This is a genomic window from Streptomyces flavochromogenes, assembly GCF_000717595.1.
In the GTDB taxonomy this organism is placed as follows: Bacteria; Actinomycetota; Actinomycetes; order Streptomycetales; family Streptomycetaceae; genus Streptomyces; species Streptomyces flavochromogenes.
In genome coordinates, this window is sequence record NZ_JNZO01000011.1 from 168803 (window position 1) to 225061 (window position 56259).

A 56259-nucleotide genomic window follows, 5' to 3' on the forward strand; every position below is an offset into this window, starting at 1 on the left:
TCCTCGTTGATGGCGTTCATGTGCTCGAACATCGCCTTGAGGTCGGACTTGTTCCAGGCGGGGCTGTCCTCGCCGGGGCGGCCCACCATGGCCTCGTAGTCCGCCTGCGCGCCCTCCACCATCACCAGGTACTTCATGACGTCCTCCTCACTCATCGCTTTCGGCTTCCTGGGCGTACTGCCTCTCGCAGGACAGTCGGAGCGGGGGACCGGTTCTCGACACCGCGCGGGCACCGGCCGGAAAAACCGGAGAAATCACCCGCCCGCACCATGATTCCGGTGTGAACGCCTTCAGCTACTCCGCCGCCTTCATCACCTTCTTCTCCGTCGTCGGCCCCCCGAAGGTCCTCCTCGCCTTCGCCGGCCTCGCCCAGGTCCACCCCGTGAGCCAGATGCGGACCATCGCCCTCCTCTCCTCCGGCGCGGCCGTCCTCGTCGGCCTGGTCATGGGCATCACCGCCCCCTGGCTGCTGAACGTCTTCCACATCAGCACCGCGGCCCTCCAGCTCGCGGGCGGCGTCATCTTCTTCATCTACGCCGTCGGGCTCGTCCTCGGTCTCCACCTCGGCTCCAACACCGCCCACCAGGACGCCCCCGACCTGGTCAGCGGCGTGCGCGAGCTGCTCATGCCGTACGTGGTGAGCCCGCTCGCCATGACCGCCGTGCTCATCGAGGCGGCCGCCCGCGACTCCTTCAGCTGGCGCTCGACCGTCGTCGGCGCGTACGTGTCGGTCATCGCGCTCGACCTGATCTGCGTCCTGCTGCTCGCCCGCGTCCTGCGCCGCACCCACCACGCCACGATCGAGCTCCTCGGCCGCCTGCTCGGCCTGCTGCTCGCGGCCGTCGGCGTGGACCTGGTCCTGGACGGTCTCTCGGAACTGGGCGTCCCGGGTCTGTACCTGCGCAAGTGAGTGAGGGCGAGGGCGGCGAGGGCGGAGGTCAGGCGCCCAACTCCCGCTCCAGCGGCGTACGGAACCGGGGAGTCACCCGTACGTCTCCGACCCACCCCGCGAGCCTCTCCGCCTCCGCGCCGATCGCGTGCCCGGCCGCCGCGCCCACGTCCGTGAGCAGCCGGTGGACGATCTCGCCGTCCGGGCGCTGGGCCCACCCGCCGACGATCCGGCCGTCCCACCACACCGTCGGCCCGATGTTCCCGCTGCGGTCGTACAGCGCCGCCCGGTGTTCCGGGTCCAGGTACCAGTCCCGGGCCTGCCAGCCCATCGCCGTGGGATCGAGCGCGGGCAGCAGTGCCGCCCACGGCCCGGTCTCCGTCGCCCGCTCCGTCACGGGGTCGAGGTCGTCCGGCAGGACGAAACCGGTCCCCTCGTCGAGGGTCACCGGCAGCGCGCCGACCGCGGCGAGCGCCCCGCGCACATCCGTCACCTTCCACCCCGTCCACCACTTCAGATCCGCCTCGGTGGCGGGCCCGCAGGCCCGGAGCCACCGCAGCATCAGCTCGGCGCGCGCCGCGGCCGGATCGAGCGGGGAAGGCGGCCCGGCACCGGGCCCGGCGGGCCGCGCCCAACGGAACCGGCTGGACGTCCATGTGCCCTGGGGCCGGCCCCGTACGATCCGTCCCTCCATGCCGAGCAACCGCAGCACCCGGCTCGCGACGGACTGGACGCCCTCCTGCCGAGTGCCCTTCCCGTACAGATACGTCGATCTCAACGCCGGTACGGCTCCGCCCAGTTCGGCGCCCGTCGCCTCGCCCCGCACGGCCAGTTCGGCGAGGACGAGCCGCTCGGTCTCCGCCAGCCACGCGGCGTCGAAGTCGCTGCCGGCCGCCAAGTGCCTGATCAGCGTGGCGCGTTCGCGGGCGGCGGCCGGATCGGTCGTCGAGGCCTGGACGGCGGGGGCGAGCGCGGCGGGGAGGACGAAGACCGTGTGCCGCATGCTGTGCATCCGGACCAGCGACCGGTCCTCGTACAACGCCCGCTCGACATCCGCCACGGGCCCGTCGTTCCCCGCCAGCCGCGCCCCCACGGCGAGGAACACACTCGCCGGGTCGGTCCCGTGCAGGGCGACGAGCGCCCCCGCGACCTCCTCCGCCGACCCGGCTCGCGCGCTCCCGGCAAGCCGGTGCCGCACCCCGAGCCGCGCCCTGCGCTCGGCGGCGTCGATCGTCCTCGTCCTCGTGTCACCCATGCGGCCAAGCATGGCCTCAGGCATGGACCGGAACGAGGAAATCCGTCACGGTCTCCACGAACTCGTCCTCCTTCTCGAAGAAGACGACATGACCGGCGTCGATCTCCGCGTACGCGCTGCCGCCGATCGCCGCGTGCAGCTCCAGGCTGTTCTCCACCGGGACGGTGGCGTCCTGCGCGCACCCCACGACCAGCGTCGGCGCCGTGATCCGCGGCAGCAGCGCCCGGATGTCGACCTCCAGGTCGAGCGCCACGTGCCGCAGGGTGCCCGGGGTGGGCGGCATGTTCGGGATGAGCGCCTCGACGCCCTCGCGGCCGACGGAGTTGAGGAACCCGCGGCTGAACCCGGTCATCGTCACGCTCCGCCCGAAGCCGGCCGGGTCGACATCCCCGAGCCGCTGCCACAGCGTGAACAGGTTCCGCAGGTACTCGTCCCCCGCGGTGTACGCCCATCCCGCGACCAGGACGAGCCGGTGCACCAGGTCGGGGCGGAGGGCGGCGACGGCCGCCGCGACCGGGGAGCCCATGGAGAACCCGAGCAGGTCGACGGGCCCGGTGCCCGCGTCCTCGATCACGGCGATCACCTGCGCGGCGAGCGACTCGACGGTCAGCGGACCACCGTCGTCGACGGTCCGGTCCGCACCGGACAGGTCCAGGGTGACGACCGTACGGCCGGTGGCGAAACGGGGCGCGGTCTGACCCCAGTTGACGACGGCTCCACCGGAGCCGGTGCCGTGGACGAGGAGTCACGAGGTGGCGGTCCGCCGGCACAACCGGATGCGGGTCACGCACCCGGTGATCGGCCCGGTGGACCTGGACTGCCAGGTGCTGCTCGCCCCGGAGGGCGAGCAGCGGCTCGTCCTGTTCACCCCGCCGCCGGGCACGGACGCGGGGGAGCGGCTCGCGCTGCTCCGGGTGGTGGGCACGGAGCAGTTCACGAAGGGGTGACGGGTCCCGCCGAACCGGCGGCCACAGCGAGGAGCGGCAGGCCCGCGGGATCAGCCGTCACGACGGGATCAGCCGTCATGCAGGGGCAGTCGTCACCACGGGGCATCCGTCACCACGGGGCATCCCTCACCGCGGGGCATCCGTCGCCACGGGATCAGGCGCCCTACCCGGCCGCCCGCTCCTCCAGCGGCCGCCGCCGCAGCGCGGGCTGCGTGAGGAAGGGCGGCTGCCAGGCACCGTCCGCGCGGTAGAGGTTCGTGCCCGGCGGCACGATCGCGTCGATCCGGTCCAGGACCTCGTCCGTGAGGAGGACGGGCGCGCCCTTCAGCAGCCCCTCCAGCTGGTCCATGGTCCGCGGCCCGATGATGACGGACGTCACGGCCGGGTGCGCGGCGGCGAAGGCGAGGGCGAGCTCGGGCAGGGAGCAGCCGATCTCGTCGGCGAGGAGGATGAACTCCTCGACGGCGTCGAGCTTGGCGGCGTTGGCGGGGAGCGCCGGGTCGAAGCGGTGCGGGGTGAGCGCGGCGCGCCCGCGGGTGAGGTCGACCGGCCGGCCCTTGCGGTACGCGCCGGTGAGGAAGCCGGAGGCGAGCGGAGCCCAGGTCAGGACGCCCATCCCGTACCGCTGGGCGACGGGCAGGACGGAGGCCTCGACGCCCCGCGCGAGCAGCGAGTAGGGCGGCTGCTCGGAGCGGAAGCGGCGCAGACCGCGCCGTTCGGCGACGGCGTGGGCCTCGACGATCTCCTCGGCGGGGAAGGTGGAGCAGCCGAACGCCCGGATCTTGCCCTGGCCGACGAGGTCGCCGAGGACGTCGAGGGTCTCCTCGATGTCCGTGCGGTGGTCGGGCCGGTGGACCTGGTAGAGGTCGATCCAGTCGGTGCCGAGCCGCTTGAGGCTGTTCTCGACGGCCCGGGTGATCCAACGACGGGAGAGACCGCCCCGGTTGGGGCCCTCGCCGCCGACGGGGAAGTACACCTTGGTGGCGAGGACGGTCGCGTCACGCCGGCTGGAGTTGCGCAGCGCCTTGCCGACGATCTCCTCGGACTCGCCGGAGGAGTACATGTCCGCGGTGTCCACGAAGTTGATGCCCCGGTCGAGGGCGGCATGGATGACGCGTACGGAATCCGCGTGGTCAGGATTGCCGACGGCCCCGAACATCATCGTGCCGAGGCAGTACGTACTTACTTCGAACCCGGTCCCGCCGAGTACCCGATAGCGCATGCGCGCACTCTAGGAATTCGAGTGCACTCCAAGGCAAGGGCCTGCGCGCGGCGCTCCGGGGCCGCCCCTGTCCGACCCGGGCTGTCCGGGCCGGACCTGAACGGTCCTGCCCGGCCTGGGTCGTCCTGCCCGAGCCTCACCGTTCCGCCGCCGGGGCCGTACTGGGCACTGCTTTGGGCCGCCGTGGGCCGCCGTGGGCCGCCCTGGGCCCGCCCTAGGCCGTCCCGGGCCCGGCCGCCGGGGAGGACGCGGAGTCGCCGTCCGCGAGGAAGTCGACGATCAGCCGGTGGAGGACCCCGGGCCGCTCCAGATGCACGTCGTGGCCTGTGCCGGGGATGCTGGTGCCGTGCAGCGCGGGCCGGCGGAGGGCCATGCCGGCGTACTCCTCGCCGCCGATGATCCCGCCGTGTTCGCCCTGACCGAGGACCACGAGGGTGGGGCAGGTGACGGCGGCCCACTCGTCCCAGAAGGCGCGGGTGGCGCTCTCGTCGAGGGACCGGACCATGACCTCGGGGTCGAAGCGCGGCCACAGCCCGTCGGCCCGCTCCTCGAGCCCGCTCGCCCAGCCCTCACCCACGGCGTCCGTGCCACCGCCGAGGTACGAGACGGCCGCCGCCCGGGAGGGGAACGGCACCGGCCAGGCCCGCAGCCAGCCGCCGATCTGTTCCTGCACGCCGGGGTTCGCCCCGCCGGGCCCGGCCTCGACGAGGACGAGGGCGCGCGGCAGGCCGGGGTGGGCGGCGGCGGTGAGAAGAGCGGTGCTCCCGCCCAACGACTGTCCGATCAACACGGGCCGATCGAGGCCGAGTCGATCGATGACGGCGACGGCGTCGGCGACGTACGCGGCCCGCGAGACGTCCCCGTCCGAAGGGTTCCGATCGCTGCCGCCGTGCCCGCGCTGGTCGAGGGCGACGACGCGATGGCCGGAGTCCCGGAGCAGCCGGGCCGTGTCGTCCCACTCGCCGGCGTGCCCGGCGAGCCCGTGGAGGAGGAGGACATCGGCCCCGGAGCCGCCCCAGTCACGACAGGAGAGCCGCACGCCGTCGCGGATCACGAACCGCTCTGACCAGGAGGGACTGGAGGAAGATGTCATCCGTCCATGATCCCCTACGGGTTGAGGAGCTGATCGGCGACGGCGGTACGTGCGTAGAGGACGGAGCGTCCGCTGCGGTGGGCGGTGACGAGGCCGGCGTTGCGCAGGGCGATCAGGTGCTGGGAGACGCCGGCGGCGGACAGGCCGCAGTGGGCGGCGAGCTGGGTGGTCGACGCGGGGGTGTCGAGCTCGGTGAGGAGCAGGGTGCGGGAGCGCCCGAGGACGGCGGCGACGGCCTCGGTGGAATCGGCGGTACGCGGCTCCCATACGGCGCCGAAGCCCCGAGCCGGGTAGGCCAGTTGAGGCGGATCGGGCGGAACGGACCGGGTGAGGACCCGGGGCCAGGCGAACACGGAGGGGACGAGCAGCAGCCCGGACCCGGCCTGGTCGCGGCTGAGCGCGCAGTGCCGCCGTACGAGCCGCAGGGTGCCGTCGTCCCACCGCACCGTCTCGTGGAGCTCGCTCAGCACCCGCGCCGAACCGTGCTCGGCGACCTGACGGGCCCGATGGAAGACATCGGCCTCCAGGACGTGCTGGATCCGGGCCCAGTAGGGGGCGAGGGCGAGCTCCCAGTAGGCCTCGATCTCGTCGACGACCTTGCGGAGAACAGCGGGAGGATCGTCGTGCAGCAGCCGCAGCCGGTCGAGGTGCTCGCCTCCCGTCAGCGTACGAAGATCGTCCCGAACCTGCCCGCCGGGCGTGCGGAGAACGGCGTCGAGCTCGGTGCCGAGCGTGGGGAAGGGGCCGGCGGGGGTCGGGTTGAGGAAGTCGGCGAGGTAGCCCTGGGCGGGGACGAGCGCGGCGAGCCACCCGCGGTCGAGCCCGGCCCGCACGATCCGGGGCCGGACCTGGGCGACCCAGCGCCGGTGGGGACCGGAGTCCGGCCGGCCGACGAGGACGCGGTAGCTGGTGACGACCTCCCACATGGGGGAGACGGCGAAACGGGTCTGGGCGAGGTCGGCGGCGGAGAAACTGAGCCCGGATTCCAAGGGATCCACGTCCTAGGGTCCACAAGCGCGGCTGGGAAGAGCTGGATGGATTCGGGCAGAGCTTAATCAATGGAGGCGGAGGCACCACGGGGGCAGTCTCGACGCATGCCTACTCCCACTGCGTCGTCCCTCGTCCCGTCCTCCTTCCGAGGACTGCCACCCGTCGTATGGACGATCTTCGCCGGAACGATCGTCAACAGGCTCGGCTACCTCGTGACGCCCTTCCTGGTCTTCTTCCTGGCCGCGCGCGGAGTGACGGGCACGGAGACCTCGTACGTCCTGGGAGCCCTGGGCGCGGGCAACCTCCTGGGCCCGGCCGTGGGCGGCATCCTGGCCGACCGGATCGGCCGCCGCCCGACGATGCTGATCGGCCTGATCGGAGCGTCGGCGGCGCAGGGCGCACTGTTCCTGGCCCCCGGCGTGTGGACGATGGCGGCGGCGGCGCTGCTGATCAGCGCGGCGGGCAGCACGGTCTCACCGGCGGCCTACGCGCTCCTCGCGGACGCCGTGGACAGCGAGCGACGCCGACGCGCGTACGCCCTGTTCGGCTGGGGAGTGAACATCGGCACGGCGGTGGCGGGAGTCCTCGGCGGCTACCTGGCGGCACGGGGCTACTGGCTGCTGTTCGTGGTGGACGCGGGATCGATGCTGGCGTACGCGCTGGTGGTGGCGGTCCGCCTGAAGGACCCGAAGGGGGAGAAGCCCCGGGAGACGTCCCAGGAGAGGAAGGACGGCATCGGCTACGGAGTCGTGCTCAGAGACCGCCTGGCCCTGCTCCTGCTCCCCCTCTTCGGAGTGCAGCTCTTCGTGTACTCGCTGACCGAGGTGGCCCTGCCGCTCGCGGTCCACGACAGCGGCCTGTCGCCGGCGGTGTACGGGGCGATGGCGGCGGTCAACGCGATCCTGGTGGTGGCGCTGCAGCCGTTCGTGACGGCGAGGCTGGCCAGGTTCCCGCAGCTGGTGGTGCAGGGCGCGGGCAGCACGCTGATCGCGGGAGGAGTGGCGCTGACCGGACTCGCGGACGGGGTCGCGGGCTACACGGTGTCGGTCGTCGTCTGGTCCCTGGGCGAGGTGGTGGTGGCGGGCATCGCCGCGGGCGTGGTCGCCAACCTGGCCCCGGCCCACGCACGCGGCCGCTACCAGGGCGCCTTCAGCTGGACGTGGGGGCTGGCGCGCTTCGCGGCACTCACGCTGGGGGTGGCCGCGTACACGACGCTGGGCCCGGCGGTGCTGTGGTGGACGGCCCTGGCGGCGGGCACCGCCGCGGCGGTGGCGACGGCGGCGCTGACGGCGAGGGTGAACGCCCGCACGGCCCACGAACTGGCGGCGTGACGCCGGGCTACTTCCCCTCGGCAAGGGTGTGGGCCACGAGCGCGTTGGCGTGCCCGTGGCCCAGCCCGTGCTCGGCCTTCAGCCAGGAGACGAGCTCCATGTGCTTGGTGAGCGGCGAGGAACGGATGAGGTCCTGCCACTCGGAGACGGGCCGGCCGTACTTCTTCTCGATGGAGGGGAAGTAACTGGCGGGCCCTTTGACGACGTTCTCGGCCACGGGAGTCTCCAGGGTCGGTGGGTGATGACATCCACTAGGACCCCCACTCCACCGAAAACTCATCGGAGCCGCAAGATCAATCCCGCCGAATGTGCTCGGGGTCGATGTGCCGCCGCACCATGGGCACGGAGGCGAGCGCGGCGACGAGCAGCACGCCCAGCGCACACGCGAACAGCAGGGGCAACCCCTCCCAGTCCCAGTGCACGGCGCCACCCCCGGTGATCAGATAACTGGACTCGGCAAGCCACCCGGCAACGATGGCACCCCCCAGCCCCACGACAAGCGGCAACGACACCTGCAGGACCTGCACCCCCCGCAACGTCCCGGCCCGAGCCCCCAAAAGCGCCAAGGCGGTCACCTGCGCCCGCCGCTCCATGGCCCGATCGGCCACGGACACCACGAACGCGGCCACCCCGATGACAAGCCCGAGCACCATCCCGACGGCAAGCAGACTCCGAATGACGGCGAGCTGAGCGAGCGAGTCGATGACGATCCCGACGGGCTCGACGGGGGAGGTGGGCGCGACGGCCCCGATGCCGTCGAGAACGGACCGGATGGTGGCGGGGTCGGAGTCACTGACGAGGGTGAGGGTGCCGGCGGAGTCGGCGAGGTTGGAGGGGAGTAGGGAAGGGGGGACGAGGAGGGTGCCTGAGTCGAAGACGGACAGGTCCCAGGGACGCACGTCAACCTGCTCGCGAGGCACTGTGAGCACGCCTTTCTGGCCGTTCTTGAGTACGAAGGGGTACCGCTCTCCGGCCTTCGGGTCGTGTCTGAGCGGCGCGCGTTGGTCCCGTAGCGCCATGACCTTGTTGTCCACACATCCCGTGGCCCGCTCCGTGGACACGGCGAGCTGTGCGCAGGTGGAGATTACGAGGTCGGCACGCGGCACGTCGGTGCCGTCCAACGGATCCCAGGAGCTGTACGAGACCACCTGCGTCCGCACACCCGGCACGCTGGCCAGCGCCTTTCGTTGCGCCGGATCGAGTTGGTCCAAACGGATGCTGTACTCCTGAAGAGGAGCAGTCGGGCGACTCACCTGGTTCAGTTCAATGAGCACGCCCTGGGTCAGAGAGGCACCGAACACCAGAAGCACCAGCCCGGTGGCGACTCTCAGCGTGGACCCAGGGTCGACCTCGGTCCGCCGCATTGCCAAGGCCACTGGGAGCGACTTCGTCGCCCCAGCTAGTCGCCGCGCCAGCCACGCTGTGATTGGTGCCAGCCCGAAGACGAGCCCGGCACCAGTCAACAAAACGGCGCCAGGCACCAGCAGAGAACTGGCCGATCCCCCGGATGGGTCCCGCCCCATGATGCTGAGCACGCAGTACCCACCGATGATGCCCAGCCCTGGAACCAGAAGCAGCGTCCCGAACTTCCTGGGAGGCTTGCGGTCCCCGGTGCGGCGCACGCTGATGGGCGACATGGCAGCCCGCCGTGCACTGAACTGTCCTACGAACCATGCGAGCGCCGGGCATCCCAGCAGACACATGGCAAGGGTCGGCCCGGAGGGTCGGCCATCCGCGGGATACCAGTGCAAGCCTGGCAGTCCTACTCGAGCCATCAGCTCGTTGACTCCGAGATACCCCACAACTCCGATCACGGTCCCGACCGATGCGGCGGCGACGCTCTCCCCGGCGTTGACCCGCAGGGTGTCCTTCATGCTGAGGCCGACGAGCCGGAGGGCGGCGAGCCGCCGGGCACGCGATTCTCCAGAGAGCCGGGCGCAGACGGAGAGGAAGATGACGAGCGGGAGCAGCACGATGCACCCGAGGGTGAAGCGCAGAATGTTGAGGGTTGATGGTTCGACGATCTGCCGCCAGGACCGTCCGATTCCGAAGCCACCCAACTCTTCCGCTTCGGTCAGCTCGGCTGGGGTGGTTCCAACATAGGCGTAGAGATCGTTGTTATCGCCCAACCCACTTGGCGTGATGGTGCCCGTCACCCGGCCTGGAACAAGGCCTGCAGCTTGTGGATTGGCGGCCAGGATCTCACCCAGCTTCGGCGAAACAATCGCCTCACCTGCACCGGGAAGTTTGCCGATTCCCGGGGGTACGGGGGTCGGCCCAGGTCTTGTTCGTGCGACAAAGACTCTATGGAGTGGCTGTGACCCGTACGGCTCGCGAAGTTCCTGATAGAGGACGTTACTTGTGCCTGGTCGTGGCTCGCGGGCAGCCGTGCGCGCGTCATGAGCGGCGAGGATCGATGGAATGGTGAGGACTGCGGCAAGGCACGCCACTCCAAGCGCCGAGCCCAGCGCCATCAGGAGGAAGCGAACCTTTCCCCGACGTCCGCTTCCCCATAACAGGCGCAATCCGAGGACGAACGCGTTCACACCGCCACCCGCTGGGCCAGAACACCATCCGACATCGTGTACTGCGTATCGGCCCGCGCGGCGACGTCGGCATCGTGCGTGACAATCACCACGGCCGTCTTCTGCCTGCGTGCCAGCTGAAGGAACTCTGCCAACACAGCTGATGCGTTGGCACTGTCGAGCGCGCCGGTCGGCTCGTCAGCGAACACCACGTCAGGCCGGTGGACCAGAGCGCGTGCGACCGCAACGCGCTGACTCTGGCCCCCGGACAACTTCGAGGTTCTGCGCCTCAGCAGATCACCCATCCCGAGCCGCCCGAGCACCTGCGCGGCGACGGCGTGGGCATGAACCTTGCTGATGCCGGCAAGCCGAAGGGGAAGGGCTGCGTTCTCCTCGACGGTCAGTTCGGGCAACAGCTCCCCGTACTGAAAGACGAACCCGAGACGGGTGCGACGCAGGGCGCTCAGCTCACCATCAGGCAGGCTCGAGAGCGGGATCCCGTCGAAGGTCACGGTGCCGTTGGTCGGTGGCAGAACTCCCGCGAGGCAATACAGCAGCGACGATTTCCCCGACCCGCTGCTGCCCATGATGGCGGCCACCTCGCCGCGCTTGAGCACGAAATCTGCGCTATTGACGGCCTGCTCAGTGCCGTAGAAGAGATCCACGCCCTCGGCGCGGAGGATGGTTTCCATCGTGGTGCGCTCCATGAGGATGAGGGGGCCGCGTGGTCCGCGGCCCCCGGAACCGTTGACTACCTCCGCGAGAACAGCCGTTCCCGAGAGCAGTAGTCAGGGCGCAAGGAGCCCCGGTCGAGGCAAACTTGCATGCGCACTTCTTTGGTCTTCAGAACGGCGCCGTCGGTGAAGACCTTGTCGACCTTCATGTCAGCCCGCTGGACACCCTTCAGGTCACCCCACGGGTATTCCTCGACCTTGACGCGGAGGTAGACGTTGTGGCCATCGCCGTCGTTCTCGTCGCGCAGCTCGCCCTTCACGTGAAGGCCGCTCGGCACCTTGGTTGTTGGCTGCCAGGCGTACGTGCCGACGAACGCAACGCCTGGCGTCCGCATGACCAACTTGTGAGGCGAACTCGCCACCGCCACCCCCATCCCCCCAAAGAACAGCCCCGCAGCCACCACCGCCGTAGCCAACTTCCTCATCGATAACCCCTGTTTGGTCGAGCCGACTGGTCATCACAGAAAGTATCGGCATCACTACACACCGGTGGTCGCAGTAACGTCCCTCCCTCCCATCACCCCCCGATCCAGTGAATGAAGCCGCCCCGGGGGACGCAGGACCCCTCCCGGCCCACCTGCACCCCGTAGGAGTGATCACCGGTGCGCCTCCGTGAAGGCGCGCGCCGGCAGCCCCAAAGATGCGCGCATGCGCCTTTCCTCCTCCCCTTCCTTCACGCTCCGCCGCGCCCTCCTCCCCGTCGTCGCCGCCGTCGCCCTCCTCGGGACCGCCGGTTCCGTCGGTGCCGGGGCCGTCGAGGCGTGTGGGTCGGTCATCACCGCCCCGCTCGCCCGGCCCGTGGCCGCCGACGATCCCTGTCCCAGCAGCGACCCCGTCGTGTGCCGGATCCGCGTGCTGCCGATGGATCAGAAGGTCGAGGCCCAGCGGACCCGGATGCAGTACCACGGGCTTCTCGAGGACATGCACCGCACGGAGGCCGCCATGCGTGAGGCGGGTGCCACGGACGAGGAGATCGCCCGTGAGCTGGTCGACATGCGGAACCAGGCCAAGGAGATCACCCGCGCCGGCATGACCCCGGAGGAGGTGCGGATCCTCGAACAGCGGAACATCGCCAAGTACGGCAACCCGCTCGGTCCGACCGCGGACCAGCTGTACGTCAAGTACGGCTCCTGGCAGCAGGTGATCGACGCGTCGATGCGTACCAGCTACGCCGTCGACCGCGAACTCAGCCTCGAATACCGCCCCTGCCCCGTGTAGGGACGCGAAGGCACGCACGAATGCCGGTGGGCCGGGACGCCGACGCGTCCCGGCCCACCGGCATTCACGGAGGAGGCGCGCCTCACGCGCCCCAGGTACCCGCCCGCCCGCATCGTGCCATGCGCCTCCGCCGCCTCGGGCGCGTGGGCCCGGCCCGCCGGTCCGGCGGCAGGGTCACGGTCGGGCCGGCCGCGCCCTCCTCGGTGCGGCCGCGCAGACGGCCATCTCCACCGCCCAGGCGCCGAGTTCGGCGCCGCCCCGGCTCGGCGCGGCGAGGCCGGTCATCGGGGGTCGGCGGAGGGCGTGACTCACTCGACCAGCTGGATCACGATGCCGTTGGGGTCGGTCAGCTGGAACAGCCGCTCACCCCAGGGCTCTTCGCGCAGCGGCATGGTGATGGGCGCGCCCTCGGCCCGCAGTCGGGCCTCTTCCGCCGCGAGGTCGCCGACGGTGAACGCCAGGATCAGGCCCGCCGCCTGCTGGTCCCGCTGCTCGGGCGGCAGGACCTCGGTGCCCCGGCGCAGCAGCACGATGTCGACGGCGGTGTCCTCGCGGGTCAGCGAGGCGAAGCCGTCGGCGGCCATGGCCACCTGGTAGCCGAGGTGGGTGGTGAGGAAGTCCCGGGAGGCGTCCACGTCGGCGACGGTGAGGGAGAGGGTGGAGGTGGAGACGTTCACGGTGGCTCCTCGGGAAGCGGGTCGGGTGGGCAGGTGAGCGGGTCGGCAGGTGTGCCGGCGTGCAGACGCGCGGGGGTGCAGCCGGGCCGTCCGGCGTCAGTACGTGCGGCGCGGTGCCTGGAACCGGTGACGGGTCCCGTTGCGGTCCGTGCGCGGCAGCTCGCGGAGCGGGGGGCGCCGGGTGGCGGGCGCCGGCCCGGTGTCCTGGGCGGCGCCGCGCTCGGCGGCTCCGATGGACGCGGTGCTGAACGCGGGGCTGACCGCGGTGTTGAACGCGGTGCTGGACGCAGTGCTGAACGGGGCGGGGTCCTGCTTCGGCATACGCGGCCTCTTCCCTTGGGCTCTTCGGTTCTACCGGGCGATTTTTGCGACGGACGTAACTTTACGCACGGCTGCGCGAGTACGTCAAGGATATTTTTACGTCGCATGTAAGATTCGCTCATGGGTACCGAGAGCATGGGACTCCGCGAGTCCAAGAAGCAGGAGACCAGGCAGCTGATCTCCGACCACGCCACCCGCCTCTTCATGGAGCAGGGCTTCGAGCAGACGACCATCACAGAGATCGCCACGGCGGCCCGCGTCGCCAAGAAGACGGTCACCAACTACTTCCCGCGGAAGGAGGACCTGGCCCTCGACCACCACGAGGCGTTCACCGCGACCCTGGCCCGCGCGGTCGCCGACCGGGCCGAGGGCGAGTCGCCGCTCGCCGCGCTGCGCCGCGAGTTCATCGCCGCGGTCGAGACGTGCGACCCCGTCGCCGGCTTCGCCGGCCCGGAGTTCGCCCGCATGATCGCCGAGAGTCCCACCCTGAGCGCCCGCCTGCGCGAACTTCACGACCTGCGCGAGGAGGCCCTCGCGCAGGCTCTGGCGGCTGTCGCCCCCGCCCAGGACCCGGCCGTCGCCCCCCGGGCCGCAGCGGCGCTCCTGGGCGCCGCCCACCGGCTGCTGTTCCAGCGCATCCAGGAGCTCACCCTCGCCGGGGAGCCCAACGCCCGGATCGCGGCTGTCGTGGCCCCGGAGGCGACGTACGTCTTCGATCTCCTCGGAGCCGGCCTCTCCGCCGGGGAGAGCTGACCGCCCCGGACAACGTCGAAGGCCCCGCTGCAAGCAGCGGGGCCTTCGACATCGTGCCCGGTGAGGCACTGGCGGAGGATACGAGATTCGAACTCGTGAGGGGTTGCCCCCAACACGCTTTCCAAGCGTGCGCCCTAGGCCTCTAGGCGAATCCTCCGCCGCGAACATTACATGACCGAAGAGGGTGCTCGCGAACTCGATCCTGGTGGGGGGTGGTGAGGGGGCCGGCGACGCGTCCGGGGCATGTCCGCCGATGTCTCGGGCGACGTCTCGGGCGATGTCTCCGCCGATGTTTTCGGCGGGGAGACCGGTGGGGTGCCCGGTGAGGTGTCCGGTGGTGTCCGGTGAGGTGCCCGGTGGGTGTCCGGTGAGGTGCCCGGTGCGTGTCCCCTGAGGTGTCCCGCCGGGGAGCGAGGGGGCGCGGGGCTTCGGGGGGTTCGCCATCGGGTACTCTGGGCGAAGCCCCTCACGCGGTGCTATCTGACTGAACTCCCCCAGGGCCGGAAGGCAGCAAGGGTAGGTCGGCTCTGGCAGGTGCGTGGGGGGCGCTTGCGTTCCCGTGCAGAACGAAAGCCGCGGCGGCGAAGGCCGGGCTGCGGACGCCGGGGCAGTGGACGCGGCAATCACCGAGGCGGCGAAGACCTGCGCAACGGCCAGGGCGGTGGATGCCGGGGCCTGAGCGCGGCGAAGACCGGCGCAGCGGCCGCGGCCGTACCCGGGCGGCCGCCGAGGCGGTGACCGGTGGTGGCGCCCGAGGCGGTGGCCGGTGGCGGGTTTTTCCCGGGTTGTCGGTGGGCGCCTATAACCTCGTACATGTGTCGTCTCTCGCGCTCTACCGCCGCTATCGCCCCGAGTCCTTCGCCGAGGTCATCGGGCAGGAGCATGTCACCGACCCGTTGCAGCAGGCCCTGCGGAACAACCGGGTCAATCACGCGTACCTGTTCAGCGGGCCCCGCGGCTGTGGCAAGACGACCAGTGCGCGCATTCTCGCGCGGTGTCTGAACTGCGAGCAGGGGCCGACGCCCACGCCCTGCGGCGAGTGCCAGTCCTGCCGTGACCTCGCGCGGAACGGGCCGGGGTCGATCGACGTCATCGAGATCGACGCCGCCTCGCACGGTGGTGTGGACGATGCCCGTGACCTGCGCGAGAAGGCCTTCTTCGGGCCCGCGTCGAGCCGGTACAAGATCTACATCATCGACGAGGCCCACATGGTCACCCCGGCGGGCTTCAACGCCCTGCTGAAGGTGGTCGAGGAGCCGCCGGAGCACCTCAAGTTCATCTTCGCCACGACCGAGCCCGAGAAGGTGATCGGGACGATCCGGTCCCGGACCCACCACTACCCCTTCCGGCTCGTCCCGCCCGGCACCCTGCGGGAGTACCTGCGCGACGTCTGCGGGCGCGAGGGCATCCCCGTCGAGGACGGCGTGCTGCCGCTCGTCGTGCGCGCGGGCGCCGGTTCCGTGCGTGACTCGATGTCCGTCATGGACCAGCTCCTCGCCGGAGCCGCCGACGACGGTGTGACGTACACCATGGCCACCTCCCTCCTCGGCTACACGGACGGCTCGCTGCTCGACGCGGTCGTGGAGGCCTTCGCCGCCGGTGACGGCGCCGCCGCGTTCGAGGTCGTCGACACGGTCATCGAGGGCGGCAACGACCCGCGCCGCTTCGTCGCCGACCTCCTGGAGCGGCTGCGCGACCTGGTGATCCTGGCCGCCGTGCCCGACGCCGCCGACAAGGGGCTCATCGACGCCCCGGCCGATGTGATCGAGCGCATGCAGGCGCAGGCGTCCGTGTTCGGTGCCGCCGAGCTCAGCCGGGCCGCCGACCTGGTCAACACCGGTCTGACCGAGATGCGGGGCGCCACCTCGCCCCGGCTCCAGCTGGAGCTGATCTGCGCGCGTGTGCTGCTGCCCGCCGCCTTCGACGACGAGCGCTCCGTGCAGGCGCGCCTCGACCGGCTGGAGCGTGGTGCGGCCACCGGGCCCGCGCCCGTCTTCACGCCCGGGGCGGCCGCGCCCGCCATGGGGTACGTCCCCGGGCCCGACGCGCACACGCCGATGGCCCCGCCCCCACCGGCCCCCGCCCCGGCGCCCATGCCCGTACAGGCTCCGCCGCAGGCCGCACCGGCACCGGTGGCCGCACCCGAGCCGGTGCAGGCACAGCCCTCCGCACCCCGCCCCGGTGCGTGGCCCGGGGCCGCCACCCCAGGCGGCGGCGCCCCCGGCGCCTGGCCCGGTGCTTCCGTGCCCGCCTCGCCGGCGCCGGCCGCTCCCGCTCCCGTCCACGCACAGCCCGCGCCGCAGGCCTCCGAGCCGGCTCCCGCCGCCTCGGGCGGCGGCGGTGACACCGCCCAGGTGCGCAACCTCTGGCCGCAGATCCTCGACGCCGTGAAGAACCGGCGCCGCTTCACCTGGATCCTGCTCAGCCAGAACGCGCAGATCGCGGGCTTCGACGGCACGACCCTCCAGCTCGGCTTCCTCAACGCCGGAGCCCGCGACAACTTCGCGAGCAGCGGCAGCGAGGACGTCCTGAAGCAGGCTCTCGCCGAGCAGTTCAACGTGAACTGGAAGATCGAGGCGATCATCGACCCCTCGGGCGGCGCCTCGCCGCCGCCCGCCGCGACCGGCTTCGGCGGATCGGGCGGAACGGGAGGCTTCAGCCGCCCGCAGGCACCCGCCCCCGCGCCGTCCTTCCAGCAGGGGCCGGCGCCAGCCCCCGTACAGCCGCAGACGCACTCCGCACCCGCGTCCGCTCCCGCGCCCTCCTCCTTCCAGCAGGCCGCGCCGCCCGCCCCCGCGCCCGCGTACACGCCGCCCGCGCCGCAGCCCGTGGCGCCCGAGGACGACGTGCCGGAGGAGGACGATCCGGACCTCGTCGACTCCGCGCTCTCCGGGCACGACCTGATCGTGCGCGAGCTCGGAGCCACGGTTGTGGAGGAATACACGAACGAGTAGGGGCGTCTCGTTCAGTGGCCCGCACAAGGGGCATCCCGGTCGTCGGGCTACTCTGAGCGGCGTGAAGGTCCTCGTCATCGGCGGCGGCGCCCGCGAACACGCCCTGTGCCGCTCTCTCTCCCTCGATCCCGACGTCACCGCTCTGCACTGCGCGCCCGGCAACGCCGGAATCGCTGAGGTCGCCGAGCTGCACCCCGTCGACCAGCTGGACGGCGACGCCGTCGCGCGCCTCGCCACCGAGCTCGGCGCCGGCCTGGTCGTCGTCGGCCCGGAGGCTCCGCTCGTCGCCGGTGTCGCCGACGCCGTCCGCGCGGCCGGCATCCCCGTCTTCGGCCCGTCGCGAGAAGCGGCGGAGCTGGAGGGCTCCAAGGCGTTCGCCAAGGACGTCATGGCAGGCGCCGGGGTGCCCACCGCCCGCAGCTACGTCTGCACGACTCCCGAGGAGGTCGACGAGGCGCTCGACGCCTTCGGCGCTCCGTACGTCGTGAAGGACGACGGCCTCGCCGCAGGCAAGGGCGTCGTCGTCACCGACGACCTCGCGCAGGCACGGGCCCACGCGCTCGCGTGCGACCGGGTGGTCATCGAGGAGTTCCTCGACGGCCCCGAGGTCTCCCTCTTCGCCATCACCGACGGCACCACCGTCCTCCCGCTCCAGCCCGCGCAGGACTTCAAGCGCGCGCTCGACGACGACGAGGGCCCGAACACCGGCGGCATGGGCGCATACTCGCCGCTGCCCTGGGCGGACCCGAAGCTGGTCGAGGAGGTCCTCGCGACCGTCCTTCAGCCGACGGTCGACGAGCTGCGCCGCCGCGGCACGCCGTTCTCCGGCCTGCTGTACGCGGGTCTGGCGATCACCGGCCGCGGCGTCCGGGTCATCGAGTTCAACGCCCGTTTCGGCGACCCCGAGACCCAGGTCGTCCTGGCCCGGCTCCGCACCCCGCTGGCCGGCGTCCTGCTGAACGCCGCCAACGGCACCCTGGAGGACCAGGCGCCGCTGAGCTGGAGCGACGACGCCGCGGTCACCGTGGTCGTCGCCTCGCACAACTACCCGGAGACCCCGCGTACGGGCGACCCGATCGAGGGCCTCGACGAGGTCGCCGAGCAGGACGCCCCGCTCGCGTACGTCCTGCACGCCGGGACGAAGCGGGACGGCGACGCGATCGTCAGCGCGGGCGGCCGCGTCCTTTCGGTCACCGCGACCGGAACGGACCTGGCTCAGGCCCGCGAGCGTGCCTACGCGGCGGTCGGCCGCATCCGCCTTGACGGCTCGCAGTACCGCACGGACATCGCGCGGAAGGCCGCCGAGGCCTGACAGGGCCGCCGATTTCTCGCGCGGCCGTGCGGTGGATCGTACGGTCGCGCGAAATCCATCACCTTTGCCCAAAGCCATACCTTCGAGTGACGGCTGGGCCATCCGGATGACGTCTGCCGAAGCCCCAACTAGGGTGCGGCGAAGGCGTTCCGGCACTTGGCCCACCGGCATTGCGATGTCGGTGGCGGGTGCCACAGTGGGGGAGTGAGCAACACCGCCACAGGCAGTCCCGACGTGGGCAGGAGGGGGTGATGTACGGCGTGTCCGGTACCGGTTCCGTTGTCGGCGAGGAGTGGGGAGCGCGCGCCGCGCGCTCCCGGGCCCTCGCCGTCCTCCGGGTCCGCGGCAGGGCGCTGGGCCTCGCGGTCCTGCCCGCCGCCGTGGCCGTCGTCCTCTACGCGGGCGGGGTCACCGGCCACTTCACCGGCTCCGGCTGGGACGCGGCCCGCTGGGCGGTGACCGTCCTGGCGGTCCTCGTCCTCCTCGCCTCCACCGCCGTCGCCCTCGTCGTCGCCCGGGCACGTCCGGCCGCCACACCGACGGTGGAGCTCGCCGAGACCGCCGCCCCCGACCTCTACCGGCTCGTCCGGGACCTGGCCGACCGGCTCGACGTCCCGGCGCCCGCCGCGATAGCCCTGACCCCGGACTGCGACAGCTGGCTGGAGGACCGCACCCACCGGGCCCACCGCGCGCTGCGCACCTCGGGCGGCGAGGGGGAGGGCGACGGCGCCCCCGTCCTCGTCATAGGTTCGCCCTTCCTGTGGTGGATGCGCGTCGGCGAGCTGCGGGCGGTCCTCGCCCCGGTCGTCGCCGGTACGGGCCCCGCCTCACAGCCCGACATAGCCGCGGCCCGCCGCTTCGTCCGGGGCCTGGACGCCGCCGTGGCCGTGCCCGGGACCCCCGGTCTCGACCCGGTCCGCCGACTCGGCGCGGGCGCCGTCGGGCAGGTTGCCCGCGTCCTCCTCCGCGCCTGCCGCGGGCACGCCGCGGAGATGGAGCGCGGGGTCGCCGTCGCCGGCTCCGAGCGCGCCCAGGCCGTGGACTACGGCGTACGGATCGTCGCCCAGGAGCAGGTCGGCCTGGCGTACGCGGGCTGGGACCGGCTCCTGACCCGGGTCGCGCTGCCTGCCTGGCGGATGGGCCGCTGGCCCGCCAAGCTCGACGCCGGCGTGGTCTCCGCCCTGACCGAGCTCTCCCGCCGCGACCGGCTCGCGGACGGCTTCTCCTCCCGGCTCGGCGAGCGCCCCGCCTGCGACCTCCTGGAGGAGCCGGGCGCGGTCGACGAGGCCACCTCGCTGCTCGCCGCCCGTCTCTTCCACGGCGGCCCGGCCGAACCCGGGCCGGACTGGTCCCCGGTGGAGTGGAGCCAGTACCCGGAGGAGGTCGTCGACAGGAAGTGGCGCACCGACGCGGCCCGGCTGCACCGGGTCCTCGACGGCCTCGGCCTGGCGGATTCCGGGGCAGGGGGCGGGGGAAGCGAGGGCGTCGCCGACGGCCCGACCCTGACCCGGGTGATCGCCCACCTCTCCACGGAGCCGGGGAAGCCCACCGACACGGATGCCGCCGACGCCGCCGCCGACGGGGCAGCCCTTGAGGCCGCGCCCCAGGAGCACTCGTTCCCGGTGGACGACGCCCACCTCACAGACGCCGCCACCTCCACCGCGACCGACGCCGCCACCGACACCGCGACGGCGACGGATGCCAACGCCGACACCGACCTCGACACCGAGGAAGACGAAGAGCCCGTCAACCCCGCCGCCGAGGCGCTCGCCGGCGCCCTCAGCGCGCTCCTCGCGCGCGAGGAGGCAGCCCGGGAGGCCCGCGTGGCCGCCACCGCTCTGACCGCGGAGGCGGAGGCCCGCAGCGCCGAGAAGGACGACCGGCACTCCGGCCCCACACACCCCTTGGTCGTCAGCGGCCCGGACGGCCCGCTGCCGCTGTTCCCGCTCCAGCCGCCCCGCTCCGGGCGCGACCTGCTCGCCGACCACGTCACAGCGATGGTCTGCTGTGCGGCCGTGGACACCGCCGAGGCCACCCCCGGCCTCGACTGGCTCGACGGTCCCGCGCTCCTCGTCGGCGGCGAGCGGGCGACGGACCTCGGCCCCCGTGTCCTCGCGCTCGTCGAGGACGGCGACCCGGAGCCGCTGCGGGTCTGGCTGGCTCGTACGGGGGTGCGCCCCGAGAAGCCCGTACGCCTGGTCTGAGGCCTCCGGGAAAGCCCGGAAGGGGCCGGCCCGCCATGGAGCCGTCCCGCCGGCCGTCCGGGGTCGACCCGCAAGCCGCCAGGGAGCCGTCCCGCAAGCGTCCCGGGACCCGACTGGCGGGCCGTCCGGAGAGGCCCTGGAGATCACTTCTTTCGGAGCCCCGCCTTCCACTCTCGTCAATTCACGACGAACGGTGACGGAGTGCGTGCGTTATGTGATGTGCTGGAGACCGCCACTGACAGAGGCACGATCCAGAAGCCCGAACCAGGGGCACGGGCCGACACGAGCCGGCAGAAGCAGACAGGCACTGACCAGCCGATCCGGGGGAGTCGAGGGAGGGGCGCAGCATGGGGGCGGATCAGATCAGACGGTGGGAGTCGGGTGCGCTCGCGCACGCCGTCACCGATCCCTTCGGCCAGGGCCCCTTGCCCTGGCTGCGCGGCTCCGAGAACTACTTCGACGACACCGGTCAGATGGTCCCCTGGTACGCGGACGAGATCCTGGCCCGGGGCGGCAGCGGCGGCCCGCGCACGGCCGACGACGTCCGGCGTCAGATCAAGGGTTTCGCCTCCGACGGAGCCGTGGCACCGGGCGAGTCGATCGACTTCCACATCACGGTGGACCCGCCGCAGCAGTTCTCGGTCGACGTCTACCGGATCGGTCACTACGGCGGCGACGGCGCCGCGAAGATCACCACGAGTCCCCGGCTCTCCGGGATCGTCCAGCCTGCCCCGCTGACCGCCGACCGCACGGTCTCCTGCCACCACTGGTGGCAGTCCTGGCGGCTGCAGGTCCCCAGCTATTGGTCGATCGGGGCGTACGTCGCGGTCCTCACCACCGTCGACGGCCACCGCTCGCACATTCCCTTCACGGTCCGCGACAACCACCCGGCCGATCTCCTCCTCGTCCTACCGGACGTGACCTGGCAGGCGTACAACCTCTATCCGGAGGACGGCCGCACCGGCGCCAGCCTTTACCACGCCTGGGACGAGGAGGGCCGGCTGCTCGGCGAGCAGGACGCGGCCGTCACCGTCTCCTTCGACCGCCCGTACGCGGGTGCGGGGCTGCCGCTCCACGTCGGGCACGCCTACGACTTCATCCGCTGGGCCGAGCGGTACGGATACGACCTGGCGTACGCCGAGACCCGCGATCTGCACGCGGGCCGGGTCGACCCGAGCCGCTACCGGGGCCTGGTCTTCCCCGGCCACGACGAGTACTGGTCGGTGCCGATGCGCAAGACCGTCGAGCTCGCCCGCGACCAGGGCACGTCCCTGGTCTTCCTCTCCGCCAACACCATGTACTGGCAGGTGGAGTTGGGTCCTTCGCCGTCCGGGGTGCCGGACCGGCTCCTCACCTGCCGCAAGCGCCGCGGCCCCGGCCGGCCCGCGCTCTGGCGCGAGGTCGACCGGCCCGAGCAGCAGCTCCTCGGCATCCAGTACGCGGGCCGGGTGCCCGAACCGCACCCGCTGGTCGTACGGAACGCCGAGCACTGGCTCTGGGAGGCCACCGGCGCCGGTGACGGCGACGAGCTCCCCGGCCTGGTCGCGGGCGAGGCCGACCGCTACTTCCCGCGGACGGCGCTCCCCGAGCACCAGGGCCGCATCCTGCTCGCCCACTCGCCCTACCGCGACGGTGAGGGGGCGCTCCGGCACCAGGAGACGAGTCTCTACCGGGCGCCTTCGGGTGCCTGGGTGTTCGCTTCCGGGACCTTCGCCTGGTCGCCGTCGCTCGACCGGCCGGGCCACGTCGACGCCCGGGTCCAGCGCGCCACCGCGAACCTCCTCGACCGGATCTGCAAGAGGGACTGAGCGGGGGGTCACAGTGCCTGGCGGCGGGGGCCGCCCGGATGTGCGAGAGAATCGGACACGCTCCTGGATCAACCTACGCGGAGGAACCGTGTCCGGATTCGTAGAAAAGCCCGAGCCCGTTCAGGTCCCGGGCCTCACCCATCTCCACACGGGCAAGGTGCGCGACCTGTACCGGAACGAGGACGGGGACCTCGTGATGGTGGCGAGCGACCGCATGTCCGCGTACGACTGGGTGCTGCCCACCGAGATCCCCGACAAGGGCCGGGTCCTCACCCAGCTCTCCCTGTGGTGGTTCGACCGGCTCTCCGACCTGGTCCCGCACCACGTGATCTCGACCGAGCTGCCGGCCGGCGCCCCCGCCGACTGGGCGGGCCGCACCACGGTCTGCAAGTCGCTGAACATGGTGCCGGTCGAGTGCGTGGCCCGCGGCTATCTCACCGGCTCCGGCCTCCTCGAGTACGACGAGTCCCGCACGGTCTGCGGCCTCGCGCTCCCCGAGGGCCTCGGCGACGGCTCCGAGCTGCCCGCCCCGATCTTCACTCCGGCCACCAAGGCCGCGGTCGGCGACCATGACGAGAACGTGTCGTACGAGGAGGTCGCCCGGCAGGTCGGCGCCGAGACGGCCGCGCTGCTGCGCCGGACGACCCTCGCCGTGTACGGCAGGGCCCGGGACATCGCCCGTGAGCGCGGGATCATCCTCGCGGACACCAAGTTCGAGTTCGGTTTCGACGGGGAGACGCTCGTCCTCGGCGACGAGGTCCTGACCCCGGACTCCTCGCGCTTCTGGCCGGCCGACCAGTGGGAGCCGGGCCGCGCCCAGCCCTCGTACGACAAGCAGTTCGTCCGGAACTGGCTGACCTCCCCGGCCTCCGGCTGGGACCGCAAGAGCGAGCAGCCCCCGCCGCCGCTCCCGCAGGAGATCGTGGACGCCACGCGCGCCAAGTACCTGGAGGCGTACGAGCTGCTGACCGGCAAGTCCTGGTCCGACAGCTTCTGAGTTCCCCGGCCTGTGTCCCCCGGCACTCGTGCCGGGGACACAGGCCGCGAGACACGGGATACGAGAAAGCCCCCGGTCGATTCGACCGGGGGCTTCTTCATGGAGCGGACGACGAGATTCGAACTCGCGACCCTCACCTTGGCAAGGTGATGCTCTACCAACTGAGCCACGTCCGCATGCGCCGTAGCGCGAAGCCAACTATACCCATCCTTTCGCCTGTGCGAGACGCACTGCCGCATGCCGGTTCTCGGCACCGAGCCTCGCGGCCGCCGAGGAGAGGTGGTTGCGGACGGTTCCGGGGGAGAGCGAGGCGCGTCGGGCGATCTCCCCGACGGGTGCCCCGGCGGGGGGAATTCGAGTATCCCGGCCTCGCGGGCGGTCAGTGGGGAGTCCCTGGCGGCGATGGCGTCGGCCGCCAACTCCACGCCCGCGTAACGGATTTCGGCATCCATGGTGCGGGTGATCTCGGCGAGTCGCTGGGCACTGACGGTCTTCGGGACGAAGTCGCGGACGCCGTCCGAGAGGGCCCGCCCGAGGCGCCAGGGACGGCCGTGCCCGGTCACGATCATGGTGCGGCAGCAGGGCGGTTCGCCGCGCAGGACTGTGGCGACCCTCACACTGTCCGCGCCCGGCATCTGCAGATCGAGCACGGTGACGTCGGGGCGATGGGCGCGGGCCATGGCGAGCGCCTCGGGCCCGGTCGCGGCCTCGGCGACGGCGAGATCGTCCTCGGGGCCGAGCAGCGGGGCGACCGCCCACGGATCAGATGCCCGGGCCTCGACCTGCCCGACGAGGTCCAGGGCGGGGCGGGGGTGGGTGGTGCAGCCTGCCCACATCCCTACGGTTTCGGCCACGGTCGGTTCGGAGGGTGAAGCCGCCCTCCTGGAGCATCACGCCGATCCGGGGGCGGACGGCGGCCCGGGGGCGGTACGGGTCGTGGCCGAGGACGCGGGCGGTGCCGGCACTCGGGACGGCGAGGAGTTCGAGGAGTTCGACGGTGGAGGTCTTCCCGGCGCCGTCGGTGCCGAGGAGGGCGGATCTCGCCGCACTGGACGGTGAAAGGAGATGCCGCGGACGGCCTCGAAGTCGCCGGAGTGGCCGCGGCGGAGGCCTTCCGCCACGATCGCGGGGGTCGCGGGCGTCGCGGAGACCGCAGGGCTCGCGCGGGTCTTGTGTCCAGGCTCCCGGCGGCGCGGGCCGTCCGGCAGTGCGCGCTGTCACCACCCGCTTCTGACACATGTCATGGGGGTGGCGGGAGTCGGGAGGAGGCGGAGCTCCTGGAGCTGTGGGGCTCCTGGAGTTCCTGGGGAAACGCCGAAGGCCCCGGTTCCAGAGAACCGGGGCCTTCGATCTGGAGCGGACGACGAGATTCGAACTCGCGACCCTCACCTTGGCAAGGTGATGCTCTACCAACTGAGCCACGTCCGCATTGCTGCCGCTCAGCTCTCACTGGGCGGTGCGAGCACCACTCTACCTGATGCACCGGAGTGCTCGGTCTTGCGATGCAGAGCGGGTGACAGGAATTGCACACTGCGCCTTCCCCCTGGAAGGGGGATGTTCTGCTACTGAACTACACCCGCACGCTGCGTGAGGTGGGGCTTTGCGGCCTCGCCCCTCGGCGTGTTCCAGACTTTAGCGGATCATGGGGGGTGCAATGCAAATCGGCTCGCCCGCCGCGTCGGCGGCCGGGGGGCCGGCCCGCTCAACTCGCGGCGCGGAAGGCCTCGTAGACCCGCTTCGGGATGCGGCCCCGGGCGGGCACCTCCATCTTGTTGGACTGCGCCCAGGCGCGGACCGCCGCCGGGTCGGGGGCGAGGGAGGTGTGGGTGTACGACTCCAGGGAGGCGCTCCGGCCGGTCACGGCCTTCGCCGGCAACTTGCGTCCTGCGGCGAGGTACGGGGCGAGCGCCTTGCGGAGTTTCTTTGCATTGGCAGCATTCAGGTCGATCTCGTACATCTTCCCGTCGAGGCCGAACGCGACCGTTTCAGCCGCTTCTCCGCCGTCCATGTCGTCGGAGATTGTGACCACCACACGCTGAGCCACGGATATCGGTCCTTTCCTGCGGCCGGCGCCGCAGAGGGGGCGCTTGTGACGCCTCTGACGTGCGGCGATGCCGACCGTACGGCTGTGCCGCGACAATGCTGATTTCTTCTCGATTCCTTTGTACAGCGATGGGCGTCGCATTGTGAAGCCCTGGCAATTGTTTCAGCGTGTCCCGGTGCAATGAGGTCCGCAATATTTCACTCGAATTTTGCGCGGGTGTGCTCGGGCGGGGGTGTGGGCTGTGATCCCTGGTGGGGTGGCGCCGTGGCCTGGCTTTTGTAGGATCCTTCAGATCTCTACCCGCGTAGAATTTGGAGACAGGTACGCTGAGGGAACCGCCCACGCAACACACCACCGGGAGTGCCAGTGGCACGCGTCGTAGTCGACGTCATGCTCAAGCCGGAGATCCTCGACCCTCAGGGGCAGGCGGTGCAGCGTGCACTGCCCCGCCTGGGATTCGCCGGAATCGCCGACGTCCGTCAGGGGAAGCGTTTCGAGCTGGAGGTGGAGGGACCGGTCGACGACGCCGCCCTCGCCCGCATCCATGAGATGGCCGAAACCTTCCTTGCCAACACTGTGATCGAAGACTTCATCGTGAAGGTGGAGTCGTGACCGCACGCATCGGCGTCGTCACGTTCCCCGGAACGCTCGACGACCAGGACGCGCTGCGTGCCGCCCGCCTCGCGGGCGCCGAACCCGTATCGCTCTGGCACCGCGACAAGGACCTCAAGCAGGTCGACGCCGTGGTCCTGGCCGGCGGTTTCTCCTACGGCGACTACCTGCGGGCCGGGGCCATCTCCCGCTTCTCGCCGGTGATGGAGACGATCATCGAGCAGGCGAAGGCGGGCATGCCCGTCCTCGGTATCTGCAACGGCTTCCAGATCCTCACCGAGGCCCATCTGCTGCCGGGCGCGATGCTGCGCAACAACCACCTCCACTTCATCTGCCGCGACCAGAAGCTGCGGGTGGAGAACGCGGAGACCGCCTGGACCTCGGACTACACCGAGGGCCAGGAGATCGAGGTCCCGCTCAAGAACATGGACGGCCGGTACGTCGCCGACGAGCGGGTGCTCGACGAGCTGGAGGCCGAGGGGCGGGTCGCCTTCCGCTACCTCGACGTCAACCCCAACGGCTCGCTGCGTGACATCGCGGGCATCACCAACGCCGCGGGCAACGTGGTCGGCCTCATGCCGCACCCCGAGCACGCCGTCGAGCCGCTCGTCGGCACCGGCAAGACGGACGGCCTCGGTTTCTTCACCTCGATCCTCAAGAAGCTGGTCAACGCCTGATGAGCCTCGACACCGTCAAGCACGCGAGCGAGACGCCGGACAGCGAGCAGCCCTGGAAGGAGCTCGGCCTCAAGGAGGACGAGTACGCGCGCATCCGCGAGATCCTGGGCCGCCGTCCCACCGGCGCCGAGCTCGCCATGTACTCCGTCATGTGGTCCGAGCACTGCTCCTACAAGAGCAGCAAGGTCCACCTGAAGCAGTTCGGCGAGAAGGTCCCCGAGAACGACGCCATGCTCGTCGGCATCGGTGAGAACGCCGGCGTCGTCGACGTCGGCCAGGGGTACGCGGTCACCTTCAAGGTCGAGTCGCACAACCACCCCTCGTACATCGAGCCCTACCAGGGCGCGGCCACCGGCATCGGCGGCATCGTCCGCGACATCCTCGCCATGGGTGCCCGCCCGGTCGCGGTCGTCGACCCGCTGCGCTTCGGCGCGGCCGACCACCCCGACACCAAGCGCGTGCTGCCCGGCGTCGTCGCCGGCATCGGCGGCTACGGCAACTGCCTCGGCCTGCCGAACATCGGCGGCGAGGTCGTGTTCGACGAGTGCTACCAGGGCAACCCGCTGGTCAACGCCGGCTGCATCGGCGTCATGAAGCACGAGGACATCCACCTCGCCAAGGCCTCCGGCCCCGGCAACAAGGTGATCCTCTACGGCGCCCGCACCGGCGGCGACGGCATCGGCGGCGTCTCGGTCCTCGCGTCCGAGACCTTCGACGACACCAAGCCGACCAAGCGCCCCGCCGTCCAGGTCGGCGACCCCTTCCAGGAGAAGCTCCTCATCGAGTGCACCCTGGAGATCTTCAAGGAGAAGCTGGTCGCGGGCATCCAGGACCTCGGCGGCGCCGGGCTCTCCTGTGCCACGTCCGAGCTGGCCTCCGCCGGTTCCGGCGGCATGCGCGTAGAGCTCGACCGGGTCCACCTGCGCGACGCGACCCTCTCGCCCGAGGAAATCCTCATGAGCGAGTCGCAGGAGCGCATGTGCGCGATCGTCGAGCCCGAGCACGTCGACCGCTTCCTGGAGATCTGCGAGAAGTGGGACGTCATCGCGGTCGTCATCGGTGAGGTGACCGAGGGCGAGCGTCTGGAGATCTTCTGGCACGGCGAGCAGATCGTCGACGTGCCGCCGCGCTCCGTCGCCCACGAGGGTCCGACCTACCACCGGCCGTACGCCCGCCCGGAGTGGCAGGACGCGCTCCAGGCCGACGACGCCGGCAAGCTGCCCCGGCCGCAGTCGGGCGAGGAGCTGAAGGACCAGGTCCTGAAGCTGGTCTCCTCCCCGAACCAGGCGTCGAAGTCCTGGATCACGGACCAGTACGACCGGTTCGTGCAGGGCAACACGGTCCTGGCGCAGCCCGAGGACGCGGGCATGGTCCGTATCGACGAGGAGACCAACCTCGGCGTGGCCATGGCGACGGACGGCAACGGCCGGTACGCCAAGCTCGACCCGTACACGGGTGCGCAGCTCGCGCTGGCGGAGGCGTACCGCAACGTCGCCGCCTCCGGTGCGAAGCCGCTGGCCATCTCGGACTGCCTGAACTTCGGTTCGCCCGAGGACCCGGCCGTGATGTGGCAGTTCGCCGAGGCCACCCGTGGTCTCGCGGACGGCTGCCTCCAGCTCGGCACCCCGGTGACCGGCGGCAACGTCTCGCTCTACAACCAGACCGGTGAGGTCGCGATCCACCCGACGCCGGTCGTGGCCGTCCTCGGTGTGATCGACGACGTCAACCGCCGTACGCCGATCGCCTTCGCGGAAGAGGGCCAGCTCCTCTACCTGCTCGGCGACACGCGCGAGGAGTTCGGCGGCTCGGCCTGGTCCGAGGTCATCCACAAGCACCTCGGCGGTCTGCCGCCGGCCGTGGACCTCGACCGGGAGAAGCTGCTCGGCGAGATCCTGATCTCGGCCTCGCGCGACGGCATGATCGACGCCGCGCACGACCTGTCCGACGGCGGTCTGGTCCAGGCGGTCGTCGAGTCCTGCCTCCGCGGTGGACACGGCGCGCGCCTGGTCGTTCCGGAGGGCCTGGACGCGTTCACGTTCCTCTTCAGCGAGTCGGCCGGCCGTGCGGTGGTGGCCGTTCCGCGCAGCGAGGAGCTCCGCTTCACCGACATGTGCGGTGCGCGGGGTCTGCCGGCGGCGCGGATCGGTGTCGTCGACGGAGACGCGGTCGACGTCCAGGGCGAGTTCGCGCTCTCCCTGACGGAGCTGCGCACGGCGCACGAGGCGACGATTCCGGGCCTGCTGGCCTGATCCGAAGCACCGGGGAGGCCCCCGTCCGGACCGCAAGGTCCGGGCGGGGGCTTTCGCGTTTCTCTCCTGCAGGAGATTACGTAAGTACGTAATCTCGATGGTATGGAGCTGGACGAGCGGGTCGCCGCGCTGGAACGGCGTATCGCGGCACTGGAGAGCGCGGCCGAAAGCGCGGCCGACAGTGCGGAGCGCCCCGCGCCCGAGGTCACCGGCAGCCCGCTCTGGGCGCTCGAAAGCCTCAAGGCGCAGCTCGCGGCGGACACGGGGGACCGGGGCGAGGACGGCGCGGTCGTCTTCACGGGATCGGTCAGGCTGCCGACCCAGGAGCGGTACGAGTGGCAGCTCGGCGCCTTCACCGGGCAGCTGTTCGAGGAAGACTGGGCGGACGCCGCCGAGTCGTTCGCCGCGCTCGGACATCCCGTACGGCTCCGCCTGCTGCGGGAGATCCTCGGCGGCCGGCGCACCGCCGCCGAACTGGCCGAGCTGGAAGAGACCGGCACGACCGGCCAGATCTACCACCACCTGCGCCAGCTGACCGGCGCCGGCTGGCTCAGGACCGTCGGACGCGGCCGCTACGAGGTCCCGGGAGCCCGGGTCGTCCCGCTCCTGGTGGTCCTCACCGCGGCCCGGCCGTGACCGACACCACGACGGCCGGCCGGGAACTGGCCCGGTGCGGGAACTCGGGCAACTCCACCGAGCCGCACGTGCACTTCCAGCTGATGGACGGCCCCGACCCGGACACGGCGAGCGGAGTGCCGTTCACCTGGCGCGGTGTCGGCGTACCGAAGAACGGCGAGACGTTCGAGGTGCCCCGCGACGCGGTCTACTCGGCCTGACCCCAGAAGGAGTCGGCGACGTCGATGTCCTCGACGCACTCGTCGATGTCGGAGATCTTGCCGCCGATGATGGTGAAGACGAGAGCGCCGTTCATCTCGATGCCCATGCCCTTGTCCTCGCGGGTGGCGAAGAACCGGTTCGCCGCCACGGCATGGCCGCGGCCGTCGACGGAGACGCTCTGCAGTTCGACCCGCATCTCGCCGCGGGTGAGTTCGAACATCTTGCGGTACATGTCGAGGACGTTGTCCCGGCCCTTGATGTGCCCGGATATCTGGCTCTCTCCGGGCGAGTGGTGCGTACAGTCCGCCGTCATCAGCTCACCGACGGCCTCCATGTCTCCTTTGGTCCACGCGTCGAAGCCCCGGCGGACCAGGGCGGCGTCAGGGTGCTCAGCCATCGCTCATCGACCCCTCTCGGTCGAACAGGTGCGCTGCCGGAAGCCCTCCCCCCTCCAGTCTCCGACTACCCTCGCCCCCATGCCACCGGCCAAGAAGCGCACCCGCCGCTACGACTCCGCCAAGACCAGGGCCGCCGTGCTCGCCCAGTTCGCCCACGTGCGGCAGGCGGTCGTGGCGCTCACGCCCGAGCAGCTCGACGGGCCGACCCGGCTGGGGGAGTGGACGGTACGGGACCTGGCCGCGCATCTGACGATGGTGCTCGCATCGACGGCCCGGAAGCTCGGGGAGCCCGAGCCGGCCCGACGGGAACTCGCTCTGCTCGACTGGCCCCTGGCCACGGCGACGGAGGCGGCGAGCATCGACGAGGACACCCGGGCGATCGACACGGCCGACCTGCCGGCGCTGTTCGCGGAGACGGCGGCGCGGTACGAGGCGGCGCTCGCGGGCGTCTCCGACGAGCGGCTGGTCCCGACCCGTTTCGGTGCGATGACCGTCGGCGAGTTCCTCGTCACCCGGACCGTCGAGCTCGTCGTCCACACGGACGACCTCAACGCCGCGACCGGCGCAGGCGTCCCCTACGACCGGCAGGCCCTCGCCGCCTGCACCCGGTTGCTCGCCGACGCCCTCGCGGCGAAGGCCCCGGGCGGGGCGGTCGAGGTGCGGATCCCGCCGTACGCGGTGGTGCAGTGCGTGGAGGGCCCCCGGCACACCCGGGGCACCCCGCCCAACGTGGTCGAGACCGACCCGCTGACCTGGATCCGCCTCGCGACCGGGCGGGCGGAGTGGGTGACGGAGCGGGACGAGGCCCGGGTCGGCGCCAGCGGCGAGCGGGCCGACCTGAAGGACCTCCTGCCCCTGATGGGCTGAGATTCCCGTACGGGCCCGGCCCCGGCGGAAACCGGCCGCGGAACCGACTTCCGCCCCGGACCGTCCCACCGCCATGCAGACGCAGACGCAGCGCACCCTCGCATCCGCCGCATCCGCCGCCGCCCTGGCCCTCCTCCTCGCCGCCTGCGGCACGGAGGGAGGCAGCACGGGAGCGGGCTCCGGCTCCGACACCGTCTCCCCCGACCTGCCCGTCGCCGGCACCCACTGGACGATCGGTGCCGTCACGGTCGACGGCCGCAGGTCCGCCGCCCCGGACGGCGCCCGCGTCGAGTTCGGCGCGGACGGCCGCGCCCGAGGCAACAGCGGCTGCAACACCTTCGGAGCGACCGTCGCCGTGAAGGGGGACACCCTGACCGTCTCCCCGCAGGAGATCACCGAGATGGGCTGCCCCGAGGACCGGCAGCGCTTCGAGACGGAGCTGGTCAAGGCCTTCACCGGCCCGCTCAAGGGGAAGCAGGAGGGCGAGGCCCTCACCCTGACGTCCCCGGACGGCCGCAACGGACTGGAGCTGACCGCGGAGGCGGACCTCCCGCTGCGCGGCACCACGTGGAAGATCGACGGGCTGATCTCGGGGGACACTGCGTCCTCGCTGCCCGCCGGCAGCGGCGACAAGGCCCGCCTCGTCCTCGGCGCGGACGGCCGGGTCAGCGGAAACCTGGGCTGCAACAACTTCGCCGCGACCGCCCGCGTCGAGGGGAAGACGCTCACTGTCGAGGGTCCGGCGGCGACCACCCGGATGATGTGCACCGGCCCGCAGATGCAGCTGGAGACCAAGCTGTACGAGCTCCTCGACGGCCGGCTCACCTATCGCCTGGACCACCGGACGCTGACCCTCACCAATGCCGAGGGCGAGGGCCTGGGGGCGACGGCGGACACCGCGACGACTGGCGGAACCTCCGAAGGAGCAGGCGGAACGGGCGGCCAAGAGCCCTCGGCGTCCCGGTGAACGAGCCCGTCCGGGGTGCCCTCCGTCACATCGCGACGGGGCTTGCGTCCTGGTACGAGCGTCCGCTCGGAGGGGTTCGGGGGCGAGAATCCCTTACCGTGCCTGCCTCGTAGCCCCCTCCAAGCCGGAGATGATCATTTCGTGCGATCGTACGAGCAGGGCGGACCCCGCATTTCCTCAATTCGGACCAGTGGTCGAGCCCGTCTACACTCGGAAACGTGCCACGTGGTGACGGTCGACTCAATCACGACCTGCTTCCCGGTGAGAAAGGCCCCCAGGACGCTTGTGGCGTCTTCGGTGTCTGGGCTCCGGGTGAAGAGGTCGCAAAGCTCACGTACTTCGGGCTCTACGCCCTCCAGCATCGGGGCCAGGAATCCGCGGGAATCGCGGTCAGCAACGGCTCCCAGATCCTCGTCTTCAAGGACATGGGCCTCGTGTCCCAGGTCTTCGACGAGACCTCTCTCGGTTCCCTCCAAGGTCATATCGCGGTCGGTCACGCCCGCTACTCGACCACCGGGGCCTCCGTGTGGGAGAACGCGCAGCCGACGTTCAGGGCAACCGCCCACGGCTCGATCGCGCTCGGCCACAACGGCAACCTGGTGAACACGGCGCAGCTCGCCGAAATGGTCGCCGACCTGCCCAAGAAGGAAGGCCGCAGCACCCGCGTCGCGGCCACCAACGACACCGACCTGCTCACGGCGCTCCTCGCCGCCCAGGTCGACGACGAGGGCAAGCCGCTCACCATCGAGGAAGGTGCCGCCAAGGTCCTTCCCGATGTCCGGGGCGCCTTCTCCCTCGTCTTCATGGACGAGCACACGCTCTACGCGGCCCGTGACCCGCAGGGCATCCGCCCGCTGGTCCTCGGCCGCCTGGAGCGCGGCTGGGTGGTCGCGTCCGAGTCCGCCGCCCTCGACATCTGTGGCGCCAGCTACGTTCGCGAGGTCGAGCCGGGCGAGATGATCGCGATCGACGAGAACGGCATCCGTACCTCGCGATTCGCGGAAGCGAAGCCCAAGGGCTGTGTCTTCGAGTACGTGTACCTGGCTCGCCCGGACACCGACATCGCCGGCCGGAACGTGTACCTCTCCCGCGTGGAGATGGGCCGCCGCCTGGCGAAGGAGGCGCCCGTCGAGGCCGACCTGGTGATAGCGACGCCGGAGTCCGGCACCCCGGCCGCGATCGGCTACGCCGAGGCCTCGGGCATCCCGTTCGGCGCGGGCCTGGTGAAGAACGCCTACGTCGGGCGCACCTTCATCCAGCCCTCGCAGACCATCCGCCAGCTCGGCATCCGGCTGAAGCTGAACCCGCTCAAGGACGTCATCAAGGGCAAGCGCCTGGTGGTCGTCGACGACTCGATCGTCCGCGGCAACACCCAGCGCGCCCTCGTCAAGATGCTCCGCGAGGCCGGCGCGGCCGAGATCCACATCCGGATCTCCTCGCCGCCGGTGAAGTGGCCCTGCTTCTTCGGCATCGACTTCGCCACCCGCGCGGAGCTGATCGCCAACGGCATGTCGATCGAGGAGATCGGCAAGTCGCTGGGCGCGGACTCGCTCTCGTACATCTCGATCGACGGGATGATCGAGGCGACCACGATCCAGAAGCCGAACCTCTGCCGTGCCTGCTTCGACGGCGAGTACCCGATGGAGCTGCCGGACCCCGAGCTGCTCGGCAAGCAGCTCCTGGAGACCGAACTGGCCGCGGGTCCCGCCGCCACGGCGGCCTCCGACGCGCTCCGCCGTCCGTGAGCACGGTCGCCCGTAAGACCCCGCTGCAACCGCAGTACGACACGAAAGTTCCCAGCCATGCCTGAGACCACCGGTGCCAGCTACGCGTCCGCGGGCGTCGACATCGAAGCGGGTGACCGCGCTGTCGAGCTCATGAAGGAGTGGGTGAAGAAGACGCAGCGCCCCGAGGTCCTCGGTGGCCTCGGCGGCTTCGCCGGCCTCTTCGACGCCTCCGCCCTCAAGCGCTACGAGCGTCCGCTGCTCGCCTCCGCCACCGACGGCGTCGGGACGAAGGTCGACATCGCCCGCCAGATGGGCGTGTACGACACGATCGGCCACGACCTGGTCGCGATGGTCATGGACGACATCGTCGTCTGCGGCGCCGAGCCGCTCTTCATGACCGACTACATCTGTGTCGGCAAGGTCCACCCGGAGCGGGTCGCCGCCATCGTCAAGGGCATCGCCGAGGGCTGTGTCCTGGCCGGCTGCGCGCTGGTCGGCGGCGAGACGGCGGAGCACCCGGGCCTCCTCGGCCCGGACGACTTCGACGTCGCCGGCGCGGGCACGGGTGTCGTGGAGCACGACCGGCTGCTCGGCCCCGATCGCATCCGTACGGGGGACGCGGTCATCGCCATGGCCTCCTCGGGTCTTCACTCCAACGGGTACTCGCTCGTCCGGCACGTGGTCTTCGACCGCGCGGGCATGACCCTCGACCAGCGGGTCGACGAGCTGGGCCGCACGCTGGGCGAGGAGCTCCTGGAGCCCACGAAGATCTACTCGCTCGACTGCCTGGCCCTCACCCGGACCACGGACGTCCACGCGTTCAGCCACATCACGGGCGGCGGTCTGGCGGCGAATCTGGCCCGGGTGATCCCGGACGGCCTGCACGCCACGGTCGACCGTTCGACCTGGGCGCCGGGCGCGATCTTCGACCTGGTCGGCAAGGCCGGTCAGGTGGAGCGCCTGGAGCTGGAGAAGACCCTGAACATGGGTGTCGGCATGATGGCGGTCGTGCCGGCCGAGTCCGTGGACGCGGCCCTGACGACGCTGGCGGACCGGGGCGTCGAGTCCTGGGTCGCGGGCGAGATCACCGAGCGCGGCGCGCACACCACGGGCGCGGAGCTGGTCGGGGACTACGCGAAGTAGTTCTCACGGGTACGAGGTGACGGGGCGCTCCTGAGGGGCGCCCCGTTCGCGTCGCAACCAGCGCGTCGGGCGGGTCGTGCCGAACGACTTCGGTCGTGTCGTACGAGCCCCGGCGCCGCCCGGACGCGGACAGCACAGAAACCCGGCCGGGTGATCCCGGACCGGGTTTCTGTGATGCGATTCAGAAGGTCAAGCGCGACGCGGGGACGCGCTCGGACCGGACTCGTCGTCCTCGTCCTCGTCGTCCTCGTTATAGAGATCCGCGTACTGGGCGTACGGGTCGTCTTCCTCGTCGTCGTCCTCGAACGGCTCGCCATTCGGCGGCTGGTTCGAAGTCGAAGCGCCCAGCTCATTGGCCAGACGCGTCAAGTCTGTCCCGCCGCTGCTGTACTTCAGCTGGCGGGCGACCTTGGTCTGCTTGGCCTTTGCCCGGCCGCGCCCCATGGCTCGACCCCCTCGGTGACGGGGCTCGGTGGCCCCAGAGTCTTGACACGCGTTCATGATTCGGAACGGACTCTCGACAGAGAGACCGGTCCGTAGGGCTTCAACGGTACCTGTTTCCGCGGGTCTACGGTACGCCGCGCGCATCACATACCCCGGTACAGAACCATCGAGGTGCCCTTTCCTCGCTGGTCAATCGCGATTTTAACCTCTTCTTGAGGGCCGACCCGCCGAGGGGCGTGAGCGAAGTCTCCCCGTGGTCGCTCCGTGGCCCTCCCACGGACTCCTCAGGGTCACCCCGGCGACGGGTCGGTCCCGGTGCGGCTCAGGCGCGTCGCGCGTCCGCCATGCGCTGCTCGGCGATCCGGTCGGACGCCGCGGCCGGCGGAATCCCATCGGCCTTCGCACGTGCGAAGATTTCGAGCGTGGTGTCGAAGATCTTCGTCGCCTTCGCCTTGCAGCGGTCGAAGTCGAAACCGTGCAGCTCGTCGGCGACCTGGATCACGCCACCGGCGTTGACCACGTAGTCGGGCGCGTAGAGGATCCCGCGCTCCACGAGGTCCTTCTCGATGCCCGGGTGGGCGAGCTGGTTGTTGGCCGCGCCGCAGACGATGCTCGCGGTGATGAACGGGACGGTCTCCTCGTTCAGGGCGCCGCCGAGCGCGCAGGGCGCGTAGATGTCGAGACCCTCGACGCGGATCAGCGCCTCGGTGTCGGCGACGACGGTGACCTGCGGGTGCTTGTCGGTGATCCGGCGCACCGACTCCTCGCGCACATCGGTGATCACGACCTCGGCGCCGTCCTCCAGGAGGTGCTCGACGAGGTAGTGGCCGACCTTGCCGACGCCCGCGACGCCGACCTTGCGGCCGCGCAGGGTCGGGTCGCCCCAGAGGGTCTGCGCGGAGGCGCGCATGCCCTGGAAGACACCGAAGGCGGTGAGGACGGAGGAGTCGCCGGCGCCGCCGTTCTCGGGGGAGCGTCCGGTCGTCCACTTGTTCTCGCGGGCGACGACGTCCATGTCGGCGACGTAGGTGCCGACGTCGCAGGCCGTGACGTACCGGCCGCCGAGGGAGGCGACGAAGCGCCCGTAGGCGAGGAGGAGCTCCTCCGTCTTGATCTTCTCCGGGTCGCCGATGATGACGGCCTTGCCGCCACCGTGGTCGAGACCGGCCATGGCGTTCTTGTACGACATGCCGCGGGCCAGGTTGAGGGCGTCGGCGATCGCCGCGGCCTCGGTGGCGTACGGGTAGAAGCGGGTGCCGCCGAGGGCGGGGCCCAGGGCGGTGGAGTGGAGGGCGATGACGGCCTTGAGGCCGGTGGCGCGGTCCTGGCAGAGCACGACTTGCTCGTGGCCACCCTGCTCCGAGTGGAACAAGGTGTGCAGTACATCAGCAGGAACGCCGGTCACATCGGTCACGGTGGTGACTCCCAAGTACGAAGCGGCGGTTGCGGACCTCCCTAGGGGTGGGGGAGGACCAGTTCGGCAAGAGAGTAAGTCCTACCTGGGCGTAGATCGGCAGCAGTGCTCAGGATCACCCCCTCCCGGAGTACCTCCGTGGAAGGATTCGCGACATGTCGGTCGCTTCCTCGGTCCTCATCCCCTACGCGTCCTATCTGCGGGTGTACGAGCCGCTGGCCGCTTTCCCCGAGCCGGAGCGGACCCACTGGGCCCGGTACTCCCGCCTGCCGCGCACCCCGGGGGCGCAGGAGGAGCTGCGGCGCTCGCTGGCCGACCTGCTGCCCACACCGCCGGTCCCGGTGCCGGTCCACGAGAGCGGGGAGGCCTTCGTCGCCCATCTGGACGGGGTGGTGGTGATCTGTCCGTGGCGGACCCGGCTGCGGGGGTGGCTGGCGCTCCAGGAGCTGTCCGGCCAGTTCCCGGAGCCGGTGCTCGACGCGATGCTGCCGCCGGTCGTGCGCGTCCAGGTGGAGAGCGACTACGAGCGCTGGCTGAGCAGGAACCCGGACGCGCGTCCGTGGATCCGTACGGCGGTCTGGCAGGTGCCGCTGCGCTGGTTCGCGCTCTTCGGGGACGAGGACCGGGAGTACGAGCCGGGGGAGCGGCCGTCCGCCGCGGGCGCGGACGGCCCGTCGGGTGCGGCCGGTGCGGGCGCGGGCGGCCCGGGTGCGGCCGGTGCGGGCGCGGACGGTGCGGGGAAGGCTCCGGTGCTGCGCTACCGGACGACGATGGCGCAGGCGCGCCGCCGTCTCGCGCGGGCGCTGCGGGCGATGCGGGAGTCGATCGACGACGGTCCGATGACCGAGGGCCTGATCGAGGTGGGGCGCTGGCTGGAGGAGTTCCATCCGCGGGCGCTCGTGGAGCTGGACTTCGGCGGTCTGGTGCACGCGCTCCCGGAGGAGTGGCTGGCGGCGGACCGGTCGGCGGCGCAGCTGGCGGAGGGGATCGCGGCGCTGCGGGCCGGCGACGGTGAGCGGGCGAGCGACGCGTACGGGCGGCTCGCGGAGCGCTGGCGGGCGGTCAGGGATCTTCGCTTCGCGAATTGACATCAGTCGGGCATCTTCGTCAGGTCGGTATCGACAAGACATGTCCGACGGGTGTAAATGATCTTCAGGGTTGTCCGGATACCGCCTGCCCGGTTTTGAATGCCGGGTGGTGTCGGGCCTTTCGGCACCCGCTGGGCGGGGACGTTGGTCCCGATCCGGGCCTTTGGCTCAAGCGTGACGGACAGCACGTAACGCACCCTTGCGTCGATCACCCACCCTCGTGCCAAAATAGGACAAGGAGTCCGGGGAGGGTTCCTTCCGTCCATCTATGGGCGGAACGCTCAGCATTGCACTCTATGGGGGGTCTGAGGACTCCTGATCGCTCTGTGACTGATCGTCACAGTGGCGTGACTGTCCGTTATGGCATGGTCCATCGACTTCCGCCGCTGATGAACACCTGCGAGGGCAATTCCATCGGTTTGGCCGACGTGGCTGGACGGATGGTGTAGTTGTAGTGCCGAGGACAAGCCGTTCGTCCTATAACCGACTCGGCCCGCTTCTGCCATTTCGGGCAACGCGGGTCAAGGTGCAGAATTTAGAGGAAAGAACCGAGATGGTTCGGTTCTCCCGAGGAGGCCGCTCATGACCGCTCGCACCCCTGATGCCGAGCCGCTGCTGACCCCTGCCGAGGTTGCCACGATGTTCCGCGTGGACCCGAAGACGGTGACCCGTTGGGCGAAGGCCGGGAAGCTCACGTCCATCCGCACCCTGGGTGGGCATCGCCGGTACCGCGAGGCCGAGGTCCGCGCTCTGCTGGCGGGTATTCCGCAGCAGCGCAGCGAGGCCTGAGGTCGCGCAAACACCCCGTAGTACCCAGCAGTACCCCGTAACACCGGGCCTGTCCGGATCCCCCAATCCGGTCGCCCACACCTAGCTCTGCCGACGGATTCCTGCCCCAACAGGCCTTCGTCAACGATCGCGCTGGACTCCGCCGGGTCTAGCGCGATCTTCTTTTGTGTCCGGCGCCACTCTTCGGAGGGTGGTGCAATTGCACATATTAAATCGGGCTGGTGTAGGGAGGGTGTAAGTGAAGCGGTTTCTGAAACTGCCTCAGTGACTCCCGTCACACTGGCGAACTCTTGCCAAGGAACAGCCTCCCACTTCGCGGAACGGCCTCAACCCGCCGTTGGTCATGGGTCGGTGGGACTTTCGTCCCCGCTGCCGTCCGCCGGCCGCTCGGGCTCTTCCCCCGGCCTCTCGGCCCCGTCCGGCCCTTCCGGTCCTTCCGGTCCTTCGTCGGGCTGCTCGGGCTCCGGTTCCGGTCCTTCGTCCGGCCCCTCGGGCTCCGGAAGGTCCATGGAGAGCCGCAGGAGGCGATGGCAGACCACGCAGTGGCGGGTGAGGTGTCCGTACCGGGACGCGGCCGCCAGATGGGCGCGCAGCAGTGCTCTCGTCTCGTGCCGTGCTGCGGACGCCGCGGCCATGCGCGCCACCTCCGGTGTGGGCCCCCGAATCCCTGATGTCCGGGGTACCGGCGGGCCTGTGGCCCCGTCAAGACACGGGAACACAAAGAAGGGCCCGCATCTCACGATGCGGGCCCTTCCTCAAGGCGAACCTGACGGGACTTGAACCCGCGACCTCCACCTTGACAGGGTGGCGAGCTAACCAACTGCTCCACAGGTCCTTGCTGTCAGCCCCTCGTAAGTGGCTGCGAGGAACACTGTACAGCAGGTCAGCGGTCCGGTCGAACGCACCGACGGCGACGCTCCGCTACGGGGCCGCCGCGTCGATCGCCTTCACGATCCGCTTGTCCGAGATCGGGTACGCCGTGCCCAGCGCGTGCGCGAAGTAGCTCACCCGCAGCTCCTCGATCATCCAGCGGATGTCGGTGACCTCGGAAGGCACCGGGCGGCCCTTGGGGAGCTGCTCGAGCAGCCAGGCGTACTCGTCCTGCATCTCCTGGACCTTCTCCATCCGGGTGGTGTCCCGCTGGACCCCGGTCGGCATCTGCTGGAGCCGCCGGTCCACCGCCACCAGATAGCGCATCAGGTCCGGGAGCCGCTTCAGGCCCGTACGGGTGACGAAGCCCGCCGGCATCAGCCAGGCCAGCTGGGCGCGCACGTCGGTCAGGTTGTTGATCAGCGCCAGGCTGTTCGTCGACTTCAGCCGGCGCTCGCACGCCTGCCAGGCCGCCAGGATCTGCTGGACCTGGCCCACCGTCCGTACGGTCGTGTCCACCAGGTCCGCGCGGACCTTGTCGAACAGCTTCCGGAACGACTCCTCGTCCCAGGCCGGACCGCCGTGGTCGGTGATCAACCGGTCGGCCGCTGCGGTCGCGCAGTCGTCGAAGAGCGCCTGGATCGAGCCGTGCGGGTTCGACGACAGGGCCAGCTTCTGCTGGTTGGTCAGCTTGTCCGAGGCGAACTTCGCCGGGTTCACCGGAATGTTCAGCATGATCAGCTTCCGGGTGCCCCGCCACATCGCCCGCTCCTGCTCGGCCTCCGTGTCGAAGAGCCGTACGGCGACGGTCGCGCCCTCGTCCACGAGCGCCGGGTACGCCTTGACCGGCTGCCCGCCCCGCTTGGTCTCGAAGACCCTCGTGAGCGTCCCGATCGTCCAGTCCGTGAGCCCCGTGCGCTCCAGGGAGGGCCCGGAGCCGTCCGGACCCCCGGTCGCCGCCGCGGCGGCCTGTGAGAGGGCCTTGCGGGCCTTCGGGCGCAGCCGCAGCCGCAGCGTCTCCAGATCCTTGTCCTCGGCGAGCTTCCTGCGCCGCTCGTCGACGATCCGGAACGTCACCTTGAGGTGCTCGGGGACCTTGGCCCAGTCGAAGTCGTCGGCCGTCACCGGCACGCCTACCATCCGCTGGAGCTCGCGGGCGAGCGCCCCCGCCAGCGGCTCCTGCACGGGCACGACCGCGTCGAGGAAGCGGGAAGCGAAGTTCGGCGCGGGCACGTAGTGGCGGCGGATCGGCTTCGGCAGGGAGCGGATCAGCTCGGTGACGACCTCGGCCCGGAGACCGGGGATCTGCCACTCGAAGCCGTCGTCCGTCACCTGGTTCAGGACCTGGAGCGGGACGTGGACGGTCACACCGTCGGCGTCCGCGCCGGGCTCGAACTGGTACGTCACCCGGAACTTCAGCGGACCCTGCCGCCAGGAGTCCGGATAGTCGTCCTTGGTGACCCCGGCGGCCTTCTCGTTGATGAGCATCTCGCGCTCGAAGTCCAGGAACTCCGGCTCGTCATGGCGCTTGTGCTTCCACCAGGAGTCGAAGTGGGCCCCGGACACCACGTGTTCGGGGACGCGCTTGTCGTAGAAGTCGAACAGCGTCTCGTCGTCGACCAGGATGTCCCGGCGCCGCGCGCGGTGCTCCAGCTCCTCGACCTCGGTGAGGAGCTTGCGGTTGTCCGCGAAGAACTTGTGGTGGGTGCGCCAGTCGCCCTCGACCAGCGCGTTCCTGATGAACAGGTCGCGGGAGACCTCGGGGTCGATCCGCCCGTAGTTGACCTTGCGGTCGGCGATGATCGGGACGCCGTACAGCGTCACCTTCTCGAAGGCCATCACGGCCGCCTGGTCCTTCTCCCAGTGCGGCTCGCTGTACGTCTTCTTCACCAGGTGCTGGGCGAGCGGCTCGATCCACTCGGGCTCCACGCGCGCGTTGACCCGGGCCCAGAGGCGCGAGGTCTCGACCAGCTCGGCGGACATGACGAAGCGCGGGGGCTTCTTGAAGAGCGCGGAACCGGGGAAGATCGCGAACTTGGCGCTGCGGGCGCCCAGGTAGTCGTTCTTCGCGCCGTCCTTCACGTCCTTCATGCCGATGTGCGAGAGCAGACCGGCGAGGAGCGAGATGTGGACGGACTGCTCCGGCGCGTCCTCCTCGTTCACATGGATGCCCAGCTGCTTCGCCACCGTCCGCAGCTGCGCGTAGATGTCCTGCCACTCGCGGATGCGCAGGAAGTTCAGGTACTCCTGCTTGCACATCCGGCGGAAGGAGCTGGAACCGCGCTCCTTCTGCTGCTCACGGACGTACCGCCACAGGTTCAGGAAGGCGAGGAAGTCGCTCGTCTCGTCCTTGAACCGGGCGTGCTGCTGGTCGGCCTGCGTCTGCTTCTCCGCCGGCCGCTCGCGCGGGTCCTGGATGGAGAGGGCGGCCGCGATCACCATGACCTCGCGGACACAGCCGTTCTTGTCGGCCTCCAGGACCATCCGGGCGAGCCGCGGGTCGACGGGCAGCTGGGCGAGCTTCCGCCCCTGCTGGGTGAGCCGCTTCTTCGGATCCTTCTCCGCCGGGTCGATCGCGCCCAGCTCCTGGAGGAGCTGCACGCCGTCCCGGATGTTGCGGTGGTCCGGCGGGTCGATGAAGGGGAACTTCTCGATGTCGCCGAGACCGGCCGCGGTCATCTGGAGGATGACGGAGGCGAGGTTCGTACGGAGGATCTCGGCGTCCGTGAACTCCGGCCGCGTGAGGAAGTCGTCCTCCGAGTACAGCCGGATGCAGATGCCGTCGGAGGTACGGCCGCAGCGGCCCTTGCGCTGGTTGGCGCTGGCCTGGCTGACCGGCTCGATCGGCAGCCGCTGCACCTTGGTGCGGTGCGAGTAGCGGGAGATGCGGGCGGTGCCCGGATCGATCACGTACTTGATGCCGGGGACGGTCAGGGACGTCTCGGCGACGTTCGTCGCGAGGACGATGCGGCGGCCGGAGTGCGCCTGGAAGACCCGGTGCTGCTCGGCGTGGCTCAGCCGGGCGTAGAGCGGAAGGACCTCGGTGTTGCGCAGCTGCCGCTTGAGCAGCGCGTCCGCGGTGTCACGGATCTCGCGCTCACCCGAGAGGAAGACCAGGACGTCGCCGGGGCCCTCGGACTGGAGCTCGTCGACGGCCTCGCAGATCGCGGTGATCTGGTCCCGGTCGCTCTCCTCGGACTCCTCTTCGAGGAGGGGCCGGTAGCGGACCTCGACCGGGTACGTACGGCCGGAGACCTCGACGATCGGGGCCTCGCCGAAGTGGCGGGAGAAGCGCTCCGGGTCGATGGTCGCCGAGGTGATCACGACCTTGAGGTCGGGGCGCTTCGGGAGCAGCTGGGCCAGATAGCCGAGCAGGAAGTCGATGTTGAGGGACCGCTCGTGGGCCTCGTCGATGATGATCGTGTCGTAGGCGCGCAGCTCGCGGTCCGTCTGGATCTCGGCGAGCAGGATGCCGTCCGTCATCAGCTTCACGAAGGTCGCGTCGGGGTTCACCTGGTCGGTGAAGCGGACCTTCCAGCCGACGGCTTCGCCGAGCGGGGTCTTCAGCTCCTCGGCGACCCGCTCGGCGACCGTGCGGGCGGCGATCCGGCGGGGCTGGGTGTGCCCGATCATGCCCCGGACGCCCCGGCCGAGCTCCAGGCAGATCTTCGGGATCTGGGTGGTCTTTCCCGAACCCGTCTCACCGGCGACGATCACGACCTGGTGGTCGCGTATCGCCTCCAGGATCTCGTCCTTCTTCTGCGAGACGGGCAGCTGTTCGGGATACGTGACCGCGGGCACGCGGGAGGCGCGCCCGTCGACGCGCTCCTTGGCCTTGGCCGCCTCGACGGCGATCTCGTCCAGGACGGCCGCGCGGGCCTCGGGCTTGCGGATGCGGCGGGCGCCTTCGAGACGGCGGCCGAGCCGGTGGGAGTCCCGCAGCGAGACCTCGGCCAGGACGGACTGGAGGGCGGCGAAGGAAGTAGACATACGGAATCCAGGATCGCACCTGCGGCCGAGAAGCGGCGAACCGATTTACGAGTGGCGTCCCTGGTGCCCCGCGCGCGGCTTCCCGGTGACGGGTGGCTTCCGGGTGCGGGGTGGTGGGGTGCGTACTATTTCGGGCACGTCGACCGGACCGGAGAGGTTTCGCATGTTCCGCACCACCCGTGTGCCGGCGGCGTTCGCCGCGCTCGTGGCGCTGGTCCTCGGACTCCTGGTGTGCGGTGCGACGACGGCCACGCCCGCGGGGACGGCCCCGGTCGTCCTGGGCGCCGCCGTACCCGGCTGCGACCCGGGCCATCCCGTCGACGAGGGGGCCGCCGGTCCCGTCGTACCACCGCGCGCGCATGCCTTCGCGGAGCTGCTGCCGGCCCTGGCCGCCGACCGGACGCCGTGCGGCGCCCGGGAACAGGATCCGGCCGGCCGGGGCGTGTCGGCGGGACGGGAGCCACCCGCGCGCGTACCTCTGTCTCCCGTGGAGCTGTCGGTCCTGAGGGTCTAGACGGACGGCCGTCCTCCGCCGTTCTCTTCCCCCTGTCTCTCTCCTCAGGAGCGCTTCCGCATGTCCAGGTCCAAGCCGATCGCCATCGTCTCCGGGGTGGCCGTCGCCGCCGTCCTGCTCGGCGTCGTCTCGTACACCGCCACCCGGCCCGCGTCCCCCGGCGCCGCGGGTTCCTCCTCCGTCGCCGAGGTCTCCGCCGACCCCTCGGCCGGCGTCTACGCCGAACTGGAGGCGTACGCCCGCCGCGACGCCTCCGACAAGCTCGCCCTCGGCCGCGCCGACGCGCCCGTCGTGCTCATCGAGTACGCCGACTTCAAGTGCGGCTACTGCGGGAAGTTCGCCCGGGACACCGAGCCGGTCCTGGTCGAGAAGTACGTCGACAACGGCACCCTGCGCATCGAGTGGCGGAACTTCCCGATCTTCGGCGAGGAGTCGGAGGCGGTCGCCCGCGCGTCCTGGGCCGCAGGGCAGCAGGGCCGGTTCTGGGAGTTCCACAAGGCCGCCTACGCGGAGGGCGCCAAGGAGAAGGGCTTCGGCAAGGACCGGATCGCGGCCCTGGCGAAAGAGGCGGGCGTCCCCGACGCGGCCCGGTTCGCGAAGGACAGCGAGGGGGCGGCGGCCCGCGCGGCCGTGAGCGCGGACCAGGAGCAGGGCTACTCCCTCGGCGCCACCTCCACCCCCTCCTTCCTGATCAACGGCCGGCCGATCGCCGGCGCGCAGCCGCTGGAGACGTTCACGGAGACGATCGAGGCGGCGGCCGAGGCGGCCAGGGCGGCGAAGACGGCCGAGCCGACCGGCGGCGCCACGAAGCCGGGCTCGGACTCCGCGCGGTGACCTCCGGCATCGGCTACTTCGCCGCCTTCCTCGGCGGGCTGCTCGCGCTGCTCAGCCCGTGCAGCGCCCTGCTCCTGCCGGCCTTCTTCGCGTATTCGATCGACACGCGCGCGAAGCTGGTCGCCAGGACCGGCATCCTCTACGCGGGCCTGGCGACCACCCTCGTCCCGCTCGGCGCGGCCGGCTCCTTCGCGGGCCGGCTCTTCTACGGCCACCGGGACCTGCTCGTCACCGCCGGCGGCTGGCTGATCATCGGCCTCGGTGTCCTGCAGATCCTCGGCCTGGGCTTCGCCTCCCGGCGGATCGCCGAGGCGAGCGGCCGGATCCGGCCCACGTCGGCGCTCTCCGTCTACGCCCTGGGCCTGGTCTACGGCCTCGCGGGCTTCTGCGCGGGCCCGATCCTGGGCAGCGTCCTGACGGTCGCGGCGCTGAGTGGCAGCCCGGCGTACGGGGGACTGCTCCTCGCCGTGTACGCGCTCGGCATGGCCGTTCCGCTGTTCGTGCTCGCGCTGCTCTGGGAGCGGTACGACCTGGGCCGCCGGTCCTGGCTGCGCGGCCGGCCGCTGCGGGTGGGGCCCCTCATGCTCCACTCGACGTCGCTGCTCTCGGGCCTGTTCTTCGTGGCCCTCGGGACGCTCTTCCTGGTCTTCGACGGGACGACCGCGCTGCCGGGCCTGCTGTCGGTGGACGACTCGTTCGCGGTGGAGCAGCGGGTGGCCTCGCTCGGCCGGGCGGTCCCGGACTGGGCGCTGCTCCTCGCGGTGGTGGCCGTGGTGGCGCTCGTGCTCGCGCTGCGGGCGAGGCGGGGGAGCCGTTCGGGGGAACGCGAGGAGGTCTGACGGTACGGGGAGGGGGCGCCGGCCTCCTCCCCGTACGCATCTCCGCGTGCAGACATACGACGAAGGCCCCGTTCTTTCGAACGGGGCCTTCTGTTTGTGGCTGGGGCCGGGGTCGAACCGGCGACCTATCGCTTTTCAGGCGATCGCTCGTACCAACTGAGCTACCCAGCCACGAAGCTGTTTCCAGCTTCAGCGACTCTGACGGGACTTGAACCCGCGACCTCCACCTTGACAGGGTGGCGAGCTAACCAACTGCTCCACAGAGCCAAGCTTGTGCGCGATCACTAGTCTCGCACACGGTACTGCGTGCCCCCAACGGGATTCGAACCCGTGCTACCGCCTTGAAAGGGCGGCGTCCTGGGCCACTAGACGATGAGGGCTAGAGGCTCACCTGGGCGCTTCGCAGCGCGTCGGGGACGTGAGAAGCATATGGGATGCCGGGCGCTATCGCCAAAACGGTTTCCGGCGGGGGGACAATGGGCGCGTGCTGGAGATGACGCGCGAGGAGTTCGAAGAGCTGGTCGCCGAGGCCCTGGACCGCATTCCGCCGGAGCTGACGCGGCTGATGGACAACGTCGCGGTGTTCGTGGAGGACGAGCCCGCCGCGGACGATCCCGAGCTGCTCGGGCTCTACGAGGGGACGCCGCTGACCGAGCGCGGTGAGTGGTACGCCGGTGTGCTGCCGGACCGGATCACGATCTACCGGGGGCCGACGCTGCGGATGTGCGAGTCGCGCGAGGACGTGGTCGCGGAGACCGAGATCACGGTGGTGCACGAGATCGCCCACCACTTCGGCATCGACGACGAGCGGCTGCACGCGCTGGGCTACGGCTGAGTGGGCCCCGGGCATACGCCCGGGCCCTCTCGGGCGTGTCCCTTGTGGCGCCGGGGGAGTTGGGCAGGGCAACGCGTTCCGTTCCTGCCTGTCGTGTCCTGGAGGTGCCCCCGTGCGCCATTTGCCCACCCGTGCCAGATGGGCCGCCGCCGCGCTGGCCGTCGCGGCCTGTGCCGGTCTGAGCGGCTGTATGAGTGTGAGTGACGAGGGGGCGAAGCCGGCGCCCGGCGCGTCCGGCGGGAAGCGGGGCGTGGCGACCGATTCCGGGGGCGGTGCGGCCGGGGAGTCCGGCGGTGACGCGGGTTCGTGGAACGGCCGGCCGGGCGCCGGAGGCCCCGACGTGACCGGCTCCGGTACGGAGTCCCCGGTGCCGAGCGGCTCCCCCTCGGGCACGGCGAAGCCCTCCCCGGGCGCGGTGCTGCCCGTGGAGGGTCCGGGCGGCCCCGGCGGCCCGTCTGAACCGCAGCCGACGGGCGGTCAGGACGGCCCGGGCGGCGGCTCGGGCGGTTCCGCCGGGAACGGCGGCAGTGGGGGCGGGAACGGGGGCGGCGGCAATGGCGGCGGGGCGAACGGCGGCGGCTCCGGCGGTCCGGGCGGCGGGGGCACGCCCACACCGGAGCCGACCGCGGAGCCGACCCCTGAGCCGACGCCCGAGCCGACCACGGAGCCCACTCCCGAGCCGACGCCGGAGCCGACCTCCCATCCGACCGATCCGCCGTCGCCCGGAGCCGACACCCAGATGGGTGCGATGCGCGCGGCGGACGGGCCTGGCGCGCCCCCGGAGCCGGTGGCGTCTCCGCAGGTCGGACCGGTGTGAGGGAGTCCGATTTGCCATAGGTGGGGGAGGGTGCGTATGGTGGTAGATCGTTTGATCCCATTGCCCGGCGCCGACACAGAAGAGCGCCGTGTGGCGCGTACTCTCCCTAGCCGTGGCTGACCGCATTGAGGCGGTCGTTTGCGAAATCACGGAGTTGACGGGCGCGTGCCGAGACTCCGGAAGGTTTCGCATTTCGCATGTCCATTTTCAGTTCTGATCACGCCGTCATGCCCGAGAACGACGAGATCGTCGAGGCCGTAGAGGCCGCGGAGATCACTTCGATCGTCGAGATCGACGCCGACGACATCGTCGAGGCCGTCGAGGCCCTCGACATCGACACCGACGCGGACGACTCGCTCGACGAGCCCGCCGAGCCCACGATCACCTTCGGCGACCTCGGTCTGCCGGACGGCGTCGTGCGCAAGCTCGCGCAGAACGGTGTCACCACCCCCTTCCCGATCCAGGCGGCGACCATCCCGGACGCCCTGGCCGGCAAGGACATCCTGGGCCGTGGCCGTACCGGCTCCGGAAAGACCCTCTCCTTCGGTCTGCCGCTCCTGGCCGGTCTGGCCGGCGGCCACACCGACAAGAAGAAGCCCCGCGGCATCATCCTCACGCCGACCCGTGAGCTCGCGATGCAGGTCGCGGACGCCCTCCAGCCCTACGGCGACGTGCTCGGCCTCAAGATGAAGGTCGTCTGCGGCGGTACCTCCATGGGCAACCAGATCTACGCCCTGGAGCGCGGCGTCGACGTCCTCGTCGCCACCCCGGGCCGTCTCCGCGACATCATCAACCGCGGCGCCTGCTCCCTCGAAGCCGTCAAGATCGCCGTCCTCGACGAGGCCGACCAGATGGCCGACCTGGGGTTCCTCCCCGAGGTCACCGAGCTGCTCGACCAGATCCCCGGCGGCGGCCAGCGCATGCTCTTCTCCGCCACCATGGAGAACGAGATCGGCACCCTGGTCAAGCGCTACCTGACCGACCCCGTCACGCACGAGGTCGACAGCGCCCAGGGCAACGTCACGACCATGACCCACCACGTCCTCGTCGTGAAGCCGAAGGACAAGGCGCCGGTCACCGCCGCCATCGCCGCCCGCAAGGGCCGCACGATCATCTTCGTCCGTACCCAGCTCGGCGCGGACCGCATCGCGGAGCAGCTGCGCGACGCCGGTGTGAAGGCCGACGCGCTGCACGGCGGCATGACCCAGGGCGCCCGTACGCGGACCCTGGCCGACTTCAAGGACGGCTACGTCAACGCGCTCGTCGCGACCGACGTCGCCGCCCGAGGCATCCACGTCGACGGCATCGACCTGGTCCTCAACGTGGACCCGGCCGGCGACCACAAGGACTACCTGCACCGCTCGGGCCGTACCGCCCGTGCCGGCCGCTCCGGCGTCGTGGTCTCCCTGGCCCTGCCGCACCAGCGCCGTCAGATCTTCCGTCTGATGGAGGACGCGGGCGTCGACGCCTCGCGCCACATCGTCGGTGGTGCCGGCGCGTTCGACCCCGAGGTCGCCGAGATCACCGGCGCCCGTTCGCTGACCGAGGTCCAGGCCGACTCGGCGAACAACTCGGCCAAGCAGGCCGAGCGTGAGGTCGTCGACCTGACCAAGCAGCTGGAGCGCCTGCAGCGCCGCGCCGTCGAGCTCCGCGAGGAGGCCGACCGCCTGGTGGCCCGCGCCGCCCGCGAGCGTGGCGAGGACCCCGAGGCCGCTGTCGCCGAGGTGACCGAGGCCGCCGAGGCCGAGGTCGCTGCCGCCGCCGTCGAGGCCGAGCGTGCCGCCCGCGCCGAGGAGCAGCGCCGCGAGGAGCGCCCGGCCCGCGACGAGCGGGGCAACTACGAGCGTCGTGACCGTGGCGGCTTCAACCGCGACGACCGCGGTGACCGTGGTGGCTTCCGTGGTGGCGACCGCGGCGGTGACCGTGGTGGCTTCCGCCGCGACAACGACCGTCCGTCGGGTGGTTTCCGTCGTGACGAGCGTCCGTCGGGTGGCTTCAACCGCGACGACCGCGGCGGCCGTTCTTTCGAGCGGTTTCCGTCGTGACGAGCGTCCGTCGGGTGGCTTCAACCGCGACGACCGCGGCGGCCGCTCCTTCGAGCGCCGTGACGACCGTCCGGCCGGCGGCCACCGCGGCAGCGACCGTCCGTTCAACCGCGACCGTCGCGACGACCGCCCCGCCGGCGGCTTCCGCCCGGGTGGCGGCGACCGTCCGTACGGCCGTCGTGACGACCACCGCGGCACCGGCTCGACCGGCTCGACCGGTGGCTCCTTCGGCCGCCGCGACGACAAGCCGCGCTGGAAGCGCAACGGCTGACCCCACGTAGCAAGCTGAGCAGGGCCCGTACGACACTTCGGTGACGTACGGGCCCTGCTGCTTTGAACGAGTTCGAAATCGCTTTCGACAGGCAGGGGGCGGCTGTTAGCATCGGCCCACTCGCATGGGGGCGGTGCGGCCGGGGGGCCGCGAACCTACTGTTCAGCACGAGCGCCACCGTCTTCCCCATGCCTCTACATTGATCCTCAGGGGAGGACCCGAGTGCCTCGTAGCGCTCTTCTACGCCATTCCATCGCGGCCGTCACCGCCGCGACCCTTCTCGCCGGCGTCGGCCCGCTGGCCGCGACGGCGACTGCCGCGCCGGTCACGGCCGACGCCGCCACCGCGTCGGTCGACCCGTGGGCGGCGTCCGTGCCACTGTCGGACGGCGCGGCCCTCCACAGTCTCCTGGACCTCAAGACGACCAAGGACGGGGCGGTCGTCGCCCTCTGGTACCGGCTCGCCGAGGACCGCAGCAAGAACGAACTCATCGCGTCGGTGCGCCCGGCGGGCAGTTCCGTCTGGGGCGCGGAGCAAATCCTGCGCACACTCCCCACCTGGCGCAGCTCCGCCGCGCTCACCGTCTCGGCGGACGGGTCCGTCACGGCGGCCTGGATGGAGTACCCGAACGACGGTGGGCCGGGTGACGAGAAGCCCGGCGGCTCGTTCCGGATGGTCACCCTCGCGGCCGGCGCCACGACGTGGTCCGACGTGTCGGACATCATGACCGACCCCGGCTGGGTGCACAGCGGGAGCCTGTCCGGTTCGCCGTCGGGCGAGCTCGTCGCCGTCTGGCAGGGAGTCTCGGCCGGGAAGGCCGGGTTGTACTCCTCGGTCCGCGCCGCCCCGGGCGAGGCCTGGTCCGAGCCGGTGCGGATCGACGAGCCCACGGCGGACGCGGGGCTCTCCTCCGCGCCCGAGGTGATCCACTCGGCGGACGGCACGACCACCGTGGCCTTCGTCCAGGCCGGTCCCGCGACCGGTGAGATCAAGGTTCTCGACCGGACGGCGGGCGGCACGTGGACCAAGCCGGTCACCGTCTCCGCCCCCGGGAAGTACGCCCACAACCCGAAGCTGGCGGTCGGCCGGGGCGGCCACGCCGCGCTGGTCTGGCACGAGCAGGACTCCCGGGAGTCCGGCGTCGGTACCGACGTGGTCGCCCAGCGACCGGCCGGCAGCCTGACGTGGAGCGCCGGGACGCCGGCCAACGGCTTCGACGGCGGTGCGTGGCGCAAGATCGCGGTCGGCCCCGAGGGCGACGTCACCCTGCTCGGTGTCACCTTCGTCGACGGCAGCGGTTTCATCGCGCGGACCACCACCCGATCTGCCGCCACCGGCACCTGGGCCGCACTGAAGACGATCTCCACGGGATACGTGCCCGACGACCAGTTCGACCTGACGGCGGGCCCCGACGGCGTCGTCCACGCCGTGTGGACCCAGGGCAACACGGACCGGAAGCTGATGACCTCCTCGCGGGTCGCCGGCGCCTGGTCCGCGGCCCCGACGCCGCTCTCGACCAACACCAGCGGCTACGCCCTGGGTCTGGTCACCGTCGACGCCGCCGACCGGCCCGTCGCCGTCTGGCAGCAGTCCAGCGGCGACCTGACCACCGAGCTGCGCGCGGCCACCACCGCCCCCGCGCCCGTCAAGCCGCTCCCCACGTGGCGGGACCACAGCGGTGACGGCAGGGGCGACCTGCTCGGGCTGACTCCGGCCGGTGCTCTGACCGTGCGTACGGGCTCGGGCGCGGGTGGCCTCGGGACCGGGGCCACGGCGACCGGATGGCCGGCGACGTCGACGGTCGTTCCGTTCGGCGACCTGTCGGGCGACCGGTGCAACGACCTGCTCGTGCGGAACGCCGCCGGGGTGCTGACGCGTCATGACGGCGGCTGCGGGACGGCGTTCGCGCCGGGCGGGCCGAAGCTCACCATCGGCACGGGCTGGAACGCCTACAACGCCCTGACCGCCCCGGGCGACCTGACCGGTGACGGCCGGACGGACCTGCTGGCGCGTACGCCCGGCGGTGAGCTGTTCCTGTACGAGGACGACGGCAAGGGCGCGTTCAAGACACGCGCGAGGATCGGTGGCGGCTGGCAGGCGTACAACGCGGTCGTCGGCGTCGGCGACCTGAACGGCGACAAGGCCGGCGATCTGCTCGCCCGGGACGCGGCCGGTGTGCTCTGGCGCTACCAGGGCAAGGGCGACGGCACGTTCGGCGCTCGCGTGAAGCTCGGCGGCGGTTGGCAGGCCTACAACTCCCTCGTGGGCGTGGGCGACTTCACCGGAGACGGCAAGGCCGACCTGGTGGCCCGCGACACGACCGGAACGCTCTGGCGTTACGCGGGGAACGGTGCGGGTGCGTTCGCCGGCCGGGCGAAGATCGGCGGCGGCTGGCAGATGTACAAGACGCTGTCCTGACGCGTGCTCCGAGCGCGGCTCGGGCCCGTCCTCCACGATGTCGCGGGGGACGGGTCCCGAGCCGTCCGCGTATACCCGATCGGTTCGGGGGATCTCTCGGGCTATGCTGCACGGGTGTGCTTGTCCACGGGCCGTTAGCTCAATTGGCAGAGCAGCGGACTTTTAATCCGTTGGTTGTGGGTTCGAGTCCCACACGGCCTACGTGTGGCAGGCGGGGGTTTCGGTCTCCGAGCTGCCGAGAATCGCCCCGACCGGTTTCGACCGGTCGGGGCGCTTCCGTATCCGGGACGCGGTGTGCGGCACCGTGGGCGAATCTGGTTCGTGGACGCTGAGCGTGGAGGTGGGGACCGTGACGGTGAACGGAGCGGGTGATCCGATGGGCCAGGCCCGGACGCTGGCGCGGTGGGCGCTCGGCGCCGCCGCGGCGGCGGTCGTGCTGCTGCTGACGGGGCTCGGCGCCGCCGGGCTGCTTGTCCTTCTGGCCGCGCTCGTGGGGCTCGTCTGTTCGGCCGTGGGCATCTGGTGGTTCCTCGCCCACCGCGGGCCGTTGCGGGTGTCCGGCGCCCTGCTGGCCGTCGGCGCGCCGCTCGCCGTCCTCGTCCTGTACGTCGCCTGGGGGCCCTGGCTGACCGGGCTCGGGGCGCTCGCGTCGTGGAGCGTGGCGCTGGTCTGCGCGCGGGCCGCCCTGCGCCTCATCCGGGACGTGAGCGGCGCGCCGGCGCGCCCGCGGCCGAAGCGGCGGTCCCGGCCGAAGCGGCCCGTACTGATCATGAACCCGAAATCCGGGGGCGGGAAGGTCGCCCGCTTCGGGCTCGTCGAACGGGCCGAGAAGCTGGGCGCGAGAGTCGTCCTCATCGACCCGTCCGTCGAGACCGATGTCGCCGCGCTCGCCCGTGAGGCCGTCGCCGACGGCGCCGACCTGCTCGGGGTGGCCGGCGGGGACGGCACGCAGGCGCTGGTCGCCGCCGTGGCCGCCGAGCACGACCTGCCCTTCCTCGTCATCTCCGCCGGAACCCGCAACCACTTCGCCCTCGACCTGGGGCTCGACCGCACCGACCCGGCGACCTGTCTGGACGCCCTCGTCGACGGCGAGGAACTCCGTGTCGACCTCGGCTCCGTGTCCGGGCGGGCGTTCGTCAACACCGTCTCGTTCGGTGTGTACGCCGATGTCGTCCAGCTCCCCGAGTACCGCGACGCGAAGGCCGGCACCGCCGTCGACGTCCTCCCCGATCTGCTCCAGGGCGGTGGCGGCGACCGTCTTGACGCGACCGCCGACGGCCTTCGGCTCCCCGCCCAGCAGGCCCTCCTCGTCAGCAACAACGCGTATGCCGCGCCCGATCCGTTCAGCGCCGTCGCCGCCCGGAGACCGCGCCTGGACGGCGGCGAGCTCGGGGTGATCGCCGTCCGGGTCGACGGGGCGGCGCAGGCCGCCGAGATGGCCGTACTGGGCACCCAGTCGACCGGGCTGAACGTCCTGACGGCCGCTCGGGTCGAGGTGACGGGGAAGGCCGCGGCCCCCGTGCCCGTGCCCCCCTCGGCCTTCGTCCCCGCGCCGGCCCGGGCCCCCGGCGCCCCCGGCACCATCGCCGTCGCCGTCGACGGTGAGGCGCTGACCCTCCCCACCCCCGTCGTCTGTACCCTGCGCCCCGGCGCCCTCCGGGTGCTCGTGCCGCGTCACCGGCCCGGCGTCATCGAGCCCCAGCCGCCCCTGGACTGGCGGCGCATCACCGAAATCGCCTTCCGGACCACTTCGAGGAGCAGCGGCTCATGACCCCCACCCCCACCCCCACCCCCACCACCAACCCCGTCCGGGCGGTCTTCCGGGACCTCCGCGCGATCGACGGGGCCGTCTACGCCGCCGTGGCAGCCACCCCCACGCCCACTCTCGACACGGGCTTCCGCAGGCTGTCGGGCGCGGCGAACCACTCCAAGATCTCGTTCACGGTGGCGGCCGGGCTCGCCCTGGTCCCCGGCGCGCCGCGCCGCGCGGCCCTGGCCGGCATCGGGGCCGTGGCCGTCGCCTCGGCCTCGGCCAACCTGCTGGGCAAGCGCCTCGTCCGCAGGCCGCGGCCGGACCGGGAGGCGGCCCGGGTGGTGGTGAGCCGCCATGTGCCGATGCCGGACTCGGCCTCCTTCCCCTCCGGGCACACCGCGTCGGCGGTGGCCTTCGCGACCGCCGTGGGGGTCGTCTTCCCGCCGGCCGCGGTGCCCCTGCAGGTCCTGGCGATGGCCGTGGGCTACTCCCGTGTCCACACCGGGGTGCACTACCCGGGCGACGTCGCCGCGGGCGCCGTCCTCGGCATCGCGAGCGCCGCCGTCTCCCTGACGGCCGTGGCCTCCTTGACGGCCGCCAGGGGGAAGTGACGGGGCGTCTCAGAACGTCGCGCGGGCCAGGTCCTCCTCCGAGAGGTCGAGCGCGGCGAGCCGCTCCGGGTCCGCCAGGATCTGGAGCTCGACGATCCGGTCCCCGGCGATCGTGAACGACATGAGGACCGTCGGACGGCCCTCGACGACCGCGACGAACGCGGGCGCGCCGTTGACCACGACGGGCAGCGCGGCCTGCCGGAACCTGGCGTACATGAGGGCCTGCGAGATGACGGCCTCGGCGCCCCGTACGACCTTGGAGACGGCCGCGAGCGTCCGTCCGCCGTCCGCGCGCAGCACCACGTCCGGGTCGAGGACGGCGAGCAGCCCCTCGAAGTCGCCGCCCTGCGAGGCGGTGAGGAAGGCGTCGGCGATCTCCCGCTGCCGGCGCGCGTCGGGCCCGGGAGCGGGGGTGGCGTCCTGCACCCGGCGGCGGGCGCGGCTGGCGAGCTGGCGGGTGGCGGCCGGGGTGCGGTCCACGATCCGCGCGATCTCGTCGAAGGAGACGGCGAACATGTCGTGCAGGACGAACGCGAGCCGCTCGGCCGGGCCCAGGGTCTCCAGGACGACGAGGAGCGCGAGGCCGACGGATTCGGTGACCTCGGCCGCGTGCTCCGGGTCCGTGGTGTCGGCGACCCGGACGACCGGGTCGGGGACGTAGTACTCCAGCGGGTCCTCGCGTCGCGAGCCGCGCGAGCGCAGCATGTCGAGGCAGACGCGGCCGACGACGGTGGTCAGCCAGCCGCTGAGGTTCTCCACCGCGCCGACGTCGCTGCGGTTGAGCTTGAACCAGGCCTCCTGGACGGCGTCCTCGGCCTCGCTGAGCGAGCCCAGCATCCGGTACGCCACCGCCCGCAGATGCCCCCGGTCGGCCTCGAAGCGGCGGGCCAGCAGGTCCTTGCCGTCGGTGTGGTTGTCGCGGTTCCGGTCCACTCGTCGATCTCCCCGTTCGCGTCCCGTCATGTCGTCATGACGGATCAAACCTCGTCGATGTGACGCCGTCTGTCACGCTCCGTCTGAAGGGGTATCGCCGGTCCCGGCGATTCCGGTACGTGAGATCCACGCCGCCTCGCTGTGAACGCCGGGGATTCACCGGTCGATGCCCCGGAGGGCCGTGGATCATCCCTTCAGCGCGATGATCATCATCCGTAGATTGATCCTCATGACGACGACAACTTCGCAGGTCAACGCCGTACTCCGCACCCCGCCGGCCTCTCCCGCCGCCGCTGCCGCGTACTTCTCCGCGAGTCTGGCCTTCCACGCCGATGTCTCCGACGTGGCCTCCGTGCTGGCCGCCTCGGCCGCCGACGGCACCGACCCGGGCTTCGTGGTGATCGACTCCCGTTCGACCGCCTCCTGGGACCAGGGGCACGTCCCCGGCGCCGTCCATCTGCCGACCGCGCTCATCCCCGAGCAGGCCGAGCGGCTGCTCGACCGGTCCGTGCCGGTCGTCACGTACTGCTGGGGCCCCGGCTGCAACGGCGCCACGCGCGCCGCGCTGGCCCTCGCGGAGCTGGGATTCCAGGTGAAGGAGATGCTCGGAGGCTTCGAGTACTGGGTGCGCGAGGGCTTCGCGTACGAGACCTGGGAAGGGCCCGCGGAGAAGGCCGCGGACCCGCTCACGGCGCCGGTGGACTCGGACGACTGCGGCTGCTGACGGAAATCGATTTCCGGATCGCCCCGGTCATGCCGTAGAGTCAGGTCTACCGACGCGGGGTGGAGCAGCTCGGTAGCTCGCTGGGCTCATAACCCAGAGGTCGCAGGTTCAAATCCTGTCCCCGCTACTCAGTAGCAACGAAGGCCAGAGATCGCCAAGAAGGCCGGCACCACCAGTCGCACCCTCCGGCACTACGGGGACCGCGGACTGCTGGAGCCGAGCCGGATCGGCGCGAACGGTTACCGGTACTACGACCAGGCGGCGCTCGTCCGGCTGCAGCGGATTCTGCTGCTGCGCGAGCTGGGGCTCTCGTTGCCCG

The 56259-nt window shown here is 71.3% G+C and carries 48 protein-coding genes, 10 tRNA genes, 1 other RNA gene and 4 pseudogenes (2 of these 63 only partly in view); 35 read left to right on the forward strand and 28 right to left on the reverse strand.

All coding sequences use genetic code 11. The features are described from left to right. Positions 1-137, reverse strand: the start of a protein-coding gene (locus IF00_RS0114825; RefSeq protein WP_030318201.1) for a YciI family protein. It extends 280 nt beyond the left edge of the window; 137 of the gene's 417 nt are visible here — the first part of the coding sequence; the start codon lies at positions 135-137; its stop codon lies beyond the left edge, outside the window. Positions 138-280: 143 nt separating this feature from the next. Between IF00_RS0114825 and IF00_RS0114830 the strand changes: the two genes are divergently transcribed. Further along, a complete protein-coding gene (locus IF00_RS0114830; protein ID WP_030318202.1) occupies positions 281-910 on the forward strand; it encodes a MarC family protein in 630 nt (209 codons plus the stop codon). Between the two features lie 28 nt (positions 911-938). On the opposite strand, the gene IF00_RS0114835 is transcribed toward IF00_RS0114830, so the two are convergent. Next, positions 939-2144: a winged helix DNA-binding domain-containing protein gene (locus tag IF00_RS0114835; protein WP_030318204.1), complete on the reverse strand. Its 1206-nt coding sequence runs from the start codon at positions 2142-2144 to the stop codon at positions 939-941. 16 nt (positions 2145-2160) lie between these two features. Beyond that, positions 2161-2829 (reverse strand): annotated as a pseudogene (locus IF00_RS0114840) (alpha/beta fold hydrolase); the annotation flags it as partial. A gap of 67 nt (positions 2830-2896) precedes the next feature. Here IF00_RS0114840 and IF00_RS43740 point away from each other — a divergent pair. Further along, on the forward strand, positions 2897-3091 hold the full coding sequence (locus tag IF00_RS43740) for an MmyB family transcriptional regulator (RefSeq protein WP_030318208.1): 195 nt from the start codon (positions 2897-2899) through the stop codon (positions 3089-3091). Positions 3092-3254: 163 nt separating this feature from the next. On the opposite strand, the gene IF00_RS0114850 is transcribed toward IF00_RS43740, so the two are convergent. From IF00_RS0114850 to IF00_RS0114860, 3 genes are all read right to left on the reverse strand, one after another. Beyond that, the gene (locus IF00_RS0114850; protein ID WP_030318210.1) at positions 3255-4313 is read right to left on the reverse strand and encodes an aldo/keto reductase; all 1059 of its coding nucleotides are present in this window, start codon (positions 4311-4313) and stop codon (positions 3255-3257) included. A gap of 214 nt (positions 4314-4527) precedes the next feature. Continuing rightward, on the reverse strand, positions 4528-5406 hold the full coding sequence (locus tag IF00_RS0114855; RefSeq protein ID WP_030318211.1) for an alpha/beta fold hydrolase: 879 nt from the start codon (positions 5404-5406) through the stop codon (positions 4528-4530). Between the two features lie 14 nt (positions 5407-5420). After that, on the reverse strand, positions 5421-6395 hold the full coding sequence (locus IF00_RS0114860; RefSeq protein WP_030318213.1) for an ArsR/SmtB family transcription factor: 975 nt from the start codon (positions 6393-6395) through the stop codon (positions 5421-5423). A gap of 105 nt (positions 6396-6500) precedes the next feature. Here IF00_RS0114860 and IF00_RS0114865 point away from each other — a divergent pair, with 105 nt between their 5' ends. Continuing rightward, positions 6501-7727 (forward strand): MFS transporter, encoded by a 1227-nt coding sequence (locus IF00_RS0114865; RefSeq protein WP_037638245.1) that lies wholly within the window; start codon positions 6501-6503, stop codon positions 7725-7727. A 7-nt stretch (positions 7728-7734) separates the two neighbouring features. Here the strand turns inward: IF00_RS0114865 and IF00_RS0114870 are convergent, their stop codons facing one another. The 4 genes from IF00_RS0114870 to IF00_RS0114885 form a co-directional block, all read right to left on the reverse strand. Beyond that, on the reverse strand, positions 7735-7944 hold the full coding sequence (locus tag IF00_RS0114870; RefSeq protein WP_030318217.1) for a DUF4287 domain-containing protein: 210 nt from the start codon (positions 7942-7944) through the stop codon (positions 7735-7737). 76 nt (positions 7945-8020) lie between these two features. Continuing rightward, complete coding sequence (locus IF00_RS0114875) at positions 8021-10273, reverse strand: FtsX-like permease family protein (RefSeq protein ID WP_030318218.1); 2253 nt, start codon at positions 10271-10273, stop codon at positions 8021-8023. Continuing rightward, entirely contained in the window at positions 10270-10944 is a 675-nt protein-coding gene (locus tag IF00_RS0114880; protein ID WP_030318220.1) for an ABC transporter ATP-binding protein, read from the reverse strand. The genes IF00_RS0114875 and IF00_RS0114880 overlap by 4 nt, the downstream gene beginning before the upstream one ends. 59 nt (positions 10945-11003) lie before the next feature. Next, positions 11004-11411 (reverse strand): hypothetical protein, encoded by a 408-nt coding sequence (locus tag IF00_RS0114885; protein ID WP_030318222.1) that lies wholly within the window; start codon positions 11409-11411, stop codon positions 11004-11006. 223 nt (positions 11412-11634) lie between these two features. Between IF00_RS0114885 and IF00_RS0114890 the strand changes: the two genes are divergently transcribed. After that, positions 11635-12204 carry a hypothetical protein gene (locus IF00_RS0114890; protein WP_030318224.1) on the forward strand — a complete coding sequence of 190 codons (570 nt, stop codon included), beginning with the start codon at positions 11635-11637 and terminating at the stop codon, positions 12202-12204. Between the two features lie 308 nt (positions 12205-12512). Here the strand turns inward: IF00_RS0114890 and IF00_RS0114895 are convergent, their stop codons facing one another. Continuing rightward, positions 12513-12881, reverse strand: coding sequence for a VOC family protein (locus tag IF00_RS0114895; RefSeq protein WP_030318226.1), 369 nt, complete (start codon positions 12879-12881; stop codon positions 12513-12515). Between the two features lie 96 nt (positions 12882-12977). Beyond that, entirely contained in the window at positions 12978-13202 is a 225-nt protein-coding gene (locus tag IF00_RS0114900; protein ID WP_030318228.1) for a hypothetical protein, read from the reverse strand. A 120-nt stretch (positions 13203-13322) separates the two neighbouring features. On the opposite strand from IF00_RS0114900, the gene IF00_RS0114905 reads away from it, so the two are divergent. Further along, positions 13323-13955: a TetR/AcrR family transcriptional regulator gene (locus IF00_RS0114905; RefSeq protein WP_030318229.1), complete on the forward strand. Its 633-nt coding sequence runs from the start codon at positions 13323-13325 to the stop codon at positions 13953-13955. A gap of 69 nt (positions 13956-14024) precedes the next feature. On the opposite strand, the gene IF00_RS0114910 is transcribed toward IF00_RS0114905, so the two are convergent. Next, a tRNA-Ser gene (locus tag IF00_RS0114910) sits at positions 14025-14112 on the reverse strand. Positions 14113-14412: 300 nt separating this feature from the next. On the opposite strand from IF00_RS0114910, the gene ffs reads away from it, so the two are divergent. From ffs to IF00_RS0114935, 6 genes are all read left to right on the forward strand, one after another. Further along, an RNA gene (gene ffs, locus IF00_RS43210) (signal recognition particle sRNA small type) lies at positions 14413-14511 on the forward strand. A gap of 259 nt (positions 14512-14770) precedes the next feature. After that, positions 14771-16909, forward strand: a complete 2139-nt coding sequence (locus tag IF00_RS0114915) for a DNA polymerase III subunit gamma and tau (RefSeq protein ID WP_030318234.1) — start codon at positions 14771-14773, stop codon at positions 16907-16909. A gap of 61 nt (positions 16910-16970) precedes the next feature. Beyond that, positions 16971-18221, forward strand: a complete 1251-nt coding sequence (purD, locus tag IF00_RS0114920) for a phosphoribosylamine--glycine ligase (protein WP_030318236.1) — start codon at positions 16971-16973, stop codon at positions 18219-18221. Between the two features lie 251 nt (positions 18222-18472). Beyond that, positions 18473-20425 carry a M48 family metalloprotease gene (locus tag IF00_RS0114925; RefSeq protein ID WP_030318238.1) on the forward strand — a complete coding sequence of 651 codons (1953 nt, stop codon included), beginning with the start codon at positions 18473-18475 and terminating at the stop codon, positions 20423-20425. A 347-nt stretch (positions 20426-20772) separates the two neighbouring features. Continuing rightward, complete coding sequence (locus IF00_RS0114930; protein WP_030318240.1) at positions 20773-22233, forward strand: N,N-dimethylformamidase beta subunit family domain-containing protein; 1461 nt, start codon at positions 20773-20775, stop codon at positions 22231-22233. An 88-nt stretch (positions 22234-22321) separates the two neighbouring features. Further along, positions 22322-23230, forward strand: coding sequence for a phosphoribosylaminoimidazolesuccinocarboxamide synthase (locus tag IF00_RS0114935; protein ID WP_030318242.1), 909 nt, complete (start codon positions 22322-22324; stop codon positions 23228-23230). 100 nt (positions 23231-23330) lie between these two features. Here IF00_RS0114935 and IF00_RS0114940 read toward each other — a convergent pair. The 5 genes and pseudogenes from IF00_RS0114940 to IF00_RS0114960 form a co-directional block, all read right to left on the reverse strand. Then, positions 23331-23406, reverse strand: a tRNA-Gly gene (locus IF00_RS0114940). 22 nt (positions 23407-23428) lie between these two features. Further along, positions 23429-24030 (reverse strand): annotated as a pseudogene (locus IF00_RS43745) (response regulator transcription factor). Positions 24031-24582: 552 nt separating this feature from the next. Then, positions 24583-24658 (reverse strand) — tRNA-Gly (locus tag IF00_RS0114950). Between the two features lie 80 nt (positions 24659-24738). Beyond that, positions 24739-24810: transfer RNA gene (locus tag IF00_RS0114955), tRNA-Gly, on the reverse strand. A 122-nt stretch (positions 24811-24932) separates the two neighbouring features. Next, entirely contained in the window at positions 24933-25274 is a 342-nt protein-coding gene (locus tag IF00_RS0114960) for a histone-like nucleoid-structuring protein Lsr2 (protein ID WP_030318247.1), read from the reverse strand. 366 nt (positions 25275-25640) lie between these two features. On the opposite strand from IF00_RS0114960, the gene purS reads away from it, so the two are divergent. The 5 genes and pseudogenes from purS to IF00_RS0114985 all read left to right on the forward strand — a co-directional run. Beyond that, complete coding sequence (gene purS / locus IF00_RS0114965) at positions 25641-25886, forward strand: phosphoribosylformylglycinamidine synthase subunit PurS (protein ID WP_017240564.1); 246 nt, start codon at positions 25641-25643, stop codon at positions 25884-25886. Further along, positions 25883-26563: a phosphoribosylformylglycinamidine synthase subunit PurQ gene (gene purQ / locus IF00_RS0114970; protein WP_030318250.1), complete on the forward strand. Its 681-nt coding sequence runs from the start codon at positions 25883-25885 to the stop codon at positions 26561-26563. The genes purS and purQ overlap by 4 nt, the downstream gene beginning before the upstream one ends. Further along, positions 26563-28812: a phosphoribosylformylglycinamidine synthase subunit PurL gene (purL, locus tag IF00_RS0114975; protein ID WP_030318252.1), complete on the forward strand. Its 2250-nt coding sequence runs from the start codon at positions 26563-26565 to the stop codon at positions 28810-28812. Before purQ ends, purL begins: the two co-directional genes overlap by 1 nt. Before the next feature lie 102 nt (positions 28813-28914). Next, on the forward strand, positions 28915-29448 hold the full coding sequence (locus IF00_RS0114980) for an ArsR/SmtB family transcription factor (protein ID WP_030318255.1): 534 nt from the start codon (positions 28915-28917) through the stop codon (positions 29446-29448). A 2-nt stretch (positions 29449-29450) separates the two neighbouring features. Beyond that, positions 29451-29648 (forward strand): annotated as a pseudogene (locus tag IF00_RS0114985) (M23 family peptidase); the annotation flags it as partial. On the opposite strand, the gene IF00_RS0114990 reads toward IF00_RS0114985, so the two are convergent. After that, positions 29636-30046, reverse strand: coding sequence for a nuclear transport factor 2 family protein (locus IF00_RS0114990; protein ID WP_030318258.1), 411 nt, complete (start codon positions 30044-30046; stop codon positions 29636-29638). The pseudogene IF00_RS0114985 and the gene IF00_RS0114990 overlap by 13 nt on opposite strands. Positions 30047-30125: 79 nt before the next feature. On the opposite strand from IF00_RS0114990, the gene IF00_RS0114995 reads away from it, so the two are divergent. From IF00_RS0114995 to purM, 4 genes are all read left to right on the forward strand, one after another. Next, positions 30126-30914: a maleylpyruvate isomerase family mycothiol-dependent enzyme gene (locus tag IF00_RS0114995; protein ID WP_030318260.1), complete on the forward strand. Its 789-nt coding sequence runs from the start codon at positions 30126-30128 to the stop codon at positions 30912-30914. 73 nt (positions 30915-30987) lie between these two features. After that, positions 30988-31881 carry an META domain-containing protein gene (locus IF00_RS0115000; RefSeq protein WP_030318262.1) on the forward strand — a complete coding sequence of 298 codons (894 nt, stop codon included), beginning with the start codon at positions 30988-30990 and terminating at the stop codon, positions 31879-31881. 218 nt (positions 31882-32099) lie between these two features. Then, a complete protein-coding gene (purF, locus tag IF00_RS0115005; protein WP_030318264.1) occupies positions 32100-33626 on the forward strand; it encodes an amidophosphoribosyltransferase in 1527 nt (508 codons plus the stop codon). Positions 33627-33683: 57 nt separating this feature from the next. Then, complete coding sequence (purM, locus tag IF00_RS0115010; RefSeq protein ID WP_030318266.1) at positions 33684-34751, forward strand: phosphoribosylformylglycinamidine cyclo-ligase; 1068 nt, start codon at positions 33684-33686, stop codon at positions 34749-34751. 189 nt (positions 34752-34940) lie between these two features. Here purM and IF00_RS0115015 read toward each other — a convergent pair whose 3' ends face one another. Both IF00_RS0115015 and IF00_RS0115020 read right to left on the reverse strand, forming a co-directional pair. Beyond that, the gene (locus IF00_RS0115015) at positions 34941-35195 is read right to left on the reverse strand and encodes a DUF3073 domain-containing protein (protein WP_030318267.1); all 255 of its coding nucleotides are present in this window, start codon (positions 35193-35195) and stop codon (positions 34941-34943) included. A 322-nt stretch (positions 35196-35517) separates the two neighbouring features. Next, entirely contained in the window at positions 35518-36609 is a 1092-nt protein-coding gene (locus IF00_RS0115020) for a Leu/Phe/Val dehydrogenase (protein WP_030318269.1), read from the reverse strand. A gap of 155 nt (positions 36610-36764) precedes the next feature. Between IF00_RS0115020 and IF00_RS0115025 the strand changes: the two genes are divergently transcribed. Both IF00_RS0115025 and bldC read left to right on the forward strand, forming a co-directional pair. Beyond that, a complete protein-coding gene (locus IF00_RS0115025; RefSeq protein ID WP_030318271.1) occupies positions 36765-37697 on the forward strand; it encodes a DUF8083 family protein in 933 nt (310 codons plus the stop codon). A 582-nt stretch (positions 37698-38279) separates the two neighbouring features. Further along, positions 38280-38486 carry a developmental transcriptional regulator BldC gene (gene bldC, locus IF00_RS0115030; RefSeq protein WP_003949541.1) on the forward strand — a complete coding sequence of 69 codons (207 nt, stop codon included), beginning with the start codon at positions 38280-38282 and terminating at the stop codon, positions 38484-38486. Positions 38487-38827: 341 nt separating this feature from the next. Here bldC and IF00_RS0115035 read toward each other — a convergent pair whose 3' ends face one another. From IF00_RS0115035 to hrpA, 3 genes are all read right to left on the reverse strand, one after another. Further along, positions 38828-39121 carry a DUF6274 family protein gene (locus IF00_RS0115035; protein WP_030318273.1) on the reverse strand — a complete coding sequence of 98 codons (294 nt, stop codon included), beginning with the start codon at positions 39119-39121 and terminating at the stop codon, positions 38828-38830. A gap of 126 nt (positions 39122-39247) precedes the next feature. Then, a tRNA-Asp gene (locus IF00_RS0115040) sits at positions 39248-39321 on the reverse strand. Between the two features lie 86 nt (positions 39322-39407). Next, on the reverse strand, positions 39408-43346 hold the full coding sequence (gene hrpA / locus IF00_RS0115045) for an ATP-dependent RNA helicase HrpA (RefSeq protein ID WP_030318275.1): 3939 nt from the start codon (positions 43344-43346) through the stop codon (positions 39408-39410). A 163-nt stretch (positions 43347-43509) separates the two neighbouring features. On the opposite strand from hrpA, the gene IF00_RS0115050 reads away from it, so the two are divergent. From IF00_RS0115050 to IF00_RS0115060, 3 genes are read left to right on the forward strand one after another with little or no spacing between them, the layout of a single operon-like run. Beyond that, positions 43510-43860, forward strand: a complete 351-nt coding sequence (locus IF00_RS0115050) for a hypothetical protein (RefSeq protein WP_030318277.1) — start codon at positions 43510-43512, stop codon at positions 43858-43860. A 60-nt stretch (positions 43861-43920) separates the two neighbouring features. Then, on the forward strand, positions 43921-44694 hold the full coding sequence (locus IF00_RS0115055) for a DsbA family protein (RefSeq protein WP_037638248.1): 774 nt from the start codon (positions 43921-43923) through the stop codon (positions 44692-44694). Beyond that, positions 44691-45533: a cytochrome c biogenesis CcdA family protein gene (locus IF00_RS0115060; RefSeq protein WP_030318281.1), complete on the forward strand. Its 843-nt coding sequence runs from the start codon at positions 44691-44693 to the stop codon at positions 45531-45533. Before IF00_RS0115055 ends, IF00_RS0115060 begins: the two co-directional genes overlap by 4 nt. Before the next feature lie 97 nt (positions 45534-45630). Here IF00_RS0115060 and IF00_RS0115065 read toward each other — a convergent pair. The 3 genes from IF00_RS0115065 to IF00_RS0115075 all read right to left on the reverse strand — a co-directional run bounded on the left by IF00_RS0115065 (position 45631) and on the right by IF00_RS0115075 (position 45913). Further along, positions 45631-45704 (reverse strand) — tRNA-Phe (locus tag IF00_RS0115065). 22 nt (positions 45705-45726) lie between these two features. Next, positions 45727-45800, reverse strand: a tRNA-Asp gene (locus tag IF00_RS0115070). Positions 45801-45840: 40 nt separating this feature from the next. Beyond that, a tRNA-Glu gene (locus IF00_RS0115075) sits at positions 45841-45913 on the reverse strand. 104 nt (positions 45914-46017) lie between these two features. Between IF00_RS0115075 and IF00_RS0115080 the strand changes: the two genes are divergently transcribed. The 7 genes and pseudogenes from IF00_RS0115080 to IF00_RS0115110 all read left to right on the forward strand — a co-directional run bounded on the left by IF00_RS0115080 (position 46018) and on the right by IF00_RS0115110 (position 54283). Then, entirely contained in the window at positions 46018-46368 is a 351-nt protein-coding gene (locus tag IF00_RS0115080; RefSeq protein WP_030318282.1) for a metallopeptidase family protein, read from the forward strand. Positions 46369-46480: 112 nt separating this feature from the next. Further along, entirely contained in the window at positions 46481-47185 is a 705-nt protein-coding gene (locus tag IF00_RS45635; RefSeq protein WP_158710467.1) for a hypothetical protein, read from the forward strand. A gap of 197 nt (positions 47186-47382) precedes the next feature. Beyond that, positions 47383-49501 (forward strand): annotated as a pseudogene (locus tag IF00_RS41255) (DEAD/DEAH box helicase). 222 nt (positions 49502-49723) lie between these two features. Then, on the forward strand, positions 49724-51919 hold the full coding sequence (locus IF00_RS42665) for an FG-GAP repeat domain-containing protein (protein ID WP_030318286.1): 2196 nt from the start codon (positions 49724-49726) through the stop codon (positions 51917-51919). A 128-nt stretch (positions 51920-52047) separates the two neighbouring features. Further along, a tRNA-Lys gene (locus IF00_RS0115100) sits at positions 52048-52120 on the forward strand. A 175-nt stretch (positions 52121-52295) separates the two neighbouring features. Beyond that, on the forward strand, positions 52296-53690 hold the full coding sequence (locus IF00_RS0115105; RefSeq protein ID WP_209439767.1) for a diacylglycerol/lipid kinase family protein: 1395 nt from the start codon (positions 52296-52298) through the stop codon (positions 53688-53690). Further along, positions 53687-54283, forward strand: coding sequence for a phosphatase PAP2 family protein (locus IF00_RS0115110; RefSeq protein WP_030318288.1), 597 nt, complete (start codon positions 53687-53689; stop codon positions 54281-54283). Before IF00_RS0115105 ends, IF00_RS0115110 begins: the two co-directional genes overlap by 4 nt. A gap of 9 nt (positions 54284-54292) precedes the next feature. Here the strand turns inward: IF00_RS0115110 and sigJ are convergent, their stop codons facing one another. Beyond that, positions 54293-55246 (reverse strand): RNA polymerase sigma factor SigJ, encoded by a 954-nt coding sequence (sigJ, locus tag IF00_RS0115115; RefSeq protein ID WP_030318289.1) that lies wholly within the window; start codon positions 55244-55246, stop codon positions 54293-54295. A gap of 199 nt (positions 55247-55445) precedes the next feature. On the opposite strand from sigJ, the gene IF00_RS0115120 reads away from it, so the two are divergent. From IF00_RS0115120 to IF00_RS0115130, 3 genes are all read left to right on the forward strand, one after another. Next, positions 55446-55940, forward strand: a complete 495-nt coding sequence (locus tag IF00_RS0115120) for a rhodanese-like domain-containing protein (RefSeq protein ID WP_030318290.1) — start codon at positions 55446-55448, stop codon at positions 55938-55940. A 53-nt stretch (positions 55941-55993) separates the two neighbouring features. Beyond that, a tRNA-Met gene (locus tag IF00_RS0115125) sits at positions 55994-56067 on the forward strand. 23 nt (positions 56068-56090) lie between these two features. Further along, positions 56091-56259, forward strand: partial view of a MerR family transcriptional regulator gene (locus IF00_RS0115130; protein WP_030318291.1) — the beginning only. It continues 551 nt past the right edge of the window; the window shows 169 of its 720 coding nt (coding positions 1-169); the start codon lies at positions 56091-56093; its stop codon lies beyond the right edge, outside the window.

Excerpts from the sequence above, each read along its gene's own strand:
- IF00_RS0114835 (WP_030318204.1), bottom strand. The coding sequence starts at position 2,144 with ATGGGTGACACGAGGACGAGGACGATCGACGCCGCCGAGCGCAGGGCG.
- IF00_RS0114850 (WP_030318210.1), bottom strand. The coding sequence starts at position 4,313 with ATGCGCTATCGGGTACTCGGCGGGACCGGGTTCGAAGTAAGTACGTAC.
- IF00_RS0114855 (WP_030318211.1), bottom strand. The coding sequence starts at position 5,406 with ATGACATCTTCCTCCAGTCCCTCCTGGTCAGAGCGGTTCGTGATCCGC.
- IF00_RS0114865 (WP_037638245.1), top strand. The coding sequence starts at position 6,501 with ATGCCTACTCCCACTGCGTCGTCCCTCGTCCCGTCCTCCTTCCGAGGA.
- IF00_RS0114880 (WP_030318220.1), bottom strand. The coding sequence starts at position 10,944 with ATGGAAACCATCCTCCGCGCCGAGGGCGTGGATCTCTTCTACGGCACT.
- IF00_RS0114885 (WP_030318222.1), bottom strand. The coding sequence starts at position 11,411 with ATGAGGAAGTTGGCTACGGCGGTGGTGGCTGCGGGGCTGTTCTTTGGG.
- IF00_RS0114890 (WP_030318224.1), top strand. The coding sequence starts at position 11,635 with ATGCGCCTTTCCTCCTCCCCTTCCTTCACGCTCCGCCGCGCCCTCCTC.
- IF00_RS0114900 (WP_030318228.1), bottom strand. The coding sequence starts at position 13,202 with ATGCCGAAGCAGGACCCCGCCCCGTTCAGCACTGCGTCCAGCACCGCG.
- IF00_RS0114905 (WP_030318229.1), top strand. The coding sequence starts at position 13,323 with ATGGGTACCGAGAGCATGGGACTCCGCGAGTCCAAGAAGCAGGAGACC.
- IF00_RS0114925 (WP_030318238.1), top strand. The coding sequence starts at position 18,473 with ATGTACGGCGTGTCCGGTACCGGTTCCGTTGTCGGCGAGGAGTGGGGA.
- IF00_RS0114930 (WP_030318240.1), top strand. The coding sequence starts at position 20,773 with ATGGGGGCGGATCAGATCAGACGGTGGGAGTCGGGTGCGCTCGCGCAC.
- purL (WP_030318252.1), top strand. The coding sequence starts at position 26,563 with ATGAGCCTCGACACCGTCAAGCACGCGAGCGAGACGCCGGACAGCGAG.
- IF00_RS0114980 (WP_030318255.1), top strand. The coding sequence starts at position 28,915 with ATGGAGCTGGACGAGCGGGTCGCCGCGCTGGAACGGCGTATCGCGGCA.
- IF00_RS0114990 (WP_030318258.1), bottom strand. The coding sequence starts at position 30,046 with ATGGCTGAGCACCCTGACGCCGCCCTGGTCCGCCGGGGCTTCGACGCG.
- IF00_RS0114995 (WP_030318260.1), top strand. The coding sequence starts at position 30,126 with ATGCCACCGGCCAAGAAGCGCACCCGCCGCTACGACTCCGCCAAGACC.
- IF00_RS0115000 (WP_030318262.1), top strand. The coding sequence starts at position 30,988 with ATGCAGACGCAGACGCAGCGCACCCTCGCATCCGCCGCATCCGCCGCC.
- purM (WP_030318266.1), top strand. The coding sequence starts at position 33,684 with ATGCCTGAGACCACCGGTGCCAGCTACGCGTCCGCGGGCGTCGACATC.
- IF00_RS0115015 (WP_030318267.1), bottom strand. The coding sequence starts at position 35,195 with ATGGGGCGCGGCCGGGCAAAGGCCAAGCAGACCAAGGTCGCCCGCCAG.
- IF00_RS0115025 (WP_030318271.1), top strand. The coding sequence starts at position 36,765 with ATGTCGGTCGCTTCCTCGGTCCTCATCCCCTACGCGTCCTATCTGCGG.
- bldC (WP_003949541.1), top strand. The coding sequence starts at position 38,280 with ATGACCGCTCGCACCCCTGATGCCGAGCCGCTGCTGACCCCTGCCGAG.
- IF00_RS0115035 (WP_030318273.1), bottom strand. The coding sequence starts at position 39,121 with ATGGCCGCGGCGTCCGCAGCACGGCACGAGACGAGAGCACTGCTGCGC.
- hrpA (WP_030318275.1), bottom strand. The coding sequence starts at position 43,346 with ATGTCTACTTCCTTCGCCGCCCTCCAGTCCGTCCTGGCCGAGGTCTCG.
- IF00_RS0115050 (WP_030318277.1), top strand. The coding sequence starts at position 43,510 with ATGTTCCGCACCACCCGTGTGCCGGCGGCGTTCGCCGCGCTCGTGGCG.
- IF00_RS0115055 (WP_037638248.1), top strand. The coding sequence starts at position 43,921 with ATGTCCAGGTCCAAGCCGATCGCCATCGTCTCCGGGGTGGCCGTCGCC.
- IF00_RS0115105 (WP_209439767.1), top strand. The coding sequence starts at position 52,296 with ATGGGCCAGGCCCGGACGCTGGCGCGGTGGGCGCTCGGCGCCGCCGCG.
- IF00_RS0115110 (WP_030318288.1), top strand. The coding sequence starts at position 53,687 with ATGACCCCCACCCCCACCCCCACCCCCACCACCAACCCCGTCCGGGCG.
- sigJ (WP_030318289.1), bottom strand. The coding sequence starts at position 55,246 with ATGACGGGACGCGAACGGGGAGATCGACGAGTGGACCGGAACCGCGAC.
- IF00_RS0115120 (WP_030318290.1), top strand. The coding sequence starts at position 55,446 with ATGACGACGACAACTTCGCAGGTCAACGCCGTACTCCGCACCCCGCCG.